The following is a 57,671-nucleotide window of genomic DNA, read 5'->3' as shown; positions in this document are numbered from 1 at the left end:
CCGCCGCCGTGCGCGCGCTCCGGTGCGAGCAGCACCGCCGTCACGCCCGCCCCCCGCCGGGCGAGCCGCGCCCCGGCGTACAGGGCGTCGCCGCCGTTGTCCCCGCTCCCGACCAGCAGCACCACCCGGCTGCCGTACACCCGGCCGGCCACCCGCCCGAGCACCTCCGCGCAGGCGACGGCGAGCCCGGCCGCGGCCCGCCGCATCAACGCCCCTTCCGGGAGCCGTGCCATCAGCTCCCGTTCGGCGTTCCTGACCATCTCCACGCTGTACGCAGTCCGCATGCCGTCGAGTCTTCCCCGTACGCCGTGAACGTCACGGACCCGCCCCCGAGCGGCGTGCGGGACAGTTGATCTCATGGCTCCCATGGGCGACGACGACGAGACGGCACAGGTGATGACCTCGCTGGGAGCACGCCTGCGCGCCATCCGACAGGCCCGCGGGCTCACCCTGGCCCAGCTCGGCTCCGCCACCGGCATCTCCGTGTCCACGCTGTCCCGGCTGGAGTCCGGCCTGCGCGAGCCGGGGCTGCGGCACCTGCTGCCGCTGGCCAGGGCGCACCGTCTGCCCCTGGACGAACTGGTCGGCTCCCGGACCGGCGACCCCCGCGTCCACCCGCGCCCCTTCACCCGGCACGGCCAGACCTGGATCCCCCTCACCCGCAACCCGAACGACGGGCTGCACGCCTACAAGCAGATCCTCCCCGCCCCGGCCCTCGCGCGGACCGAATGGACCCCGCGACCGGAACAGGGCTCCCACGAGGGCCACGAGTGGATCTACGTCCTCTCCGGCCGCCTGCTCCTCGCCCTGGGCGACCACGACCTGGTCCTCGCGGCCGGCGAGACGGCGGAGTTCGACACCCGCGTCCCGCACGGCGTCGCCAACGCGGGGGACCGGCCCGTCGAGTGGCTCGCCCTGTACGGGGCACAGGGCGAGCGTATGCACATCCGGGTTCAGCCGACGGGGTCCTGACCGCCTCCGCCGACGGAGCGGGCGACGCGGAACCCCACGTCGTCGACCCGGAACGTGGGGTGGCTGCGGCGCCGCACCGAGGCCCGGCAGCTCCAGTGCTCGTCGAACCAGCCGCCGCCGCGCAGCACCCGGTAGGCGCCGTACACCTCGGCGTCGTAGAGGTCCCAGCACCACTCCCAGACGTTGCCGAGCGTGTCGTACAGGCCCCACGCGTTCGGCAGCATGCCGCCCACCTCGTGGACGCGCTCCCGCGAGTTTCCCCGGTACCGGGCGATGTCGTCCAGGGGGCCGTAGCGCGGGCCGTCCGTCCCGGCGCGGCAGGCGTGTTCCCATTCGGCCTCGGTCGGCAGCCGGTACCCGTCGGCGGAGGTGTCCCAGGCGACGCCACCGTCGGCGTCGACACGGTAGGCCGGGTGCAGCCCTTCGTGCCGCGACAGCGCGTTGCAGAAACCGACCGCGTCCGTCCACGAGACCTCCGCGACGGGCAGCAGCCCCTCCCGCGCGGCCGGGGCCGGCTCACCGGTGACCCGGGCGTACTCGGCCCGCGTGACCGGGAACGCCGCCAGCCGACAGGACGCCACCTCCACCGGCCAGCTGCGCCGCGTCCGCCGGTCCGACAGGGTCACCCGTCCCGACGGCACGGAGACCATCCTGATCCCCGTCCCGGCCCCCGGCTCCGTCCCGGCCCCCGTCCCCATCCCGGCCCCCGTCCCCGTCCCGGCCCCCGGCTCCGCGCCCACGTCCTCGTCCTCGACACCCGCACCACTGACGTTCATGGGCGTCAGCCTTCCGCGATCACCACCGCCGACGCCACCCCCGCGTCATGGCTCAGCGACACGTGCCACGACGCCACCCCCAGCTCCGCCGCCCGCGCCGCCACTGTCCCCGTCACCCGCAGCCGCGGCCGTCCGCTGTCCTCGACGTACACCTCGGCGTCCGTCCAGTGCAGCCCCGCCGGTGCGCCGAGCGCCTTGGCCAGGGCCTCCTTCGCCGCGAAACGGGCGGCGAGCGAGGCGACGCCCCGGCGCTCCCCGCTGGGCAGCAGCAACTCGCTCTCCAGGAAAAGCCGCTGGGCCATGGCCGGCGTGCGCTCCAGTGACGCCCCGAACCGCTCGACCTCGGCCACGTCGATCCCGACCCCGATGATGCTCATGCCGGGCACCCTAGGGCCTGTCCGCGGGAAAGCGGGCCCCGGGCGCTCTGAGAGACTGGGGACACGATGAGTGAGACAGCTGCTCGGCGGGACGCGGTGCTGCGGGCCCGTGCCGAGATCGATCTGGCCGCCCTGCGGGCCAACGTCCGCGCACTGCGCGAACGGGCCCCCGGGGCGGCTCTCATGGCCGTCGTCAAGGCCGACGCCTACGGCCACGGCGCGATCCCGTGCGCCCGCGCGGCCGTCGCGGCGGGCGCGACCTGGCTGGGCACCGCCACGCCGCAGGAGGCCCTCGCGCTGCGCGCGGACGCGGGCCTGCCGGACGACGTGCGGATCATGTGCTGGCTGTGGACACCGGGCGGCCCCTGGCGGGAGGCCGTCGAAGCCGGTCTCGACGTGTCCGTCAGCGGGATGTGGGCCCTGGACGAGGTCACCGAGGCGGCACGGCGGGCGGGGCACCCCGCGCGCGTGCAGCTCAAGGCCGACACCGGGCTCGGCCGGAGCGGCTGCCAGCCCGGCGAGGACTGGGCGGAACTGGTCCGTCAGGCCCTGCGTGCCGAGAGCGAGGGGCTGCTCCGCGTCACCGGACTCTGGTCGCACTTCGCCTGCGCCGACGAGCCCGGGCACCCGTCCATCGCCGCCCAGCTCACCGTCTTCCGTGAGATGACGGCCTACGCCGAGCGGCAGGGCGTACGCCCCGACGTGCGGCACATCGCCAACTCGCCGGCCACGCTCACCCTCCCCGAGAGCCACTTCGACCTCGTACGGCCGGGCATCGCGATGTACGGCGTCTCGCCCAGCCCCGAGATCGGCACCCCCGCCGACTTCGGACTGCGCCCCGCGATGACGCTGGCCGCCTCGCTGGCCCTGGTCAAGCAGGTCCCCGGCGGTCACGGCGTCAGCTACGGTCACCACTACACGACCCCCGGCGAGACCACCCTCGGCCTCGTCCCCCTCGGCTACGCGGACGGCGTCCCGCGCCACGCCTCCTCCACCGGCCCCGTCCTCGTCGACGGCAAGTGGCGCACGGTCGCGGGGCGGATCGCGATGGACCAGTTCGTCGTGGACCTGGGCGGGGACCGGCCGGAGCCCGGCACCGAGGCGGTGCTGTTCGGCCCCGGTGACCGCGGCGAGCCCACCGCCGAGGACTGGGCGCAGGCGGCGGGCACCATCGCGTACGAGATCGTCACCCGGATCGGAACCCGCGTCCCGCGCGTCTACGTCAACGAGTGACGCGTCCGTCCACGGAGTGACGCGTGGGACGTGTGTCCAGGTGAATCAGTAACCAGCGGGGAACCACCACGGCCCGGCGAAGAGGAGCGGTACGTGAGCGAGAGCAACACGGAGGCCGTCGCGGCGGCCGTCGCCTCCGCCACGGAGGCCGCCACCGAGGTCGCCGCCGGCGGCTGGCGCCGGGCGACCGGCATCGCCGGTGTCGCGATAGGGGTGGTCGCGGCGGGCGCCGCGGCCGGCGTGGCGATAGAACGGCTCACCGTCGGCCGCGGGATGCGCCAGAAGGCCCGGCTCGCCCTCGACTCGACGGGCCCGTACGGCGGACTGCGCGGCACTCCGGGCAGGGCGTACGCCGACGACGGCACCGAGCTGTACTACGAGGTCGACGACGTCGACCCGGAGACGGAGTCCGCGCTCACCCGGCGCCGCCGGCGGCTGTTCGGCCGTAAGGCACCCGCCCCCGTGACCGTCGTCTTCAGCCACGGCTACTGCCTGAACCAGGACTCCTGGCACTTCCAGCGGGCCGCCCTCAGGGGCGTCGTCCGCACCGTGCACTGGGACCAGCGCAGCCACGGCCGGTCCGGGCGGGGCGTGTCCCAGGTACGGGACGACCGGCCGATCAGCATCGAGGACCTGGGCCGGGACCTGAAGGCCGTCATCGACGCGGCCGTGCCCGAGGGACCGATCGTGCTGGTCGGACACTCCATGGGCGGCATGACCGTGATGGCCCTGGCCGACGCGTTCCCGGAACTGGTGGCCGACCGGGTCGTCGGTGTCGCCCTCGTCGGCACGTCCTCCGGGCGGCTCGGCGAGGTCAACTTCGGGTTGCCCGTGGCCGGCGTCAACGCGGTCCGGCGGGTGCTCCCGGGCGTCCTGAAGGCGCTGGGGCAGCGGGCCGAGCTCGTGGAGAAGGGGCGGCGGGCGACGGCGGACCTGTTCGCCGGGATCATCAAGCGGTACTCGTTCGCGTCGCGGGACGTCGACCCGGCCGTGGCCCGGTTCGCCGAGCGGATGATCGAGTCGACGCCGATCGACGTGGTCGCCGAGTACTATCCGGCCTTCAACGACCACGACAAGACCGAGGCCCTCGCCCACTTCGCCGACCTGCCGGTCCTCGTACTGGCCGGGGTGCGGGACCTGGTGACGCCGAGTGAGCACAGCGAGGCGATCGCCGACCTGCTGCCGGACGCGGAGCTGGTGCTCGTGCCCGACGCGGGGCACCTGGTGATGCTGGAGCATCCGGAGCTGGTCACCGACCGCCTGGCCGACCTGCTCGCCCGCGCGGGAGCTGTGCCCGCAGCGGCTACGGTTGATGGCTATGGAAGCACCAGCAGCACCGCGGGACCCGGCTGAGTCCTTCGAGTCCCCGAAGCCTTTCGAGTCCTCCGAGTCCTCCGACTTCTCCGACTTCTCCGGCTCGTCCGACTTCTCCGAGTCCTCGAGGTCCTTCGAGTCCGCCCCCGGCGTCGAGATCACCGTCACCTCCCCGGAGCAGATGCGCGAACTGGGCCGCAGGCTCGCCACGGTGCTGCGCGCCGGGGACCTGCTGATGCTCAGCGGGGAGCTGGGCGCGGGCAAGACGACGCTGACCCGGGGGCTCGGCGAGGGCATGGGCGTGCGCGGCGCCGTCACCTCCCCGACCTTCGTGATCGCCCGCGTGCACCCCTCCCTCGGCGACGGTCCGCCGCTCGTCCACGTCGACGCCTACCGGCTGTCCGGCGGTCTGGACGAGATGGAGGACCTCGACCTCGACGTCTCCCTGCCCGACTCGGTGATCGTCGTGGAGTGGGGCGAGGGCAAGGTCGAGGAGCTGACCGACGACCGGTTGCGGCTCCGGATCGACCGGGCCGTCGGCGACACCACGGACGAGGTGCGGCACGTGACGCTGACGGGCATCGGCGAGCGCTGGGCCGCCGCCGACCTGAGCGTGCTCGCGGTCTGAGCCGGCTTCTCTTCCGCAAGATGTTCCGACAAGGCGTCGGCAAAATATTGCCTTCGGGGTCTTGGGCGTGGTCACATGGTATCCAGCACGTAGTTAGGCATGCCTAACTACGCCCGCCCCCGACCTTCAGGAGGCGTCCATGTCAGAGCCCCAGTCGCAGCCGCCCGCGCCCGCCGGGGTGTCGATGCACGAACTGCTCGCGTCCTGCGCCGCCGCGAAGGCGATCTCGACGCCGCCGCGCGCGCCCGAGCCGGAGACGTGCCACCCCGTCCGGGAGCACCGCGAGGCCGCCTGAACCGTGCGGCGCGACGCGGCGCGTACGGGCCCGGTGCCTAGGGGACGACGACGACCCGCTGCCCGATCGTCGCGAACCGCCACATGGCGTCGCCGTCCGCGCGTGTCTCCCGGATGCCGCCGGTGCGCCGGTCCGGGTCGGGTTTCGCCGTGGAGCCGTTCACCGCCGCGCTGAACCCGATGGTCACGCCCCCGACACCGGCGAAGCGCACGACATGCTCGACCGGGACGCCGTCGGAGCCGGTGACCCGCTTCGAACGGGACGTGACCGAGTAGGTGCCGGGTGCCGGTTCGACCGTGCCGGGTGTCACCTCGAAGGTGCGCCGGACCTTGTTGCCCGGGTCGACCAGCCACACCCGGTCGTCGTCCACCGAGTACACCACCCGTTCACCCCTTCCGGACCCGGCGGGCAGGGCGTCCGGGTGCCGCCGGTCGCGCGGTGCCTTGGAGGCGCCGGGCGCGGGCGTGGCGCTCACCCGGGCCCGGCCCGGGTCGGTCTGGGCGGCGGTCGACGCCTGGTGGCCGAGGACGCCGATCGTCACGAGGGCCGCCGCGGTGAGGCCGGTGACGATACCGGCGCTGCTGCTTACCACTGGCGACCACCTCGTCGTCGTACTCGTGCGTGCGTTCCCCGGCGACGGTAGCAGTCGGTGAGCGCGCGATCACGGTGGGCGACACGGGTGCCGTGGGCCGGTGCCGTGGGCCGGTGGCGCGGGACGACGCGGGCCGGCCCACGACGACACCGGCCGGTGGCGCCGGGCCCGGCGACCGGGCGTCCGACACGGCCCGCGCGGCGCCGTAGGCTGTTTGCGTGCTCTTGCTCGCTCTGGATACCGCCACGCCCGCCGTGACCGTCGCGCTGCACGACGGTACGGACGTCATCGCCTCGTCGAGTCAGGTGGACGCACGCCGGCACGGTGAACTGCTGCTGCCCGCCGTCGACCGGGTGCTCGCCGAGGCCGGCCTGCGGCTCGACGCCGTCACCGGCATCGTCGCCGGGACCGGCCCCGGCCCGTACACGGGCCTGCGCGTCGGCCTGATGACCGCGGACACCTTCGGACTCGCGCTCGGCGTGCCCGTGCACGGCGTGTGCACGCTGGACGGCCTCGCCTACGCCGCCGACCTGGAGGACTCCTTCGTGGTGGCGACCGACGCCCGCCGCAAGGAGGTCTACTGGGCGCGGTACGCCGACTCCCGCACCCGCCTCACCGACCCGGCGGTGGACCGCCCCGCCGACATCGCCGAGCGGGTGGCCGGGCTCCCGGCCGTCGGCGCGGGCGCGCTGCTGTACCCGGACACCTTCCCGAAGGCGCACGAGCCCGAGCACGTGTCCGCCGCCGCCCTGGCGTGCCTGGCCGCCGAGAAGCTCGCGGCGGGCGAGGACCTGCCCGCGCCCCGGCCGCTGTACCTGCGCCGGCCCGACGCCCAGGTCCCCAAGAACTACAAGGTGGTCACCCCGAAGTGACCGGATCGACCGAACCCGTGACCTCGCCCGTGGACGCCGAACTGCGCGAGATGCGCTGGTGGGACATCGACCCCGTGCTCCGGATGGAACGGGAACTGTTCCCCGAGGACGCCTGGTCGCGGGGGATGTTCTGGTCCGAGCTGGCCCACGCGCGCGGCCCCGGGGCGAGCCGGCGGTACCTGGTCGCCGAGGTGGACGGCCGACTGGCCGGCTACGCGGGTCTGGTCTCCTCCGGGGAGCAGGCCGACGTGCAGACCATCGCGGTCGCCCGCGACCACTGGGGCACCGGCCTCGGTGCGCGGCTGCTGACCGAACTGCTGCGGGCGGCGACCGACTTCGAGTGCGCCGAGGTGCTGCTGGAGTGCCGGGTGGACAACACCCGCGCGCAGCGGCTGTACGAGCGCTTCGGCTTCGAGCCCATCGGTTTCCGGCGCGGCTACTACCAGCCGGGCAACGTGGACGCCCTGGTGATGCGCCTGACCGACCCTTCCACCCCCGTACCGGGAACCGAGCGAGGAACCGACAACCATGGCTGACTCACGCGACGAGCCTCTCGTGCTGGGGATCGAGACCTCCTGCGACGAGACCGGCGTCGGTGTCGTCCGCGGCACCACCCTGCTGGCCGACGCCGTCGCGTCCAGCGTCGACGAGCACGCCCGTTTCGGCGGCGTCGTGCCGGAGGTGGCGAGCCGCGCCCACCTGGAGGCGATGGTCCCCACGATCGACCGCGCCCTGAAGGAGGCGGGGGTGAGCGCGCGCGACCTCGACGGCATCGCCGTCACCGCGGGCCCCGGCCTCGCCGGCGCCCTGCTGGTCGGCGTCTCGGCGGCGAAGGCGTACGCGTACGCCCTCGGCAAGCCCCTGTACGGCGTCAACCACCTCGCCTCCCACATCTGCGTCGACCAGCTGGAGCACGGCCCGCTGCCCGAGCCGACGATGGCGCTGCTGGTCTCCGGCGGCCACTCGTCCCTCCTGCTCTCCTCGGACATCACCTCCGACGTCCGCCCGATGGGCGCCACCATCGACGACGCGGCCGGCGAGGCCTTCGACAAGATCGCCCGTGTGCTGAACCTGGGCTTCCCCGGCGGCCCCGTCATCGACCGGTACGCGCGCGAGGGCGACCCGAAGGCGATCGCGTTCCCGCGCGGGCTCACCGGCCCGCGCGACGCGGCGTACGACTTCTCCTTCTCCGGGCTGAAGACGGCCGTGGCCCGCTGGATCGAGGCGAAGCGGGCGGCGGGGGAGGAGGTGCCGGTGCGCGACGTGTCGGCCTCCTTCCAGGAGGCGGTCGTGGACGTACTGACCCGCAAGGCGGTGCGGGCCTGCAAGGACGAGGGCGTCGACCACCTCATGATCGGCGGCGGCGTGGCCGCCAACTCCCGGCTGCGGGTCCTCGCCCAGGAACGCTGCGAGGCGGCCGGCATCCGGTTGCGCGTACCGCGGCCGAAGCTGTGCACGGACAACGGGGCGATGGTGGCCGCGCTCGGCGCGGAGATGGTCGCCCGGGGCCGGGCCGCCTCCGACTGGGACCTCTCGGCGGACTCGTCGCTCCCGGTGACGGAACCCCATGTGCCGGGCCGCGACCACCCGCACGCGCCCTCTCACACCCATGCTCACGACCACGTCCACGAGGTCAGCAAGGAGAACCTGTACTCGTGACCGTCGCGCTGATGTGGGAGGCGCGGGCCGTGCCCGGCCGGGGCGAGGAACTGCTGGCCTGGGCGCGGGCGCAGCCGCTCGACGGCACCCCGCTGCGCCGGGAGACCCTCCGCGCCCCGCAGGACCGCGTCCTCGTCATCACCTGGTGGGACGCCCCCTACGACGCCGACCTGCCGGAGCTGCCCGAGCCGGACGGGGACCTGGTCACGCGGGCGGCACACCGGTGGCGGTTCGAGTCGGTGGACGGGACGCTCACAGACCCGGGCCCGCCGCCGGCGCCGTGACCAGCGCGCCGGCACCCGGCCGCAGGCTGCCGCGCCCTCACGGATCGCGGCGATCCCCGTCCGCCGTCCTCCGCCCTCCTCCTGTCGAATGATTCGACGACAATGGCGAATGTTCCGGAGGTCTGTGGCTCACTGAACTCTTCGTCGAGAGGGTCAGCGGGGATACCATCGCCGTCATGACATCCCCGCAGCCCGCTGAAACCCGGACGCAAAAGCGGTCCGCGCAGACCGCGACCCTCGCCGAGATCGCGCGTGAGGCCGGTGTGTCGGCGCCGACTGTTTCGAAGGTTCTCAATGGCCGCGCCGACGTCGCCCCCGCGACCCGGGCGCGCGTGGAGGAGCTGCTGCGCGACCACGGCTACCGGCGCCGGCGGGCCGAGGCGACCCGCTCGCCCCTGATCGACCTGGTCTTCCACGAGCTGGAGAGCGCCTGGGCGATGGAGGTCATCCGGGGCGTGGAGAACGTGGCACGGGACACCGGGCTCAGCGTCGTCCTCTCCGAGAGCGCGGGGCGCCTCACGCCCGGGCGGACCTGGGCCGACCAGGTCGCCGCCCGCCGCCCGCACGGCGTGATCCTCGTCCTGTCCGGCCTCGACGAGTCCCAGCGGGCACTGCTCACCAGCCGCTCCATCCCGTTCGTGGTGATGGACCCGGCCGGCGACCCGGGCGCCGACGTGCCGTCCATCGGCGCCACCAACTGGCAGGGCGGACTCGCCGCCACCCGGCACCTGGTCGACCTCGGGCACACTCGTATCGGCGCGATCAGCGGACCCACCCGGATGATGTGCAGCCGCGCCCGGATCGACGGCTACCGGGCCGCCCTGGAGACAGCGGGGCTGCCCGTCGACCCGGACCTGATCATGACCGGCGACTTCCACCACGAGGCCGGCTACCGGCAGGGTCTGGAACTGCTGCGCCGCCCCGACCGGCCGACCGCCGTCTTCGCCGGCAACGACCTCCAGGCGCTCGGACTGTACGAGGCGGCCCGCGAGCTGGGGCTTCGCATCCCGCAGGACCTGAGCGTGGTCGGGTTCGACGACCTGCCGGTGGCCCGTTGGGTGGGGCCGCCACTGACGACCGTACGGCAGCCGCTCATGGAGATGGCCGAGGCGGCGGCCCGGCTGGTCCTGGACCTCGGGCGCGACGACGGCTCCGCGACGGCGACCCGGGTGGAGCTGGCCACCAGCCTGGAAGCGCGGAGCAGCACGGGGGCGCCCGCGGCGGCCTGACCGACGTCGGTTGCCGCCCTCGCCGCACCCTCGGCCCCGGTCGCTCTCCCCCGAAGTCTGAGAATTTCCGCAGAATGACGACCCGGCTATGTCCGCTCCCAATAATTCGGACTTATGTTCCTCCTGATGGGGCATTCGGGTGGGGACGCGAACGGGACCGGCACGGGCGGGGGCGGGGGCGGACACATGGCTGCGCGGGATGCGCGGGGTGGGCCGAGCGGACGGGGTGAGCCGGGCGGATCGGGCGGACAGGGTGAGCCGGGCGGACCGGGTGAGCCGGGCGCATCGGGCGGCCCGGGTGGACTGGGCGGCCCGGGCGGCCCGGGTGGGCGCTCGAAAGGGCTGAAGGTGGCCGGCCTCGCCCTGGCCTGTGCCCTGCTGTTCGGAGCCGCCGCGGCGGGCTGGGCCTACTGGCACCTGAACGGCAACATCAAGAGCGTCGACATCAATGGCGCACTCGGCGACGACCGCCCCGCGCGGCCGGTCACCGTCCCCTCCGCCTCGCCCGACGCGGCCCCGGAGCCCACCGGCGCCCTGAACATCCTGGTCCTCGGCTCGGACTCGCGCGGCGGCGAGGAGAACCAGGAACTCGGCGGCGGCGACAGCGAGGGCGCCCGCTCGGACACGGCGATGGTCGTCCACCTCGACGCGGGCCGGACCGCGGCCACCGTGGTCAGCATCCCGCGCGACACGCTCGTCGCCCGGCCGTCCTGTCCGCTGCCGTCCGGCGGCGAGAGCCGGGAGGCGAGCGGCGCGATGTTCAACTCCGCCTACGCCCTGGGCGGGCCGGTCTGCGCCGTCAAGACCGTCGAGTCGGTCACCGGCGTCCGCATGGACCACTACATCGAGATCGACTTCTCCGGCTTCGCCAAGCTCGTCGACGCGCTCGGCGGCGTGACCGTCACCACGGACGTGGACATCGACGACGACAAGAGCCACCTGCACCTGGACGCCGGCACCAACCACCTCGACGGCACCGAGGCCCTCGGGCTGGCCCGCACCCGGTACGGGCTCGAGGGCGGCAGCGACCTCGCCCGCATAGAACTCCAGCACAAACTGGTCAAGGCGCTGCTGGAGCAGATCTCCGCCACCGACCTGCTCACCGACCCCCCGCGGCTGTACCAGGTCGCCGACGCGGTCACCGGCAGCCTCACCACCGACACCGGCCTCGACTCGCTGGGCGAGCTGATGAGCCTCGGCCGCAGCCTCGGGAGCCTGTCGGCGGACGACGTACGCACGGTGACGATGCCCGTCGTGCCGGCGCCCTGGGACGCCAACCGGGTGGTCGCCAAGGAGCCGGACGCCGGTGACCTGTGGGAATCGCTGCGCTGAGGAGCCTCGGGGAAATCGCCGGGGGAAAACCCCGGCCGCGTGTCGATCCAGGGCCCTCCCGTTCGACGCACGGGTGAGAGGCCGGGAAGGACCCCGACCCACCGACCCACCCCGAGGAGCCACCATGCCCCGCTACCTGTCCCTGATCCGCATCGACGAGAACGACGCCCCCTCCGGCGGCCCCAGCCCCGAGCTGGTGCGGCGCATGGAGAAGCTGATGGAGGAGATGACGAAGGCCGGCGTCCTGCTCGACACCGCCGGGCTGACCCCGACGGCCCAGGGCAGCCGAGTCCACTACGAGGGCGGGCGACTGTCCGTCACCGACGGCCCCTTCACCGAGACCAAGGAGGTCATCGGCGGCTACTCGCTCCTCCAGGCCAAGGACATGGCCGAGGCGGTCGAGTGGACCAAGCGCTTCCTCAAGGTGCACGAGGAGCACTGGACGGTGACCTGCGAGGTGCGGGAACTCATGGAGGGCTGACCGGAGTTTCATCCTGGGGGGGGCCAGGGTGTTGCATGGTGGGCCGTGGCAGAACCGCGGCCCACCGAGGCCCTCGAAACCGTCTTCCGACTGGAGTCGCCCCGCGTCATCGCCGGCGTCGCCCGTCTCGTCCGTGACGTCGGCCTCGCCGAGGAACTCGCGCAGGACGCGGTGGTCGCGGCCCTGGAGCAGTGGCCCCGGGACGGTGTGCCCGACAACCCGGGCGCCTGGCTCATGGCCACCGCGCGGCGTCGCGCCGTCGACCTGATCCGGCGCCGGGAGAACTACGCCCGCAAGCTGGCGGAGATCGGCCGCGACCTGCCCACCGCGACCGCACCGCCCGAGGAGCCCGCAGACCCGGACGACATCGACGACGACCTGCTGCGGCTGGTCTTCACCGCCTGCCACCCGGTGCTGTCCGCCGAGGCCCGCATCGCCCTCACCCTGCGGCTGCTCGGCGGTCTGACCACGCCGGAGATCGCCCGCGCCTTCCTGGTACCGGAACCGACGGTCGCGCAGCGCATCGTGCGCGCCAAACGCACCCTGGCCACGAGGAACGTCGCCTTCGAGGTGCCGTACGGCCCGGACCGCGCGGCCCGTCTCGGCTCGGTCCTGGAGGTCATCTACCTGATCTTCAACGAGGGCTACGCGGCCACCGTCGGCGACGACTGGCTCCGTCCGGCCCTGTGCGAGGACGCCCTGCGCCTGGCCCGCGTGCTCTGCGCCCTGATGCCGAAGGAACCCGAGGTCCACGGCCTGACGGCCCTGCTGGAGTTCCAGGCGTCCCGGACCGCCGCCCGCACCGGCCCCGACGGCGCGCCGGTCCTCCTCCAGGACCAGAACCGCCGCCGCTGGAACCGCATGCTCATCGCCCGCGGCATCGCCGCCCTGGACCACGCCCACGCACACGCTCAGTCCCCCGCCACCACCGGCTCCGGCGCCCCGGGTCCGTACGTCCTCCAGGCCGCGATCGCCGCCTGCCACGCGACGGCTCACAGCTACGAGGAGACCGACTGGCCGCGCATCGCCACGCTGTACGGCCTGCTCGCGGCCCGCGCCCCGTCCCCGGTCGTCGAACTCAACCGAGCGGTCGCCGTGTCGATGGCCGAGGGCCCGGCCCCCGCACTCCTCCTCGTCGACGCCCTCGCCGCCGAGCCTGCCCTGCGCGACTACCACCTGCTCCCCAGCGTCCGCGGCGACCTCCTGCGCCGCCTGGGGCGTACGGCGGAGGCACGGGCGGAGTTCGCGCGCGCCGCGTCACTGACCCGCAACGAACGCGAACGCGAGCTGCTGACCCGCCGGGCCGACGACTGCGGCTGAGCGGGCGGGTCAGCGGACCGGGTGTCCGATCAGCATCGTCGGCGCCCCGGCGACCCGGGTCATGAACACCGTCGCCGCGTTCGGCCCCTCGGGCTTGACCTTCCGCCGCAGCTCCTCCGGCTCGACGGCCGAGCCCCGCTTCTTCACGGTCAGGTTGCCGACCCGGCGCTCCCGCAGCAGCGCCTTCAGCTTCTTGACGTTGAAGGGCATCCGGTCGGTGATCTCGTACGCCGTGGCGTACGGCGTCGGCAGCAGTTCGTCCGCGGTGACGTACGCGATGGTCGCGTCGAGGAGCCCTCCGCCGACCTGTGCGGCGACCTCGGCGACGAGATGGGCGCGGATGACGGCGCCGTCCGGCTCGTACAGGTAGCGGCCGGGAGTGCGGACCTCCGGGTCGGGCAGGCCGGTGCCGAGCAGGGTGCGGGGCCCCGGCAACAGCGTGGCCCGCACCGCCCCCGGCGTCACCGCCTCCGGCGTCACCACCCCCGGCGTGCCGCCGAACCACAGCACCGCCTCCTTCACGTCCCCGCCGTCGGAGATCCACTCGGCCTCGGCGTCCGCCGGTACCGCCTCGTGCGGAATGCCGGGCGCGACCTTGAGCGCGGCGGCGCGGGGAGCCGTACGGGCCGCCTCGACGGCCCAGGACAGTGGCGGCGAGTACGCCTCCGGGTCGAAGATCCTCCCTCGCCCCCCGCGCCGCGCGGGGTCGACGAACACGGCGTCGTACCCAGTCGCCTCCACCTCCGTCACGTCCGCCTCGCGCACCTCGATCAGCTCACCCAGCCCCAGCGCCTCGGTGTTGGCACGGGCCGCGGCGGCCGTCGCCGGGTCCCGGTCCACGGCCAGCACCCGGATCCCGGCCCGGGCCAGCGCGATCGCGTCGCCGCCGATTCCGCAGCACAGGTCGGCGACGGAGGTCACGCCCAGGGCGGCCAGCCGCTCGGCCCGGTACGCGGCCACGCTCGCCCGCGTCGACTGCTCGACCCCGTTGGGCGTGAAGAACATCCGCCCGGCGTCCCGCTCACCGAACTTCGCCACCGCCCGCTGCCGCAGCCGGGCCTGCCCGAGCGCCGCCGACACCAGCTCGGCGGGATGCGTGCGCCGCAGCCGGGTCGCGACCGCGAGCTCCCGCGCCGGGTCGGTGTCGCGCACCTCGTCGAGGAGGGCGCGGCCTTCGGGGGTGAGCAGGGCGAGGAGGGCGTCGAGGTCGTTCACCGGGACATTGTGGGCCAGTCGGTGGATCGTGTGCCTCCCGCGCGGTGTCGGGCGCGGCCCGACGGCCGGGGACTGCGAGGATCCGGCACCATGCGAGCAGTCGTACAAAATGACAAGAGTCGGGCGTCCAGGGTGTTTCGGGCGTCTTCTCCAGGGCTCCGGACGCGCGGCGGTGTCGCCGTGCTCGCCGTCGCCGCCCTCGCCTCCGGCTGTGCGCAGGACGCCTCCGGAGAGCGGGGCGCCGCCGGCCCGCAGCCCCTCCAGGCACCCCCGGCCCGAGCGCTCGACGCCTACGCGTCCGAACTGCGCGCGGCCCACACCGCCCGGGTCGCCGCCGCCAAGCGCTGGAACCTGAAGAAGGTCCCGCTGGCGGCCCCGCCGCCCCCCGCGAAGAAGCCGGAGATCAAGGCGCGCGAGGGCTTCGAGGTGGACGGCCAGGAGAACCTCCCGCCGGTCTTCACCTCGGTCCCCACCAAGGAGAAGATCGTCTTCCTCACCATCGACGACGGCGCCGAGAAGGACCCGGCGTTCCTGCGGATGATGAGCGAGCTGAAGATCCCGTACACCGCCTTCCTCAGCGACTACCTGGTGAAGGAGGACTACGGCTACTTCAAGAAGATGCGGGACCGCGGCGTCACCCTCGCCAACCACACCCTGAACCACCCCTACCTGCCCGGCCTGTCCTACACCGAGCAGAAGCGCGAGATCTGCGGCATGCAGGACGTGATCGAGAAGCGCTACGGCGAGCGCCCGACCCTCTTCCGCCCGCCCTACGGCAACTACAACCGCGACACCCTGCGGGCGGCCAGGTCCTGCGGCATCGAGTACGCCCCGATCTGGAACGAGGAGGTCTTCGCCGACCACTGGGACTACCGCGAGTGGGACCGCGAGATCCACCCCGGCGACATCGTCCTCACCCACTTCCGGGGCGAGGACGACTGGGGCGGCACCATGCGCGACATGGTCCGCGAGTTCCTCGACAAGGTCACCGCGGAGGGGTACGCGGTGGCCCGGCTGGAGGACTACCTGTGAGGTGCGGGCGGTTCTGGCCGACCGGGGCCGCCCCGACGGCCACGTCCGCCGTGACCGCCCTGGCCGTCCTGACCGCCGTACTGCTCACCGGCTGCGCCCAGTCCGCCGGCCCCGCCGAACACCCGCCCGCGGCGCGACAGGCCCGGGCGGCCGGCCCGGGCAACGACGACACGGGCGGCAGTCAGGGCAACGGACGGGGGCAGGCCCTGCCGCCCGTCGTGGACCACGTCCGCACCGCCGACCCGGTCGTCTTCCTCACCTTCGACGACAGCGCCGAACGGGACCCGCGCTTCGCCGCACTGATCCGCGAACGGCGGCTCCCGGTCACCCTGTTCCTCACCGACACCGTCGCCGGACCGGCGTACGGCCACTTCGCCCGGCTGCGCTCGGTCGGCGCGAGCCTGCAGAACCACACCCTCGACCACCGCTCCCTGCGCGGCCTGCCCTACGCCGGCCAGCGCGCCGAGATCTGCGGCCAGCAGACCAAGCTCAGGTCCCGCTTCGGCGTCCGCCCCCACCTCTTCCGCCCGCCCTACGGCAGATACGACACCACGACCCTGCGCGCCGCCGCCGACTGCGGCATCACGGCGGTCGTCCTGTGGCGGGCGGCCCTGGACCCCGCCGGCGACCTCACCTACTCCCGCGGTGGCCATCACCTCCACGCCGGCGACATCGTGTCCGTGGCCCCGGACCACCCGACGGGCGTGGGCCTGAGCGCGCGTACCGAACGCCTGCTGGAGGAGATCGAGGAGCAGGGACTGAGGGTGGGACGCCTGGAGGACTACCTGTAGGGGTGCCCGAGGACGCGGCCGTCCAGGCCGATTTCCCCCCGACGCGCCGTCGGCATTGGCACTCCGCTTGACCGAGTGCTAATCGCGGTCATAGTCTCGGCTCTGGCACTCCCCACCGGAGAGTGCCAACTACGCGACGGGCAGGTCCGGCACCCGCGACGACGGATCCACCTGGTCGCCACCTCAGACAGTTAACCCCGTGAGATCTCCGAAGGGGGAGGTCGGATCGTGACGACCACCAGCTCCAAGGTTGCCATCAAGCCGCTCGAGGACCGCATTGTGGTCCAGCCGCTCGACGCCGAGCAGACCACGGCTTCGGGCCTGGTCATTCCGGACACGGCCAAGGAGAAGCCCCAGGAGGGCGTCGTCCTGGCCGTGGGCCCGGGCCGCTTCGAGGACGGCAACCGTCTTCCGCTCGACGTCACCGTTGGCGACGTCGTGCTCTACAGCAAGTACGGCGGCACCGAGGTGAAGTACAACGGCGAGGAGTACCTCGTCCTCTCGGCTCGCGACGTGCTCGCGATCGTCGAGAAGTAGTTCACCGAAGCACCTTTGCTTTTCCACTGCGCCCCTGGCCCCCCGCAACTGACAAGAAGCCGGGCGTCCGGGGCGCAGTGCCGTATAACCCCAAGATTTCCGAGAGGGCTCACGCTCCCATGGCGAAGATCCTGAAGTTCGACGAGGACGCCCGTCGCGCCCTCGAGCGCGGCGTCAACAAGCTCGCCGACACGGTGAAGGTGACGATCGGCCCCAAGGGCCGCAACGTCGTCATCGACAAGAAGTTCGGCGCCCCGACCATCACCAACGACGGTGTCACGATCGCCCGCGAGGTCGAGATCGAGGACCCGTACGAGAACCTCGGTGCCCAGCTGGTGAAGGAGGTGGCGACCAAGACCAACGACATCGCGGGTGACGGCACCACCACCGCCACCGTCCTGGCCCAGGCGCTGGTCCGCGAGGGTCTGCGCAACGTCGCCGCCGGTGCTTCCCCGGCGCTGCTGAAGAAGGGCATCGACGCGGCCGTCGCCGCCGTGTCCGAGGACCTCCTCGCCACCGCGCGTCCGATCGAGGAGAAGTCCGACATCGCCGCCGTGGCCGCGCTGTCCGCCCAGGACCAGCAGGTCGGCGAGCTCATCGCCGAGGCGATGGACAAGGTCGGCAAGGACGGTGTCATCACCGTCGAGGAGTCCAACACCTTCGGTCTGGAGCTGGACTTCACCGAGGGCATGGCCTTCGACAAGGGCTACCTGTCGCCGTACTTCGTGACGGACCAGGAGCGCATGGAAGCGGTCCTCGAGGACCCGTACATCCTCATCAACCAGGGCAAGATCTCCTCCATCGCGGACCTGCTGCCGCTGCTGGAGAAGGTCATCCAGGCCAACGCCTCGAAGCCGCTGCTGATCATCGCCGAGGACCTCGAGGGCGAGGCGCTCTCCACCCTCGTCGTGAACAAGATCCGCGGCACGTTCAACGCGGTGGCCGTCAAGGCCCCCGGCTTCGGCGACCGCCGCAAGGCGATGCTGCAGGACATGGCCGTCCTCACCGGCGCCACGGTCATCTCCGAGGAGGTCGGCCTCAAGCTCGACCAGGTCGGCCTGGAGGTGCTCGGCACCGCCCGTCGCATCACCGTCACCAAGGACGACACCACGATCGTCGACGGTGCCGGCAAGCGCGACGAGGTCGAGGGCCGCATCAACCAGATCAAGGCCGAGATCGACGCCACGGACTCCGACTGGGACCGCGAGAAGCTCCAGGAGCGCCTCGCGAAGCTGGCCGGCGGCGTGTGCGTGATCAAGGTCGGCGCCGCCACCGAGGTGGAGCTGAAGGAGCGCAAGCACCGTCTGGAGGACGCCATCTCCGCGACCCGCGCCGCGGTCGAGGAGGGCATCGTCTCCGGTGGTGGCTCCGCGCTGGTCCACGCCGTCAAGGTCCTCGAGGGCAACCTCGGCAAGACCGGCGACGAGGCCACGGGTGTCGCGGTCGTCCGCCGCGCCGCCGTCGAGCCGCTGCGCTGGATCGCCGAGAACGCCGGCCTGGAGGGTTACGTCATCACCTCCAAGGTCGCCGAGCTCGACAAGGGCCAGGGCTTCAACGCCGCCACCGGCGAGTACGGCGACCTGGTCAAGGCCGGCGTCATCGACCCGGTGAAGGTCACCCGCTCCGCCCTGGAGAACGCCGCCTCCATCGCCTCCCTTCTCCTGACGACCGAGACCCTGGTCGTCGAGAAGAAGGAAGAGGAAGAGCCGGCCGCCGCGGGCCACGGCCACGGCCACTCCCACTGAGCGCGGCGCTGAGCTGAGCTGAACGGTGCCCAGTACCCCTTCGGGGGTGCTGGGCACCGTGCGTTATGCACCGGGAAGGCCGCCGGGCGCATCGAGGAGTACGTCGTCACGCCACAGCTGCAGGAGCAGTTCGGCAAGGCGCTGAAGCTGGTGCGCGGTGCCGTGTTCGGAACTCAGGAGACGTGGTGGAGGGAGCCGTCCGTCACCACGGCCCACACGGTCTTGCCAGGCGCGCCCGACCGCTCGGCCACCCCCCCACTCCTCGGCCAGCGCGGCCACCAGGGTCAGCCCGCGCCCGTCTTCCGCGAGCCTTCGCCCGCCCGGCGCGAGCACCGGCACCCGCTCCCCGCGCACGTCGCTCACCTCCACCAGGACGCGCCCCGCGCCGTCGTGGGCCAGCCGTAGCTCGGCGTTTCGCCCCGGCACCCTCCCGTGGGTGACGGCGTTGGCCGCCAGTTCGCCCACGACCAGTTCCACGGAGTCGTGGACCGGTGTGCGGTACGGCCACCCCCAGCGGTCCAGCTGGTGCGAGGCCAGTCGCCGGGCGAGGCGGGCGCCGCGCGGGGTGGCGCTGAAACGGATGGTGAAGGAGGCGGTGACCGTGAAGGGGGTGACGCCGGTGGAAGCGGTGGTCATGCCCCGAAGATCCCGCTTCGCGGGCCTCTGTGACCAGGTGTTTCGGCCCTACGGCCGGCATCTGTAGAGGTCGGCCCGCAGCCTGTCGGGGTGGTCGGGCCGACCACCGTCGGCCGCCCCCGGCGACGCGGCGGTGGCACAGCGGCGGCACGTCACCGAGGAACCCGTCACCGAGGCGCCGTCACAGCAGGCCGCTCAACGGCAGTACCCGCTCGGCGAGCCGACCCCGCAGCCTCCCCTCGGCGGTGTCGGCCTCCTCCGTGAGCCAGCCGGCGGCGACCAGCAGTGCGGTGTGCTCGGCGACTTCCTCGGGCCGCACGGCGCAGAACGAGGCGACCACGTCCAGCGCGAGGCCGGCGTGCTCGCCGGTGCTTCCGAGACGCCCGTCGGGACGGCTGTGGGCGGCGGTGTACACGGCGAGAAGCCGTGTGGCGGCCCCCGCCTTCTTCTTCCGCAGCTTCCGGTCGCCCACCACCTTCTGCGCCCACCCCGAGAGCCGCGCACGGGTGACCTTGCCGAAGCGGAACAGGCGGGGCTCGACGGGCAACAGCGTGGGGACGGTGACCTGGGTGGGTTCCTCGGGCCGGGAAGTCAGCGCGTCGTCGGCGGACACGTCCTCCGGCAGCCGCAGCCAGCCGACGTCGACCAGCTGCTGGAGCACCCGCTCGGCATCGCCCTGCAGCCAGCCGAGGAGGTCCTGCCCGGTGACGTTCCCCGTGCCGGCGCGCGCGGCCCGCAGGGTGAGCATGAGCACCGCGAGCCGCGCCTCCGCGTCGGGGAGCGGGGCATGGACCCGGACGTGCTCGAGCACGGTACGGCCGTGGACGGCCTGGGCCCGGGTCAGCAACCGCTCGACGGCCGGCCCGTCTCCGTCCGCCGTGACGCCGAGGCGGTTGGCGTTCATCTCGCGTGTCGTCCGCGCCGCCGTCTCCGCCCGCTCCGCCTCCTCGCGCAGGGACGCGTCGTCGGTGACGGCGGCCCACGCTGTGAAGGCGCGGGCCTTGCGGTCGTGGAGTTCGGCGAGGACGGCGAGGTCGGGTTCGGGGCGCCGCTGGTAGGCGCGGAACGCGTCCCCGAGTTCGATCAGCTCCAGCCGCAGCACGTCGGGCTGGAGGTCGTCCGGCACGATCCGCTGCGCGATCTTTCCCCATCGCCCCGCACCCAGGTGCCCGGCAGGGACACCGCCGGGCCGGGGACGCGGCGCGGGCCGGGCACGCGGGACGGAGGCAGCCCCGGGACCGACGCCACCGGGACTGACGCCACCGGGACCGACGCCACGGGGACCGGCGGCACCGGTGCGGGCCGAGACCGGGGCTGCCGACGGCGACGCACAGCCACCGCCGGGAGCGTCGGAGAACATCACCGTCCCCCCGCCGGTCACTGCCCCTTGGCCTGTCTTTTCCCTGTCCGAACGCACCCTGTCGGTGCCGTCGACGAACAGTTCGCTTCGATCACCAGTGCCCGCGTTCACGCGATGCCGCCCTCTCACTCACCGAACCTGCGACCCTCCCGCCTGCTGCGGGCGCAGCCACCTGACGCTACGTCGCCCGGCCACGAGGCCGGCCACGGACTTGGGTGGATCACACGTTCGGGTGATGGTCTGCTCCCGCGTAAGTCGACCGTTCACGGAGAACACGGTGTCAGCTTGTGTGCAGGGCCAAATTGAGTACGACATAGCTGTGGTGCTCGCCTCCGTGCGGTGAGCGGACGGTTGACACGAGGACCTCGGCAGTGATCCGGCGGTTCGCGTAGGCACTCAGCAGGCTGGTGACCTCGTGATCCACGCGGGCAGTGATGACGCCCCGGTCGGCCGTCTCGATCTCCACCGTCCCCCGCAGCACGCTGCCGCCGACGAGCCTGCCCGCCAGCCGTTCCGAGTGCTCCTCGGGCTGCGCGGCGCGCAGCGCGTCCCGGCACCGCTGGGCGTTTCGTGAGCCGAGGCGGGAGGCACGCACACCGTTGTACGGCGAACTCCAGGTCAGGCTGACATCGGTCCCCGAGTCAGCGAGTACCTCTGTCAGGTCGGCAAGACGGTTGAAGACCCGCCCACCCAAGGGCAGCGCTGTTTCGATCACCGCGTCGATGGCTCCCGGGCCTGCCTCCGCCCGGTCAGTGATGTCGAGGACAGTCCCCATCGCACGGTCCAGCAACGACTCCGTCGAGGCCACCTCCGGTAGTGGTAGCTCGTCCTCGTCTGTCGGTGCTTCCTCCAGGACCATGCCGTACGACGAGGGAAAGGTCGCTGCGGCGTAGAGCCGTGTTGCCTTTCGGACGGCTTGCGGCAACGGTCCGTAGTCGTGTGTGGGGCGACTCTCATCGAGGGCGTGGGCGACGGTGGTGACTGCCTCCTGGAAGGAGGTCAGCCACTGTCCGAGCACGGACGACTCCATGCGATGTTCCCGGACGGGCGTCCCTTCGAGAGCCAACCGGAGTGATCGCCGAGCCGTATCGGCTTCGGTACTGCTGGTGGTGCATCCCACGGTCTTCAATAGCTTGCGCTGTTGTGCCGCAGCGAATTCGTCTGCTGACCGCACCGGATGACGACCGTCTGCTTTGACACGGTTGGCCTGCATCCAGGCCCTCAGGGCCTCCTTGTCCGAGGGGTCGGGCAGGTTCTGCGGACTGTTCACAGCAGCACCTCCACATATCCTCGCCGGGCCCCTTCGGGGATACCGTTCTGCCCGCTCCGGCAGCGCTGCCAGACCTCGTCATAGATTCCGAGGCGTTCGAAGACCTTGTGGTCGCCGGGCGCCATGGCCCCAGTCACCCCCAGGGGTAGAGCGTACGGAGAAGCATCAGGGTCGGGGTGAACCCGCTGCTCGTTGCGGCGAGCAGGCGCGAGGCCCGCCAAAGACGGCGGGCCTTTGCTCTTGTCCCGGCCCAGTTCAGATCCACCTCTGGGGCTGCGCACCTCGTTCACCTCACCCAGTGGCACAGGATCGGGTAACTGCGAGTCGCGTACGGCGCCCGCCCGGATCTGCTTCTTGAAGGACGGCTGGAGCTGCTTCAGTCGGCGGCTCGGCCGGTCGAACCAGAGATGACGGTCGGACGGCTTGCGCAGCGCGGGCAGTGGGTCTCGTCTCCTACGGGCCTGCACAGCAGCGGTTGCACGTGGTCGCCCGCGCACTCGCGGGTGCCTGCGAGGCGGGTGGACAGGCGGGGGCCTGGGGGTTGCTGCCGGGCGGGGTTCTCGTCCGCGTGCGGTGACGTGGTGGTGGCGGGCTGGGCGTGGGGCTGGGGCGGCGGCACGTCGCGGAGCAGGTGGCGCAGGAGGCCGCCGGGGCGGTGGACGGGGGTTTCGTCATCTGGCAGGCCGCGCAGGATGTGCGTACGTACGGCGGTGGGCGGGTGACCGGCGGCCAGCCAGCGGGCGGTGAGGCTCGTCGTCACTCGCTCTTCTTCCGCCCCCGCGTCTTCTTCTCGGGGCGCCAGTTGGTCAGGTCGGACTCGGACAGACCCCGCTCCATGCGGCCGTTGTCCAGGGCGGCCTGGAACTCCTCGGCGGGGTTGCCGTCCCACTCCTCGTCGTGGCCGCCGTACCACTGGTACACCCAGGGCATCACTTCCCGCAGCCCGGCGAGCAGTGGCACGAACCGCGGATCCTCCTTCTCCCAGCCGCCGCTCTCGACGCGGCCCCGGATGAGCCCGACGAGTGCGTCGGCCTGGTCGCGGTGGTTCCAGCCGGCCCATCCGAGGAGGAGAGAGGTGTCGGAGTCGGTGGAGGCGCCGGGGTAGGAGACGAACCGCTCCTTGGGTACGTCGAGCTTGCCGCGGTTCGACCAGTAGGAGTTCTTGAGGAAGTCCGCGCTGGTGTACTTCGGCGGCACCTTGTTATCGAGCCGCTGAGCCGAATGTTCTTGTTGGCCTTGATGAGATCAACCCGGGACTGGATGACCTTCCGGTAGTCCTCGTGCCAGTGGGTAGGGATCTCCGTGACTGGCGTTGAGCCGTGCCGCTTCCGGAGGGTCGCTGGTCGTTGCACGCGCGACCTCGTCCGGCGTCAGAAGCCCGTATGCCCCATAGACAGCCCAGTCCAGCTCTTCTTGCATTGCGATCATGCGGGCACGAACCTGCTCATGCGCTCCACGCGCCTTGTCGAGAGCCTTCCGCGTGGGTACGGCAGCGCGGGCGACAGCGGACGGTTCGTGCTTGGCCGACAGCTGGGCGAGGGTGTCAAGTTCCCGGCCGAGGGCGAGAGGGAGCTGCTTGGGGAGAGGGAACTCCTGGAGTTTGGTGCCCGTGAACTCGTAGTACTCCTCCCAAGCGCACCGTCCTGTTGAGCGCTCCCCGCCTCGATTTCCTTTTCCCTGGCACACTTGCTTAAGCCAGAAACCGGCGGCAGAGCTATTGAGTACCCCCAACAACTCCAGATGCCGCTCCTCGCCCGCCCCATCCGGCAATTTGATGACCGGTGCGGTGCGAATGAATTCTTTTCTGTCTCGCCGGAGGCTGAAGTGTGAGTGGGTAGCGACGAATGGGAAGGAAACCAGCATGTTGGACCAGTATCGGGCGGGGGAAAAGCTAGAGTACTCGAACCAGGTTAGTGGTGTCGGTCAGACGGCGCCGAGGTGAGGCGATCTCGGCGGAGAAGCCGTTGAGTGACCCGCCGGCCAGGCCGTACTCGAGCCAGGTGTAGTGGAAAGTCTCCGCGAGCTTCTTCAGCTGCTTCTGCGCCGCATCAGCGGCCTTCCCCTCATTGGCCGCGTGCATGGCGTTGGTGATCTGCTCAGCCCGAAGGCGTCGATGAGAGAGATTCACTGGACGACCAGAAGGTGTCTTCCACGTTGGGCCTCGGAATCGCCTCACCGTAGTAACTGCGGCCGTTCACTTTCGTCGCCGGCGGGGCTACGCTCGACTCCTTGACGCAGGAGGTTTGGATGTCAAGAAAGAACTGGCCCTCCCCGCCGACTACCAAGCTCATGCGGAGCAGTCCGTCACCGCTCTCAGCGTAAAGTTCTGGGAAATCGACATTCGGGCTGACGTCGGTAATCCTGTGCCCGTTCTTCTTCCAATGACGCTCGATGATGCCGAGCAGGGCACCCCTCCTCTCCTTCGAAACCTTCGTCATGACTACCGCACGGCGCGTGACGTCCCCCAGCCCGGTCGACTCTCCACCACAGCTGCCGTGATCCGACACGTCGTGAGTCCACTCGACGGGAGGCTTCACCGCTGAGAAGGTTTCGTCAACAAGCGCGTCGGCCTTGTCCGCTGCCTCCTGCATGTTCACATTCGGATCCTTCCGTGCGCCTTCCGAACCCCCATGGTCACCGCCGCAACCGGCGACGGCGAGGAGTGCCAGTGCGATTCCGATCACTCGGATGGGAAACCTTTTCATCGTGACTCTTCTGTCGTGACTAGATCTGCTCTTCCGGAGACAATTTTGGCGATATTGTTGGCAGCGGACGGGTTTCTCTCGGGATCGAAATATCCCGAGTGGGCCGGGGTCGGTCCCTCACCGGAGAGCCAAATAGGCAATGGGCCGTCGCCCGATTGTATGCGCGTGGCGCCAAAACTCTCGCTGACGGGGTCCCTGCCGAACCAGCGTTCGTCGTCCAGTGCGTTGATGATGGCAGGAGCGGGGCCGATAATGCTACTGGGGGCCGGGAGCCAGGAAACTGGATCATTCCCGGCTGATGCGGCGAATACGTGACCTTCCCCGACGTTGAGCTCGTCGGCGGTCTGCGCACCGGTGCCAGGGCTGCCCAGGAGTACGATGTCGTCGACTCCCGGTATACCGCCCTGTTCTCTCGCCGCCGTTCCCACCAAGAGTGAGCCATAGGAATGGCCAATGGCCGTGACATGAGGATCGACGTTCTCGTTGGTGGCCTGTATGCCTTCCATGAAGCTTCGGTATGCAGGAGCCCCCCTGTCGGCGAGAGTTGTGGACGTCACTTCGGTGAAACCGGGAGCGTCGTAACCCAACCAGACGATGGAAGCGGTGGAGTGATCGTACTTGTATGCTCCTTTTGCGGTCTGAAATGCTCGCCGGACCGTGTCGTCCGCGAAGTCGCCGTCAAGTGCTGTCCCTAGTCCCGGAGCGTAAGCGGATACGTTCTTTGAAGTGTCTGGGTTTCCGTAGCTTACGATTGCTCGACCATTTCCTTCATCCCCGATGCCGAGCAGCAACATGGGTGGTTGGCTGGGAACGGACAGTTTCTCCTGAATTCCTCGCATGCCTTCAAGTTGCGCCTTGGAAGTTTCGTCGTGGTGCCCTTCGAGTTTGGCGATGAGTACATGCAGATTCTCGCGGTTCACTTCATCGCGCACCGTGGCAGGAATTCCGTCCAGGCTTCCAATGGTCTCAGGGAACGCGATCTTGTATTCTTCGCGTTGTTCGTCGGTGAGGGCGTTCCACCACTCTTTTCGGTCGGCGGGGGACTTGTCGAAAGGGACGGTGTCCTGGAGGTATTCGCGCGCGGCCGAGCTGACAGCGTCCACGTCGGAGGCCACGTCCGCCCACGTCTTCGTGCTGACGCTCAGCCCTGGCGCCGCCTTGAGTTTGCCGAGTGCCTCGCTGTACCGCTCGTCGATCTCCGAGGCTTCGCGCAGGGCGTGGGCGATGCGGTCGGCGATGTCCTGAGCCCTGGCGTGGTGCGGGTTGCCGTGGTGGATGTCGATGCCGTCGGCTTCTGCGCCCGGTGAGTACAGGCCGTTGGGGCCAGGGCCGTACAGACCTCTGTTGCCGGGGCCCAGCATGCCGTTGTTGCCGACCGCCGTGCCGCCGGGGACCTCGCCTCCGGTCGCCTTGTTCTCGCCGCCTGCGGGAAAGGTGACGTCTCCTGCCGGGCTGACCGGGTATCCCAGAGCCGCCGCATCGTCCAACGCTTCGATCAGGCGGCGCCGAGGTGAGGCGATCTCGGCGGAGAAGCCGTTGAGTGACCCGCTGACCAGGCCGCACTCGAGCTGGGTGTAGTGGAAATTCTCTGCGAGCTTCTTCAGCTGCTTCTGCGCCGCATCAGCGGCCTTCCCCTCATTGGCCGCGTGCATGGCGTTGGTGATCTGTTTGCCGATGCGCTCCGCGGCTGCATCGGCCGCGTCGCTCACCGCACGGTATCCGTCTGCGGCCTCCGCGTACTCGGCCGGCTTGAGCGTCTTGAGCGCCTTCAGGTCCAAGCGGGATCACCTACCGCTGCCCTGAGCGGCAGTCGCCGCCTGGGAGCCGACACCCAGCGCAGCAATCTCCGCCTTGATCGCCTCGTCGGTCCTCAGCTGGTCGTTGCCCGTCTTCTCCAGCACACCGGCGAGCCCGTCACACCACTCGTCGATGTCCTTCACCCGACGCGTCCACGAGTCGAACACACCCTGCTGCGCCGCGGCGGTCAGAAACGCGGACCCCTTGTCGAGGCCGGTCTGGGCGTCCTCCAGCTTCGTCAACGCCTTGCCCATGTCGGTCCGCAGCTCGCCGAGCCCCTCCCCGGCTTTGGACCACGCAGCCTTGTCCGACCTCAACCTGCCCGACGGGGGCCCATACGCCGGACCCGGGCTCGTAGCACCCCGGTCGGCCGGCAACTGATTGAGTTGCATGTGCGCGGGCTGCCGTTCGGCCGCCGCAGCCTTGAGCTGCTCCCACTCTTCCCACGCCATGCGTGGCCCCTCCCAGACTTCCTGGACCCACCGTCGGCCGAACATGCCTGTTCACCAGCGGTGTTGTGTGGACGAAGTGAACGCTAACGCGCCGTCACCACCGGCCCCACCCGTATCGGACACCAAGAAGCCTGAGTAGCCGTACTCAGAGCGGAACAAGCCGCGAACTGGCCGGATCGGTGTTTTCCGCGCAGTCTCCTCGCGTATGCGTTGCCCGAGTCCGGGGAGGTCGGTGCACCGGCGGCCTGTTGCTCTCATGGCCGAGCGGGACGGAATGTGTACCAAGTCGCTTGCTGTGGCAGCGGTTGACTCCATAGCATCGCGTTCACTATTGCGAATCAATGGTGATCCTGGCGGGGGGGCCTGGTGTGACGTTGATGATGATGGTGGCAGCTGTCTGGGGTGTGTTACAGCTGTACGCCGTTTCGTGGCCGACACGATCGGTGCGTCTGTCGACCGTGCTGCTCGCCCTCGCGGCGGGTGTGTACGGGTGCGGAGTGACCACAGCACTGGTACAACTCGCCTACACCCGTCTCTACGCGGGCCAGTCGGGGAAGTCGCTGATCACGGTGGTGAACACCACTAGTTACACGGTGGCGCCATGGGTGGAGGAACTGATCAAGATCACCCCGCTGCTGCTGGCGGGGTGCAGCCTCCGGATTCGCCGTCAATGGGGACTGACCGACTTCACGGTCCTGGGTGGAGCGCTGGGGGCCGGATTCGGACTGCTGGAGGCGGTCCTCCGGTTCGGCCTGGACGCGGACCGGGCGATGGTCCGCGGCGAGGGCTGGATCATCCCCGACAGTCTGTCGCCACCCTACGTTCCGGGCCTGGGTCAGGTGCTCACCTCCTGGCTGCCCGCACCTTTCAGCCAACTGGCCACGACCGGTCCTCCGGCCACGGAGACCTTCCAGCACCTGGTGATGTCGACCCTGGCCGGGTTCGGGGTCGGCCTGCTGTGGCGTGCACGCGGGTGGGCCCGCCTGATGTCGGTGGTCCCCGTCGCGGTGGCCGCCTTCCACCACACGGTGAACAACTATGCGGCGCGGGAACCGGGCAGCCAGGCCAAACAGTGGCTCGACGACCTGGACGGAAGGGCATGGGCGACACCACTGGTGTGCCTGGCCATCGCCCTGGTCGTCGACCTGCGCCGACTCCACCGGGGTAAGAGAGCCGTGCCCGGCGTACTGCTCGCTTCCGAACGCGCCGATGGAGACAGCGTGGCGACCTTGCTGCGCTACACGTCCTGGCGTCTGCCATGGAGCCTGCTGATCGGGCTGCGTTACGTCAGGCTTCGGCGTTCCCTGCTGTACGCCGCCACGTCGGCACCGGCCGACGACACCGAAGACCTCCGCCGTGTGGTCGCCGGGATCACCGCCCGGATGGACGCATCCGACAACCAGCGAGCCTGGCGAGCGGTCAACCTACGAACGTGGCTGGAAGCAGCCCGGAGAACCCGCCGATCCCGGGACCGGTGGCTTCCGCTCATCCCGTGCGCACTCGTGGTGCCGTCACTGCTGTATCTGGGCGTCGGCACGTTCCCCGCCACGGCCGGCCTCCAGGAGTTCTTCACCACCGGCCCGGGGCCGGAGATCCTGATGGGCTTCGGCATCGCTGCCCTCGCCTGGATCGCCTACCAACTCACCATCCTGCTCCGCACCTGGCGGGCCGTGACGGCACAACCCGTGGCGGAGCTGCTGGCCGTACACCGCTTCCGCCTCGGGACCGCACTGGGGGCGGCCACTGTGGGAACGTTCCTGCTGTGGCACGGGCTCGGCGAGACGGGCCCCGACGGAAGGTCGATCCGGACGCTGCGTCTGCTCGACGCACTGGACACCTTCCTGGTCCATCTCGGCTTCGCTCTCCTCCTGCTCTCCTTGCTGGCACTGTTCCCTCCCGGCGGGCTTGCGCTCGCAGGAGGCGGTGTGGCCGGCGCCCTGACCACCGAGGCCGCCCTCACCGCCGGGGTCCTGGGCTCGTCCGGGCTCCTCCTCATGGGGTTGGGCGCCACGAACGGCTCCGGCGGTGACTACAACGCGTGGCCCCGGAGTAAGAGGAAGGGGCGCACGAAGCCCGAGCACCGTGCGGATGTCCCCGGTGACGAGGGCAAGAGCCTCGGCGGCAGGAGCAAAGCCCACACCATCGACAAGCACGTCGACAAGACCATCGCCGGTATGCGCAAGCGCCTGCGGGAAGACGCCGGCCTGACCGCTGACTCACGCTACGTCGACGTCAAAACGGCACAACGTTTCACCGACAAGACTCTCACCACGGCAGAAAATCAGCGGAAGATATCAGCCTGGCTGGCCAAGGGCGCCAAAGGGCCATTACGGCTGGAAGGAAAGTTCAACGAGAACACGGGGATCCATCTCACCCGCTACGACTTCACTCACGGGCAGCCCACGCAATGGGTGAAGGGAGTCCGGGTGATCCTGAAGGCCGACCCGTCGGCACCGTCCGGCTACCGCGTCCTCACCTCGTTCCCCCAGCCGTAACGCGCATCCTTGGAGCAGCTGATGAGCCAGGCACTTCCGCCAGGGCAACGATTCTACGAACTCAGCGACCTGCTGGCGGCCTACGCCCATGTGGATTTCACGTTCTCCGACACCGCAGAAGCTCCGGGACCCGCCCTGTCCGCCTACCTCAGGATGGCCGCACGTGACCCCGAGCGCGCCGCGACGGCGATTCGGCAGATCGACGACCTGCTCTCCGTCGGTCTGTTCTCCGAGGAGATCGCGGACGAGGTGGAACACCTCCCGCACATCCGTCCGCCGATGGGTACGAGCGTTGAGGACTGTCTTCGCGTGGTGAGGGACCACCTTCACCGCTTCCTGCGCGACCCCTCACGCACCCCGCAGGCGAACCCGCAGAGCTCCTGGGAATGGAACGAGCGCTTCCCGTCCTTGGGTCAGCTGCTCGGCGCCTACTTCCACCGGGACTTCTCCTACATCTACGCGTCCCGCGAAGAGGCCCTCGACGAGTACGTCGGCGAAGCCGAGCCGCAGGACCGCGTACAGGCGGCTCAGGAAATCGGTGAGCTTCTGGAAATGGTGTCGTCGGAACAGGAACTGCGGACTGCGACAACGGCGTTGGGGCTCGACCTCCTGCCGCCGCGAGGGATGTCCCTGCAAGGATGGCTCGAGTCGATTCGTCGCAGGATTGCCGCGGCACAGTGACTTGAGTCCTCGCCGCCTCCCTTCGCCCAGACCGCAGGGGTGCCGCTCTGGCCGTGCTCGCTCGAACGTCCCCCGGCCCGGCCAGGGCCCTGCCGGACGATCAGGTCCGCTGAGACCTTTCACGCCGCGTCGTCCACCGATTACGCTGGCCGGACGGTCACCTGGGGATCACTCGCTCCGGCGGTGTGGAGACCGTGCGGGGCTGGGGAGAACGAAGGGGCCAGGGAACCAACCGGACACCGGAAGGGAGCGCGGCGACGCGCGCCGGTGCGGTATGGGCCGCGGCTCCGGTGGGGGAGGACCATGAACCGGTGGGTCGGCATCGTGTCGCTGCGGGAGACCGCGGCCCCGACGCCCGTGCACAGGATCGCGCTCGCCATCGAGGCCGCACGGCAGCGAACGTCGTACAGCCTGGACGGTCGGCAAGTGCCGTACGAGAAGATGAGAGCCACCCTGCGCAGGATCGGGCAGAGGTACGCAGCCCGCTCGGAATGGGGGCGATGGTCCTACTGCGTCGACCTGGCCGGTGACTTTTTCGACGGCGGCGGCCCTCTTGGCCGGCTGTCCGGATGGCTCACCGCCGACCTTCGGGCCGAACTCGACGGGAAGCCGACCGTCTCCGTCGGCGACCGCGCTCGGCAGCGCAAGCGGGACGGTGTGCGGTCGCAGAGCCGTGGCGGAAGCACCTCCCGCCGGAAGAATCCTGTGGTTGCCGCACCGGTGAGGAAGGCGGCCCATCCGCCTCGGGCAACTCGCAGTACGGCGGCAGGCACCCCGCGGCCGTACGTGCGCGTCGAACGGCAACTCACCGTCCGTGACATTCCCCCACCGGCCCTCGTACAGCCCCCCGCCGCCCTGGTGGGTACGTTCGGGAAGACCGTCCAAGCCGCGATCCAGGACAGCGTGGGCGAGTGGGAGGCGGGAGAGCAGACCACTGCGTGGCTGGGGCTGGCAGCGACCCACCTCAGCCGCCTCTACGAGAGCGGCTTCTCCGAGACGGCGGTGACGCCCCACGTCCTGGTCATGCTCGACCAGCTGGGCCGCAGCACGATCGACGTCATCCTCCTCGACGCCTGGATCGCGCAGCGGCAGCCGGAAAAGGTCGGAACACAGTCGAGTGAACACAACCGACGCTCCATGGAAGCCCGACGCGTGCTGGGCCAGTGGGCGGCCGAACACGGCCTCGTCCGCATGGGCGCCGGTGAGGCACAGCGTCCCGCAGCCTCCGTCGCCGAGGGAGTCGCCCGGCAGATCCTGGGCGTCCTCAGTCTCACCGGGGCTCACGGGACCGCCGTTCGGCTGGTCCAGGCCGTATGCGCCGGCATCGACCACGACACCGACGAGATCGGCGGCGCCGATCCCCTTACCGAGGCACAGGAGATCTTCGCGAAGGAAGGGCTCTCCTACGAGTACGCCGAGGACGGGCCCGACCACGACAGGACCTACACGGCCGTCGCCCGTACCGGCGACGGCCGCAGCGCACGGGGGGAGGGCCGCAACAAGAAAGCTGCGCGGGCCGCTGCCGCACGAGCCCTGCTGCGCGGCCTTCCGCCGACCAGGCGAGCCGCAGCCCGCCCGGCCGAGACCGCCGGCATCACTGTCCCGCCGCAGCCGTACCGGAACGCCCCTCCCCGGGCGCACCGGGACGCTCTCGGCGACCTGACGGCGATGTTCGAACTCGACGACCGTCGAACCGCCGGAACCCTCACCCAGGCACTCACCCACTCGTCATACGTCCACGAGAACCGGGCCGAGGCCGCGGCGCACCACCAGCGCGACAACCAGCTGCTCGCCCACCACGGCTCCCTGATCATCAGCCATCTGGCCACACACGCGAGAGTCGGCCGCGTCCTCGCCCACGGGCTGGTCCCGGACGAGGACGAGGCCCGCGTGCACACGCCCGCCAACGAGGACGCCGCCCGGCTCGGCACCACCCTCGCCCTAGCCGACGGGGTACTGACCGGGCGCGGAGAGGACGGCCGACGGCCCAGGACAGTCGCCGACGCGGCGCAGTCGGTCGTCGCCGCCGCCTGGCGCCTGCACGGCACCCGACTGCTGCGGAGGCGTCCCGCAGTCCTCGACGACTGGCTGTCCGAACTCCAGCACCAGCACGATCCGGTGACCGTCATGAACTACCTGGCGGCCATGTTCGGGATGACCCACCACTACGAGTACGAGCGCACCGGCCTGGACCACCTGCAGACCTTCGCCGCCACGCTCGTCCTGTCCGACGCGCGTGGCCGCGTCCACCGATGGACCGTGCCGCCCGAGAGGCCGTCCTCCAAGAAGGACGCCGACAAGGCGACCGCTCAGGACGTGCTCGACATCCTCACCACCCCGGCCGACGACCTCGTGGACACGCTCACCACGGCCGAGCGCGACCTGCTGCGGTACCTGCTGCGCGCTCAACTCGACGGGCTGGGGACGACGACCCTGCGGCAGCGCAGCCGTATGGTCAGCGGCGGCCTGCTCGGCACGGACCTGCTGGTCACCGGGGACCTCGATGCCTTCCGTGCCTGGGCCCGCCGAGTACAGGACCTGCTCGGGTCCGAGGACACAGCCGTGCCGGAGGCATTGGGTGCGCTGTACCGGCAGATCCTTGCCGAGACCCGCTTCGGGCCACGCTCTCTCCTGCGGCGGATGGCAGCGGACCAGGGGAACGACACGGCAGGCACGGTCCGTCGACATGCGGCCGAGGCGGTCGGACGCGCCGCCGCAAGCGGTCCGTGGGGAGTCACAGTGCGCGAGGTGGTGCAGGACTGGTGGCGCGACCAGGCGTCGCGTACCGGTGTCACCGTGCGCGACGACATGCGGCAGGAGCCCTTCCTGCCGCTCCCGGCACAGCTCGCGGCCCTGGACGAGACCCTGACCTGGTGCGGAGAGGTGGCCGAGGCGACGGGCAGCCCGGTCGAGGTCGAACTGACCGTCCAGGACGGCACCCTGCACACCTGGATCGGACTGGACGGCCTGGACACCAGGGCGGCATGCGACGACTTCGCCCGGCTGCTGTCCCGCACCCTGCCTCGTACCGACTGCCTCGTCGACGACGACCACGTGATGCTGCGCCTCCACGGCCGACCCGACACGGAGTCACTGACACCGCTGGCGACGGCCGGAATAGACGCTTACCTGTCCGCCGCCGGTGCTCCGTCGTCCCCGGCGAACGTGCCTGAAGACGAACCGGCGGCCATACAGGAAGAAGCCCACTGACCTCTTCGGTTTCCCCGCCCGACCCCTTCACCACCAAGAGAAGCAGGAACCCCGTGGCCCGTCGCAGCACCCGCTCCACCTCCGACCACGGCGACTGGGCGGTCCCGTACCAGCCCGCCTACATAGCCGACCTCGACCCGCACACCGCGGATCAGCATGTCGCGATCCCCAGGCCGCCACTGGAAGCCGCCGTCCAGCGCATCGTCGAGACGGAAGGGCCCATCCACCGGCAGGTGTTCGAGCGACACCTGGACGAATTGCTGTACCGGTCGGGCAGGCGCACTCGGTGGGAGGAGGGCACGCTGGGACAACTTGTGGAGGAGGGACGACTCACCGACACGGACGGTTTCCTGGACATCCCCGGCCGGCCCTGTGCGTACGCGCGCCGACCACTGCCGGGCCTGACCAAGAGGCCGGTCGAACACGTCGCCCCGGCCGAGCGGCAACGCGCCCTGCTCGGCCTCATAGAAGACCAGCCGCGTCGCCTCAGTGCCGAGAAGGTCGTCACCGCTGCCGCCCGGTTCTTCGGCTGGTCGCCTACGGCAGGTCGCGCGTCGGCCCGCTTGATGGCCGACCTTTACCAGTTGCGCGACACCGGAGCCGTCACCGGCTGGCCGGACAAGCTGGAGCCGGGCGCCGGGAGGTGACCGCTGCCTGGATCCCCCGCTCGTGCTCACGCACGTAGGTGAAACCGCGAGGCAGCTCGTGAGAACCGGCCAGGCCGGCTCTCTTGTGGTCCTCGCGGTATGCGGCTTTCGCCTCCGCGCTCGCTCCCTTGCCCAGGTGGCCTATGCGCATCAGATGTCCGGCCACCCGGTGTGCGCCCGCGCTGTACACGGACTCCGGCTCCGCGTTCCGGAGCTCCTCGCGATCCGCCTCGCGAAGGACCGGGACGTAGCAGAGCAGCGCGACCAGCCAGGAGGACCTGGCGCCAGAAGCCTCACGGCAGGCGGCTCAGGACCGCTGATCCTCCGGCACGACCTCCTGGACCAGACGCCACATGCCGGTCGACGGGTTCATCTTGGCCTCCTCGCCCGGACGCGCCAGCTTGCGCGCTCGCTCGACGGCCGCCTGCCACCCGGCGCGGTAGCGCCCGAAGTCGAAGTCACGAGCCACTTTGCTGTAGTTCGGGTGATGCGAGGTGAGATGCTGCTTGGCCTGGCCGTATCCGGTGATGTTGGCCCGGTGGTCACGGAAGTGGAGGAGGAGCCACAGCTCGAAGCAGGGGTTGGAGAGGGCCACCTCCACGTCTTCGTCGGCAGCCAGTCGCAGGGCCTCGTCCAGGTGGTCGAAGTCGTCGACATCGAGGACGCACCATGCCTGCTGGTAGTGGCCGTCGGCCATGTCGCGTTTGGTGACGGCGTCCCGCACCACCGAGACGGGGTCCTGCGCGCAAATCTTGATCGTCACGGAGACGGCGCGGTTGTCCACGGACGCCAACAGGCCTTTCAAGTAGGCCGGCTCCGTGTTCTTCGCGCCGCAGACCACCAGGATCGGCACGCAGGGTTCGCGGTAGGCGGGCCTGCGGCGCAGCGTGGACTCACGCCTCGGTGTCCTCCGGCCGTCCGGCTTCGGCTGTCTCGCCACACGCTCCCCCTCGCCCGGCAATCGCCAGTGCGAAACTATCGTCGATCACCGGCACCGCGCCATAACTTCCGCTCAGATACCGCCGCTCACGGTTCTCCTCCGAGCGAGGCCGGAAGTCGGAGAGCGGATAGAGCGACGTCTCCCCGAACTCGTTCTTCGAGGCGAACCAGATTTGGTCCCGCCTGAGGATGTCCTCACCCGCCTTGCGGCCGAGCAGGCTCGCGTCATGGCTCGTGAAGAGGAGCTGAGCGCCGTGGGGGTTGCGCTTCGAGTCCTGGAAGAGGCCGACGAGGAAGGCGCTCAGCCGGGGGTGCAGGCTGCTGTCGAGCTCATCGACGACCAGAGTGCCGCCGGTGCTGGTCACTCGCTCCAGAACGAGGGCGTACTCCACGATCGCCCGGGTTCCGGAGGACTCGGCCGACAGAGGCAGCTCGAACGAGCTGTTTCTGCCCGTGTGGCGCAGCCAGAGTTCGTGGCGTACGCGACGGCGCCTCGGCATGTCGAACAGGGCGTCCTGTGCCTTCGTGTCCACCGGGGAGTGATCCTTGAGGCGGGCCCTTGGCCTACCGTCCTCGTACAGGTCCTCTTCGACGGACTCCACCCGGAACTCCTCGATACCGAGGTCCGCCGCTCGCAGGAGTTCCCGCAGATGTGTCGGCTCACCCACCCTCTCCAGACGCCAGGCCAGATCCCTGCTGATGAGCGAGGGGTATCTGAAGGAGCGACCAAGTACGGGCCCACCGAACACCAAGTCGCGACGAAACCAGTGGTACACCCGGTCGAGCGAGGTCACGGATGTCCTCGACCGGCCCGCCATGGACAGGAAGAGAGCGTTCGGCGCCGTCACCTCGGCCACCGTCTCCATGGCCTTGGAACCACGCTGGTAGGAGCTGCCTACGCGGAAGTCGTCGCCTTCCCGTTCGAACACCACCCGTTTGCGCCCCTCGGGGTACGCGTACAGCCATTCGCCGCGGACGCTCTCGTCGTCGACCTCGAAGCCGTAGGCAAAGCGCACACCGCGTACGAGGAGATCGACGACGTACCAGGAACACTCCGACGGCGCCACGGAGTCGAGCAGGAAGGGCTGCCTGCTCACGCCCTCGCCCTCCTCCGCCATGAGGGGCGAACGGTTGACCATCTCCGCCATGTACCGCAGCGCGCCCACGACATTCGACTTGCCGGCCGCGTTCGACCCGAAGATGCCGGCCACCGGAACGGCCTGCCAGGAAGTGCCGGACGGTCGATCACCGTCGTACACGGGATGGAGCTGCCATTCCAGCTCGTCCCTGATCGACCGGTGGTTGGCCACCCGAAAGTTCAGAAGCATGCGCACCCCCTTGCGAAATCCGGTCCTCAGGCTAGTCTCACCCGATTTCGTGCAAGTGAATCGTCGGTAACGATGCTTGGCAAGCCGAACAGGGTAATCAGGAGAGTGAATCAGCCGGTCCGCAGGCTCTTCACGAACAACCCGTCCAGCACCTCCCACTCCGTGACCCGGTCCACCACCTCCACGGTCCGCCCGTCCAGCGTCGGCGTGGCCCGCGGGTCCTCCGCCGGCACCAGCAGCCACAGCCCGTGCGGTGTGTCGGCGGGCCGCGGCGCGCCGACTGCTGCAGCGCCGCCATCAGCTCTCTGCCGCCCGCCTCCCAGTAACGGGCGACCGGCCCGGCGTCATGGGCCAGCAGGACCGTCCGCGGCCCGGAGCGCTCCGCCAGGTCGAGCAGCCGCCCGCGCAGGCGCTCTGAGGCCGTCCGGGTGTACGACGCGAGCGCCGCGCCCAGAGTGCCGGTGGCGGCGAACTTGGCGTCCGCCTTCAGCAGAGCCTGCCAGCGCACCGACTGTTCCTCGGCCAGCCCTTTGCCCGCCGCCCACCTCCTTGGTTGGGGAGCTGAAACCCTACTGCGGCCCGTACTTCCGCCCCGTCCGTGAGGTGATCCCGCCCAGCATCCCCCGTGGCACCAGCTTCGCCGCGCCCATCAGGGTCTTGTAGCGGGGGTCCGGGATGGACAGGGACTTGCCCCGGGCGAGGTCGGCGAGGGCCGCCGCGACGACCTTGTCCGCGTCCAGCCACATCCAGCCGGGGATGCTGTCCGTGCCCATGCCCGCCCGCTGGTGGAACTCGGTGCGCACGAAGCCGGGGCAGAGGGCCATCATGCGTACGCCGCTGCCGGCCAGGTCCTTCGCGACGCCCTGCGTGAACTGCACGACCCACGCCTTGGAGGCGCCGTAGGTGCCGCGCGGGACGAAGGCGGCGACCGAGGCCACGTTGACCACGCCGCCGCGTTTCCGCTCCCGCATCGTCTCCGCCGCCGCCGAGGTCAGCCGTAGCACCGCCTCGCAGTGCACCTTGAGCATGGTCAGCTCATCGGCCATGGAGACGTCGAGGAAGCGGCCCTTGTTGCCGAAGCCGGCGTTGTTGATCAGCAGGTCGACGGGGCTTCGGCGCTCGCCCAGCCGGGCGGCCACCGCCTCGATGCCGGCGTCCGTCGACAGGTCGGCCGTCAGCACCTTCGCCTCGATGCCGTGCCGGTCGTGCAGTTCGGTCGCCTGGTCGCGCAGCCGCTCGGTGTCACGGGCCACCAGCACCAGGTCATGTCCGTCGGCCGCCAGCCGTCGCGCGAACGCGGCGCCGATGCCCGCCGTCGATCCCGTAATCAATGCCGTTGTCATGGCGCAAGGTTATGGGTCCGGACCGGACACGTCCGTTTCGCTCAGGCGCCGTACGTCTCCACGTACTTCCGCGCCGCCGCCAGCGACTCCGGGTGGTTCGCCTGACCTGCGTCGAGCAGCCGGGGCAGCAGCTCCCGCTCGGTCGTCACCGCCCGGAACTGCAACGCGACCGTCACCTCGTGGCCGGGCCGGTGGACGATCTCGACGGGGTCGCCCGCCCGTATCGCGCCGGGCTCGATCACCCGCAGGTACGCGCCCGGCGCACCCTTCTCCGTGAACCGCCGCACCCACCGCTTCTCACCCAGGTGACCCTGGAAGGTGCGGCAGGGAATACGGCCGCAGCTGACCTCCAGCACCAGGTCGGGCCCGACCCGCCAGCGCTCGCCGATCAGGGCACCGGAGACGTCCAGGCCCGTCGTGGTGAGGTTCTCGCCGAAGGCGCCGTTCGGCAGCGGCCTGCCCAGCTCGCGCTCCCAGTCGTCCATGTCCTCGCGCGCCACCGCGTACACCGCCTGGTCGTCGCCGCCGTGATGGCGCGTGTCGCACACCGTGTCCCCGGCCAGCCCGCTCGCCCCGACCCCCTTCGGCCCGGGCGCCGTCACCCGAACGGCCCCGTCGGCCGGCCGCTTGTCGATGCCGGTGACGCCCTCGGGATGGTCCGTGTAGGGCACGGTCTTCGCACGGCCGACGTTGACAGACAGAAGCTCCATGGCGGCACGGTAGGACAACCCGCTTCAAAGCGTCGACGTGATATTCGGGGCTGGGTCAAAGCGTCGCTTATCCTTGAGGTGTGATCGAGGCTCGTCATCTCCGCGTGCTGCGCGCCGTGGCATCGACCGGTTCCTTCTCCGCCGCGGGGCGCGAGCTGGGCTGCACCCAGCCCGCCGTCAGCCAGCAGATGAAGGCCCTGGAGGCCTCCGTCGGCACCCCGCTGCTCGTGCGCACCGGACGCGAGATGCGGCTGACCCAGGCCGGTGAGTCGCTGGTCCGGCACGCCGCCGGAATCCTCGCCGGGCTGACCGCGGCCGAGGAGGAGGTCGCCGCCATCGCCGGGCTGCGCGCCGGGCGGGTGCGGCTGGTCTCCTTTCCCAGCGGCAGCTCCACCCTCGTACCGACCGCCCTGGCCGCGCTGCGTGCCGCGCACCCCGGCACCCGGGTCTTCCTGGAGGAGGCCGAGCCGCCGAACTCCGTCGAGCTGCTGCGCGAGGGCGACTGCGACGTGGCGCTCGCCTTCCGCTACGAGGGCGCGGCCGGCGCGGAGGAGTGGGACGACCTCGTCGTACGGCCGCTGCTGACCGACCGCCTCGTGGCGCTGGTGCCCGAGGGGCACCGGCTCGCGCGTACGGAGCCGGGCGGGTCGGTGGCCATCGGGGAACTGGCCCGGGACCCGTGGATCGCGGGCTGCCCGCGCTGTCGTGGTCAGCTGGTCGAGGTCTGCGAGGGGGCCGGCTTCACACCCCGCATCGACTTCGCGACCGACGACTACCCGGCGGTCGCCGGCCTGGTCGGGGCCGGTCTGGGCGTGGCCGTACTGCCCCAGCTCGCCGTCGAGTCCGTACGGCCCCGGGGTGTACGCACGGTGACGCTGGAGCCGGCGGTGCGGCGGGAGATCGTCGCGCTCACCCTGCCGGACCTGGCCCAGGTACCGGCGGTGGCGGCGACGCTGGACGAGCTCGCCCGGGCGGGGGCGCGCCAGTCGGCCGCGCGCTGAGCGGCGGCGGTCCGGGGCACCGCCCGCGTGCCCGTATCGGGGCCTCGTCGGTCCGTGGCGGAGCCTCGGAAGTCCGTAGCGGAGTCTCGTAACAGAGAAACGTTCCTTCAGTGATGTGCGGCCGTCTCCCCGCCGGCCGACGCCGTCGCTGCCACCAGGCGGTTGCGGGCCCGTCCCATGAGCTCCTCGCGCTCGTCCTCGGTCAGGCCGCCCCACACCCCGTACGGCTCACGCACCGCCAGCGCGTGCGCCGCGCACTCTGCGCGTACCGGACACCTCATGCAGACCTCCTTGGCCGAGTTCTCGCGAGCACTTCGCGCCGCACCGCGTTCGCCTTCCGGATGGAAGAAGAGCGAGCTGTCCACCCCGCGGCACGCGGCCAGGAGCTGCCAGTCCCACAGGTCCGCGTTCGGTCCGGGAAGGCGGGAGAAATCTGCCATTGCGTGACCCCTTGTAGCCGATATGGGTAGATGCGGGAACCCAGCGTCCACGACCGTACAACTACGATCTAAGGAGATGAAAATATGACTCATTGCGAATCTAGCCTCAGACACCAGCGAAGTGGAAGAAAAGCGGCTAAATGGGGCACTGGTTGTGATGAAACGGCGCGGGTCCCACGCGCATGTCTGCTGCGTGCCCGTCCCCTCACGTAGAGTGCCGAAGACGACACACAGCCCCGTAACTCTTTCGAGTGACCGTCGTTGAGAGTGCGGAGGCGGTTGAAGGAACAAGTGCTCGGGCGGGCGTCCGGGACGGTCGACCGCACAGGTGACGATTTCGTACCAGCCTGGAGGCTCAACGTGACGCGCATCAGCTGCGGAGGACGGCCATGACTTCCGTCCTCGTCTGCGACGACTCCCCGCTTGCCCGAGAGGCGCTTCGCCGGGCGGTCGCGACCGTGCCCGGCGTCGAGCGCGTGACGACGGCCGCCAACGGCGAGGAAGTCCTCCGCCGCTGGGGTGCCGACCGCTCGGATCTGATTCTGATGGACGTGCGCATGCCCGGCCTGGGCGGCGTCGAGACCGTCCGGCGGCTGCTGTCCGCCGACCCCGGCGCGCGCATCATCATGCTCACCGTCGCCGAGGACCTGGACGGCGTGGCCCTCGCGGTCGCCGCCGGTGCCCGCGGCTACCTGCACAAGGACGCCTCGCGCGCCGAGCTGCGCGCCACGGTCACACAGGCCCTCGCCGACCCGACCTGGCGGCTCGCCCCGCGCCGGCTGCGCTCGGCCGAGATGGGTGCCGCGCCCACCCTCACCGCGCGTGAGATCCAGGTCCTGGAGGGCATGAGCCACGGCCGCTCCAACGCGGAGATCGGCCGTGAGCTGTTCCTCTCCGAGGACACCGTCAAGACCCACGCGCGGCGGCTCTTCAAGAAGCTCGGTGCCTCGGACCGGGCGCACGCGGTCGCGCTCGGCTTCCGGTGGGGCCTGGTTCGCTAGGGCGCCCCGTGCGGTGGAGGCCGGAAGGGCCCGCCGGGGACGCCACGGGCCCCGCTTATCGCGAGGTGAGCGGGGGTGACAAGGCGACCCGCCGGGCGCCCGCTGCTCGTTTCGCCGCGGATGACGCATCCTTGAGGTGTGGAGTTCCTCGGGGACGAGTCGGTCGAGCGGAAGGGGAGGGCGCAGGGTATGAGTTCCGGCGCACCTGCTCATAACGCTTCGGTGCACAACAACGGGCACGGAGCCACGGATCGGACAGCCGCAAGGCACCATGGACCGATGCGTGACGACGAGGCGGCCCCTGATCAAGGGACGGTCGGTGGGCTCGTCCACCGCGCCGTCGACGGGGACGAGCAGGCCACGCACGACCTGCTCGCCCATGTCCACCCCCTGGCGCTGCGCTACTGCCGCACCCGGCTGTCCCGGCTGCCCGGCGACGCCCGGCACTTCGTCGAGGACCTCGCCCAGGAGGTCTGCGTCGCGGTGCTGCTCGCGCTGCCCCGCTACAAGGACACCGGCCGCCCGTTCGAGGCGTTCGTCTTCGCCATCGCCGCCCACAAGGTCGCCGACCTCCAGCGCGCGGCGATGCGCCACCCCGGCTCGACGGCCGTCCCGTCCGACGAGATGCCCGAGCGGCCGGACGACTCACTGGGCCCGGAGGAGCGCGCGCTGCTCAACAGCGACGCCGCCTGGGCCAAGAAACTCCTGGCCAACCTGCCGGAGAACCAGCGCGAGCTGCTCCTGCTGCGCATCGCGGTCGGGCTCACCGCCGAGGAGACCGGGCAGATGTTGGGAATGTCACCAGGTGCCGTGCGGGTCGCACAGCACCGGGCGCTGAGCCGGCTGCGGGCCCTGGCGGAGCAGTAGTCGGCGTCGTGCGACGGGCGGCGGCCACCGTCCGTACGAAGCTACGAAGAGCATGGGCTGCCTTGATCGTGGAATGAGCCACGCCCACTTCCCGTTAGCATGGACATCCGCACCGATCAAGGCCATTTGGGGAAGGTGTCATGACTGCAAACGTCGACGGAGTGCCCGAGAAATTCGCGACGCTCGGGCTGACCTACGACGACGTGCTGCTGCTGCCGGGCGCATCCGAGGTGCTCCCCAACGCGGTCGACACCTCGTCCCGCATCTCCCGCAACGTCCGGGTCAACATCCCGCTGCTCTCGGCGGCGATGGACAAGGTGACCGAGTCCCGCATGGCGATCGCCATGGCCCGTCAGGGCGGTGTCGGTGTGCTGCACCGCAACCTCTCCGTCGAGGACCAGGTCAACCAGGTCGACCTCGTCAAGCGGTCCGAGTCCGGCATGGTCACCGACCCGATCACGGTGCACCCGGAAGCCACGCTGACCGAGGCGGACGCCCTGTGCGCCAAGTTCCGCATCAGCGGCGTCCCGGTCACCGACCCGGCCGGCAAGCTGCTCGGCATCGTCACCAACCGGGACATGGCCTTCGAGTCCGACCGCACGCGCCAGGTGCGCGAGGTCATGACGCCGATGCCGCTGGTCACCGGCAAGGTCGGCATCTCCGGTGTGGACGCCATGGGGCTGCTGCGCCGCCACAAGATCGAGAAGCTTCCGCTGGTCGACGACGCGGGCGTCCTCAAGGGCCTCATCACGGTCAAGGACTTCGTCAAGGCCGAGCAGTACCCCCACGCCGCCAAGGACGCGGAGGGCCGCCTGCTGGTCGGCGCCGCCGTCGGCGCCAGCCCCGAGGCGCTGGAGCGCGCCCAGGCCCTGGCCGCCGCGGGCGTGGACTTCCTGGTCGTCGACACCTCGCACGGCCACAACAGCAACGCCCTGAGCTGGATGTCGAAGATCAAGTCCAGCGTCGGCGTGGACGTGATCGGCGGCAACGTCGCCACCCGTGACGGTGCCCAGGCCCTGATCGACGCGGGCGTCGACGGCATCAAGGTCGGCGTCGGCCCCGGCTCCATCTGCACGACCCGCGTCGTCGCCGGCATCGGCGTCCCGCAGGTCACCGCCATCTACGAGGCCTCCCTGGCGGCCCGCGCCGCGGGCGTCCCGCTGATCGGCGACGGCGGCCTGCAGTACTCGGGCGACATCGGCAAGGCCCTGGCCGCCGGCGCCGACACGGTGATGCTGGGCAGCCTGCTCGCGGGCTGCGAGGAGTCGCCGGGCGAGCTGCAGTTCATCAACGGCAAGCAGTTCAAGTCGTACCGCGGAATGGGCTCCCTGGGCGCCATGCAGTCCCGTGGCCAGGGCAGGTCCTTCTCCAAGGACCGCTACTTCCAGGCCGAGGTGGCGTCCGACGACAAGCTCGTGCCCGAGGGCATCGAGGGCCAGGTGCCCTACCGCGGCCCGCTGGCCAACGTGCTGCACCAGCTCGTCGGCGGACTGCGCCAGACCATGGGATACGTGGGGGCCGCCACCATCGAGGAGATGGAGTCGAAGGGCCGCTTCGTGCGGATCACCTCCGCCGGTCTCAAGGAGAGCCACCCGCACGACATCCAGATGACGGTCGAGGCACCGAACTACAGCCGCAGCAAGTAGGCAGAAGAAGTAGGCAGAACGCCTTCCAGGGCGGCCCCGGGAACATCCGGGGCCGCCCTCGGCGCGCCCGTCGGGGAGACCCGCCGCGCCCGTCGGGGATACTGGAAGGCGCTGCAACGCATCAGGGAAAGGCCACAGACGTGACTGAGATCGAGATCGGGCGCGGCAAGCGCGGCCGCCGGGCGTACGCCTTCGACGACATCGCCGTCGTCCCCAGCCGCCGTACGCGGGACCCGAAGGAGGTCTCGATCGCCTGGCAGATCGACGCCTACCGCTTCGAGCTGCCGTTCCTGGCCGCTCCCATGGACTCGGTCGTCTCCCCGGCCACCGCCATCCGCATCGGCGAGCTGGGCGGCCTCGGCGTACTGAACCTCGAAGGCCTGTGGACCCGGTACGAGGACCCGCAGCCGCTGCTCGACGAGATCGCGGAACTGGACACGGACAACGCGACCCGCCGCCTCCAGGAGATCTACGCGGCTCCCATCAAGGAGGAGCTGATCGGGCAGCGCATCAAGGAGGTGCGCGACTCGGGCGTGGTCACCGCCGCCGCGCTCTCCCCGCAGCGCACCGCCCAGTTCTCCAAGGCCGTCGTCGACGCGGGCGTGGACATCTTCGTCATCCGCGGCACCACCGTCTCCGCGGAGCACGTCTCCGGCTCGCACGAGCCGCTGAACCTGAAGCAGTTCATCTACGAGCTGGACGTCCCGGTGATCGTCGGCGGCTGTGCCACGTACACCGCCGCCCTGCACCTGATGCGCACCGGCGCGGCGGGCGTCCTCGTCGGCTTCGGCGGCGGCGCCGCCCACACCACGCGCAACGTGCTCGGCATCCAGGTGCCCATGGCCACGGCCGTGGCGGACGTGGCGGCGGCCCGCCGCGACTACATGGACGAGTCCGGCGGCCGGTACGTGCACGTCATCGCCGACGGCGGTGTCGGCTGGTCCGGCGACCTGCCCAAGGCCATCGCCTGCGGCGCCGACTCGGTGATGATGGGCTCCCCGCTGGCCCGCGCGACCGACGCGCCGGGCAGGGGCAACCACTGGGGCATGGAGGCCGTCAACGAGGAGCTGCCCCGCGGCAAGAAGGTCGACCTCGGCACGGTCGGCACCATCGAGGAGATCCTCACCGGCCCGTCCCGCAACCCCGACGGCTCGATGAACTTCTTCGGCGCGCTGCGCCGGGCGATGTCGACGACCGGGTACAGCGAGCTGAAGGAGTTCCAGCGCGTCGAGGTGACGGTGGGGGACTCGCAGCACCGGCGGTAGCGGTAGTCGTCTGACGGCTCTGACGGCTCTGACGGCTCTGACGGCTCAGACGGCTCTCTTACGGGTCCGACGGCTCTGGCGGCGCTCTGAGGAGGCCGGTGGCCCTTGAGGGGGCGACCGGCCTCTTTCGCATGCTGAGAGGCGTGCGCGGGAGCGCGTGGCACGGTCACCCCGCGCGCCCCCTCCTCACAACCGGTGCGCCGCCCCCGTGGGCGTCGCCCCCCGCGTGTCCAGCAGCAGCTGGGCCTTCACCGACAGGCCCTGGAGGTCGTACGTGCGGTGCTGCTGGAGGAGGATCGTCAGGTCGGCGTCGGCGGCGGTCTCGTAGAGGGAGTCGGCGCGGGGGACGGGGCGGTCCAGGACCTTCCAGGACGGGATGTGCGGGTCGTGGTAGCTGACGGCGGCGCCCATCGACATCAGGCGGGTCGCGATCTCCTCGGCCGGGGAGGCCTGCCGGTCGGCGAGGTCGGCCTTGTAGGTGACGCCGAGGAGCAGGACGCGGGCGCCGCGCGCGGACTTGCCGTGCTCGTTGAGGAGGGCGGCGGCGCGCTGGACGACGTAGCGGGGCATCTGGGAGTTGACCTGCTGGGCCAGTTCCACCATGCGCAGGCTGTGGGGGGCCTGGCCGGTCAGGTCCTGCGGGACGGAGTGGCCGCCGACGCCGGGGCCGGGGCGGAAGGCCTGGAAGCCGAACGGCTTGGTCTCGGCGCAGCGCAGGACGTCCCACAGGTCGACGCCCAGGTCGTCGCAGAGGACGGCCATCTCGTTGACGAGGGCGATGTTGACGTGCCGGAAGTTGGTCTCCAGGAGCTGGACCGTCTCCGCCTCGCGGGGGCCACGCGCGCGTACGACCTTGTCGGTGAGGCGGCCGTAGAAGGTGGCGGCCGACTCGGTGCAGGCGGGGGTGAGGCCGCCGATGACCTTCGGGGTGTTGGCCGGGGTGAAGTCGCGGTTGCCGGGGTCGACGCGGCTGGGGGAGTAGGCGAGGTGGAAGTCGCGGCCGGCGCGCAGCCCGGAGCCCCGCTCCAGGAGGGGGCGCAGGAACTCCTCCGTCGTCCCCGGCCGCACGGGTGACTCCAGGATCACCGTGGTGTGCGGGCGCATGTGGGCGGCCAGGGTGCGGGCGGCCGCCTCCACCTGGGTCAGGTCCAGGCCGCCGTCCGCGCCCGGCGAGGTGGGGGCGCAGATGACGGCGGTGCGGACGCGGCCCAGCTCGTCCGGACCGGCGGGGGTGCGGAAGCCCGTCGCGAGCATCCGGCGCACCTCGGCGGGGGTGAGCGGGTCGGCCTCGGGGCCGGTGCGGTAGCCGAGGGTGGGGATGCCCGCGGCGACGGCGGCCTGGGCCAGGGGCAGGCCGTACGGGCCGAGTCCGATGACGGCGAGATCTGCGGGCATGGCGTGGGCCGTCCTTCCCAGTAACCGAAGCGGGACAGGTGCGCAAGCCCGGTGGACAGGATGGGCGAGCACAACGTCAGACTAGGAGTAAATATGACCGATTTGCGGGATTGATCGGCCGGGATTCGGCGAGTGTCGAGTGTTGTCGCCGAGCTGCGGGGAAGTTGTCCACAGGTCCGCGGGGGAGTTGTCCACAGGCTGAGGCTGTGCGGCGGCCGATGTCGGGCGGGTCGGTCAGAATCTGGGCATGGTGGGTACCAGGAACCGGGCTACGCCCCGACGGGTGCGGCCGACGCGACCGACAGCGGGAGGCAGCAGTGAGGACAGCGACCCTGGGGCCGGCGCAGCGCGCCGAGTCACTCGCGGCCATGGCCGAGCGCGAACTTGACGTACTGGTGGTGGGCGCGGGAGTGGTGGGCGCGGGCACCGCCCTCGACGCGGTGACGCGAGGACTGTCCACCGGCCTGGTCGAGGCACGGGACTGGGCGTCGGGCACCTCCAGCAGGTCCAGCAAGCTGATCCACGGCGGCCTGCGCTATCTGGAGATGCTCGACTTCGCGCTCGTACGGGAGGCGCTCAAGGAGCGCGGGCTGCTGCTGGAGCGGCTCGCGCCGCATCTGGTGAAGCCCGTGCCGTTCCTGTACCCCTTGCGGCACAAGGGGTGGGAGCGGCTGTACGCCGGGTCGGGCGTCGCGCTCTACGACGCCATGTCGATGGCCCGCGGACACGGCCGGGGCCTGCCGATGCACCGTCACCTGAGCCGCGGTCACGCCCTGCGCGTGGCGCCCGCCTTGAAGAAGGACGCGCTGGTCGGCGCGCTCCAGTACTACGACGCCCAGATGGACGACGCCCGCTTCGTGGCCACGCTGGTGCGCACCGCGGCGGCGTACGGCGCCCCGGTCGCCAACCGCGCGCGCGTGACCTCCTTCCTGCGCGAGGGCGAGCGCGTGGTCGGCGCGCGCGTCCAGGACGTCGAGGCGGGCGGCGAGTACGAGATCCACGCCAAGCAGATCGTGAACGCCACCGGGGTGTGGACCGACGACACCCAGTCGATGGTGGGCGAGCGCGGCCAGTTCCACGTCCGGGCCTCCAAGGGCATCCACCTGGTCGTGCCCAAGGACCGCATCCACTCCAGCACCGGCCTGATCCTGCGCACCGAGAAGTCCGTGCTCTTCGTCATCCCCTGGGGCCGGCACTGGATCATCGGCACCACGGACACCGGCTGGGACCTGGACAAGGCCCACCCGGCCGCCTCCAGCGCGGACATCGACTACCTGCTGGAACACGTCAACTCCGTGCTGTCCGTACCGCTCACCCGCGACGACGTCGAGGGTGTGTACGCCGGTCTGCGCCCGCTGCTGGCCGGCGAGTCGGACGCCACCAGCAAGCTGTCGCGCGAGCACACCGTCGCGCACCCGGTGCCCGGGCTCGTCGTCGTGGCGGGCGGCAAGTACACGACGTACCGGGTGATGGCCAAGGACGCCGTGGACGAGGCGGTGCACGGGCTCGACCTGCGGGTCGCGGACTGCGTCACCGAGGACACGCCGCTGCTCGGCGCCGAGGGCTACCGCGCGCTGTGGAACGCGCGGGCGCGGGTCGCCGCGCGCACCGGCCTGCACGTCGTCCGCGTGGAGCACCTGCTCAACCGGTACGGCGCCATGGCGGAGGAGGTGCTGGAGCTCATCGCCGAGGACCCCTCCCTCGGCGAGCCGCTGCACGCCGCCGACGACTACCTGCGCGCCGAGGTCGTCTACGCCGCCTCCCACGAGGGCGCGCGACACCTGGACGACGTACTGACCCGGCGCACCCGCATCTCCATCGAGACCTTCGACCGGGGCACGCGCAGCGCCCGGGAGGTCGCCGAACTGATGGCACCGGTGCTGGGCTGGGGCAAGGACCAGGTCGAACGGGAGGTCCAGCACTACGAGAAGCGGGTGGAGGCCGAGCGCGAGTCGCAGCGTCAGCCGGACGACCTCACGGCCGATGCGGCCCGCCTGGGAGCGCCGGACATCGTGCCGCGTTAGGGAGCGCGTCCGGGCGCACGTCAGGCGCATGTCAGGGCACGCGTCGGGGCGCCCGCCGGGGCACGCGGCAGGGGCCGTCGGGGCAGGTGTGACGCAGGGTCACCCTGCCGTGCCACTTGCCTCTCGCCCGCTCGGCGCCAGAGGCACCCTGGGCGTCGAGCACTTGTCGGGTGAGGGACAATGAAGGCTCTGTCAGGGCGGGTTGCATGAGGGGACGCATGTCGGAGGCGGAGCGGGCGGGGACATCCCGTACGGACAAGAGCGCACGTCTCCTCGCCGGGCGGTACCGGCTGGGAGACGTGCTCGGCCGCGGCGGCATGGGGACGGTGTGGCGGGCAGAGGACGAGACCCTGGGACGCACGGTCGCCGTCAAGGAGCTGCGGTTTCCGGGGAACATCGACGAGGAGGAGAAGCGGCGCCTGATCACGCGCACGCTGCGCGAGGCCAAGGCGATCGCGCGGATCCGCAACAACAGCGCCGTGACGGTCTTCGACGTGGTCGAGGAGGACGACCGGCCGTGGATCGTGATGGAACTCGTCGAGGGCAAGTCGCTCGCCGAGGCCATCCGTGAGGACGGTCTGCTGAAGCCGAAGCGCGCGGCGGAGGTCGGCCTCGCCGTCCTCGACGTCCTGCGTTCCGCGCACCGCGAGGGCATCCTGCACCGCGACGTGAAGCCGTCGAACGTACTGATCGCCGAGGACGGCCGGGTCGTCCTCACCGACTTCGGCATCGCCCAGGTGGAGGGCGACCCGTCCATCACCTCCACCGGCATGCTCGTCGGCGCCCCCTCCTACATCTCCCCGGAGCGGGCCCGCGGCCACAAGCCGGGACCGGCCGCCGACCTGTGGTCGCTCGGCGGACTGCTGTACGCGGCGGTGGAGGGCTCCCCGCCCTACGACAAGGGCTCCGCGATCGCGACGCTGACCGCGGTGATGACGGAGAACCTGGAGGAGCCGAAGAACGCCGGCCCGCTGCGGGACGTCATCTTCGGGCTGCTCAACAAGGACCCCGCCCAGCGGCTCGACGACGCGGGCGCCCGCGCGATGCTCAACAAGGTCATCCACGCCCCGGACAGTGCGGACGAGACCGAACCGGCCGACGCCACCAAGGTGGTGCCGCTGCCGGCACAGCCGGACGAGCGGACGCGCCGGGGCGGTTCGGCGGGTGCCGGGGGCAAGCGGGGCGAGGAGGCCGGGGAGCGGCTGCGCGGGGCGCTGCGTTCCGTGCGCAAGGCCGCGGTCGGGGCGGGCGCGGCCGGTGCCGCGGCTGCCTCCCGTACCAAGCCGGGCGGGGCCGACCGGGCCGTGCCGGGTGCCACCGGATCGGTCGGATCCGCCGGGTCCTCTGCCGCCCAGGGTCCCGCCGGGACGGGTTCCGCCGCCACCCCGCGTGGGGCCGGGGCCGCCGCACCGGTGACGGGCGCGGGTGCCGGTGCCGGAGCCGGTGTGGGATCGCAGCCCGGTGCGTCGAACGCGCCTTCGGGTGCCCGGAGTTCCGGCTGGCCCGTCGTACCGCCGCCGGACCTGCCGCCCCGGCCCGTGCGCCGGGCGCCGCTCACCGACGTGGTGCCGCGCCGGACGCTGGTGATCATCGCCGTCGTCGTGGCGCTCGCCGTCCTCGGCACCGTGCTGGCCCTCACGCTCGGCGGTGACGACGAGAACGGGGCCAAGGGCGGAAGCGGTGACAAGGCCGTCGCCTCCGCCACCGCGAGCGACGACACCAAGCAGGACGAGGAGAGCGGGACCGGTACCGACGGTTCCGCCTCGGATCCGGCGGTGGGCGGGGCCCCGGGCTCCGGAGCGAGCGCCTCCGGCGACGCCGGGGCCGGATCCGGTCCGGACGGTGACGACGACGCCGAGGAGTCCGGCGACGACGAGGGCGCGGCAGCCACCCACCAGGGCGAACAGGGGTACAGCATCGGACTGCCCGAGGGCTGGAAGTACCAGTCCACGGGCTCCGCGGGTGACCGGTTCACCGGTCCCCAGGGGCAGAAGCTGCTCGTCGCCTGGACGTCCACACCCAAGGGCGACCCGGTCGCGGACTGGAAGAGCCAGGAGCGGTACATGGTCCGCTCCCAGTACAAGAAGATCCGCATAGAGAAGGTCGGCTACCGCGGCTGGAACGCGGCCGACTGGGAGTTCACCTACACGGACGGCGGCACCAAGTACCGGACCGTGGACCGGGGGTTCGTCGTCAACGACCACCAGGGCTACGCGCTCATGTACACCGCGAAGGCCGCCGACTGGGACAGTGACCTGCGCCGGGACGCCTGGCGGACCCTGACGAAGACCTTCCAGTCCAAGTCCTGAACCCGCGGCCACCGGGTTTGAGCGGCCCGATATCTGGCATCCCCTCTTTGTGGGTTGCCTCCGGCACGTATCGTGAGTGCTCGCGGACCGTACGCAGCCGGAACGGCCCGCCGGACGAACGGAATTGACCGACGGGCTGCCGGGGGTGGCGACGTGGACGACTATGCGGGACGGGTACTCGTCGACCGCTACCGCCTGCCCCTGCCGCCGTCCGACGAGTACGAACTCACCGAGAGCCGGGCCTTCGACACCTACAGCGGGCAGGAAGTCCTGGTCCGCCAGGTGCCGCTGCCGGAGGTCGTCGAGGCCGAGGTGCTCGACGCGGACGGCCTGCCCGAGGGCTTCACGGCCCGGGACGGCGGCGCCCGGCACCCCGGGAGGCGGCCGGCGGACGCGCGCGGTGGCACCCGGCGGCCGGTCGACCCGGTGGTGCGTCGTGCCGTCGAGGCGGCACAGGCCGCGGCCGCGGTCCCCGACCATCCGCGTCTGGACCAGGTCTTCGACGTGTTCGCCGAGGGCGGTTCGCTGTGGATCGTCAGCGAACTGGTGGCCGCCAGGCCACTGGCCGCCCTGCTCGCCGAGCAGCCGCTGACGCCGTACCGGGCGGCCGAGGTGGCCTCCGACGTCCTCCTCGCGCTGCGGGTGCTGCACACGTACGGCTGGGTGCACCGCAACATCACCGCGCGCACGGTGCTCGTCTGCGACGACGGGCGTGTGGTGCTGACCGGCCTGGCGGTCGGTGCGGCGGAGGAGGCGCTGTGCGGCTACGACCCGGTCCCCGCCCCCGAGGGCGAGGAGGACCGAGGTGCCGCGGTCGCCCCTGACGGGACCTTCGGCCGGGGCGGTGGCGCGGAGAACGGGGTCCTTGGTCCTGGTGGCCCCGGCCCTGGGCCTGGTCCTGGTGCCGCTGGTGCGGATGTCCGGCTTTCCGGTCCGGGTGGTGCAGGTCCCGGTGTCACCGCTCCCGGGGGCGTGCGGACCGGTGTCCCGGGACCGGTCGGTGCCGATCCCGAGGCCGCCCGGCGGGCCGCCATAGAGGCGCGGACCGCGGGCGGGCTGCCGGTGACCGGTGCCCAGGGGCCGGGCGGCGCCGCCGGACTCGCCCCCGCGCCGGTCGACGCCGGTGGAGACGTCCGCGCCGCGCGCGCCGGGGCGATCGCCGCGTACCGCGCCGGTGCCAGGGCAGCCGCTCGCGTCCAGGAGGCGCAGAACGGCCGCGCGGCCCTGCCCGGCGCCCGCCCCGCCCCCGACAGCGACACCGCCCAGCGGTCCCGTATCCCCGGCACGTCCTCCTTCGGCGCGCAGCCCACCGAGGCGGCCGGTCACGGCGCCGCCCCGCCCGGGCAGATCGACGACCCCTACGGCGTACGTACGACCTCCTGGCACGGCGCCACACCCCGCCCCACCGGCGACCCGGCCCCCACCACTCCCATCACTCCCATCACCTCCACCGCCCCTTCCGCTCCGTCTGCTCCCTCCGCTCCGTCGGGCGGACGGGCCCTGCCCGCCAGTCCGCGACCGGAGCCCGGCCCCGCGACGACCGCCGAGGTTCCCGGGCCGACCGCCGGACACTGGGACGACCTGGTCACCCGCACCCCCGCGCCGCGCGGTCCGGCCACCGCACTCGTCGCCGAACGGGCACGCCAGACGCGGATGGCCGTGGTCGGGCCGGTGACCGAGCGCTGGGCGCCGGAACAGGCCGGGCCGGTGCACGAGAACTGGCAGCTCGCCGCCCCCATCGGACCCGCCACCGACCTGTGGGCGCTGGGCGCGCTGCTCTTCCGCGCCGTACAGGGGCACGCGCCCTACCCGGAGGAGTCGACCGCCGAGCTGGTGCAGATCGTGTGCGCGGAACCGCCGGCGTTCGCCGAGGAGTGCGGACCGCTGCGGCCGGTCGTGGAGTCGCTGCTGCGTCAGGACCCCACCGAACGCATCGACTTCGAGGAACTGAGCGGCTGGCTGCGCTCGCTGGTGCGGTCCGCGCCCGAACCGGAGGCCGGCCTGCACGTCATCTCGGCCCCGCCCGCCGAGACCGGCCGGCTGCCCATCGTGCGCCGGCGGGGCGAGCTGGTGCGCAGGCGGCGCGCCGGGCTGCCCGCGCACCACGGACGCCACAAGCGGGGCAGACAGGAGACGTCTCGTTCGCCGCGCAGCCTCGGCCGGACACTGCTCCTGCTGATACTGCTCGCCCTGGCCGGAGCCGTCGCCTACGCGATGTTCTTCATGCCGAAGGGCGACACAGGCGGCACCGGCGGCACCGACCGGACGGGCGCCGCGGGCGAGGCGAGCCCGGCGCCGCCCGAACGCTCCCCGGATGTCAGCAGCGAGCCCAGGCCGGAGCAGACGTCCCCGAAGTCCGACCCCAGTGCCTCGCAGACGGAGACCGGCTCCACCGAGACGCAGACCAACGACCCCGGCGTCGCCGACGGGTTCACGCTGCGCGAGGACGCCGAGGGCTTCCGCGTCGCCGTCGCCGAGGGCTGGGACCGCACGCCCCGCAACGGCAGCGGCCAGGTCGTCTACGCGAAGGGCGACTTCGAGCTCATCGTCGTACCGGGCCGGGACCGCGCGACCGAGTTCGGGGACGATCCGATGGTCTACCAGCGTGACAGCGAGCCCGAGTTGGAGTCGTACCGCGCCTCCAGCTGGGCCACCTCCAGCGGCCTGAAGACCATCGAGGTCGGCGGACGCACCATGGCGGAGGGGCAGTTCACCTGGAACGCGGCCGACGGCGGCGAGCTGTACGTGCGTAACGTCGCGACGCTGATCGACGGGCGCTACCACGTGGTGCAGGTGCGTGGCCCGGTGGCGGAGCGGGAAGAGGTGACCCGGCTGTTCGAACAGGCCTCGGCGACCTACCAGTACACGGGCTGAAGGCAGTTCGGCCCGATGGTTGCCTCCAGTCACGGAAAGCGACAACCGTCACAGAGCGGGTTACGGGGCACCCCACCCGTTCCCCGGGCGGCGCTCGGTCCCTAGTCTGGCCCTGACAAGAGCATTGCGGGGCAACGTGAATCAGATGCAGGGCCGGCTCGTCGCGGGCCGTTACCGGCTCGGCGAGACCATCGGCAGCGGCGGCATGGGCCGGGTGTGGCGCGCACACGACGAGGTGCTGCACCGGGCCGTCGCCATCAAGGAGTTGACCGCCGCGCTCTACGTCTCCGAGAGCGACCAGGCGATCCTGCTGACGCGCACCCGGAGCGAGGCGCGCGCGGCGGCGCGGATCAACCACTCGGCCGTCGTCACCGTGCACGACGTACTCGAACACGACGGCCGGCCCTGGATCGTGATGGAGCTGGTCGAGGGCCGCTCGCTGGCCGACGCGGTCAAGGAGGACGAGCGGGTCGAGCCGCGCGAGGCGGCCCGTGTCGGACTGTGGGTGCTGCGGGCCCTGCGCGCCGCGCACACCGCCGGCGTCCTGCACCGCGACGTCAAGCCCGGCAACGTACTGCTCGCCGACGACGGCCGGGTGCTGCTCACCGACTTCGGCATCGCGCAGATCGAAGGCGACTCCACCATCACCCGGACCGGAGAGGTCGTCGGCTCCGTCGACTACCTGGCGCCCGAACGGGTGCGCGGCCACGACCCCGGTCCCGCCTCCGACCTGTGGGCGCTCGGCGCGACGCTGTACACGGCGGTGGAGGGCAGGTCGCCGTTCCGCCGCACCTCACCGCTCACCACCATGCAGGCGGTCGTCGAGGAGGAGGCCACCGAACCCCGGTACGCCGGACCGCTCGGGCCCGTCATCAGCGCGCTGTTGCGCAAGGAGCCGGCCACGCGGCCCGACGTGACCGAGACCGAGCAGATGCTCGCGGAGGCGGCGGAGGGGCGGCGGCCGAACGCGGCCCAGGCGTACGTGCCGACGCGGTACTCGGGCTCACGGGGGCAGAACGACACACCCCACCCCGGGACACCGGGACCGGCGGGCGGGACCACCGCGACGCCGTACCAGCCGATGACCGGCCCCACGGTTGCCGGCCCCATGGCGGCCGGTCCGATGGCGGTCGATCCCACTGCGGCCGATCCCAGGGCGGGTGGCCCTATGGCGGGCGGCCCTACGGCGGGCGGCCCCACGGCCATGGGTCAGCCACCGACGGGTCAGCCACCGATGGGTCACCCGCAGATGGGCCACCCGCAGATGGGGCACGCGGCGGGCGGCACCGTGCCGATGGGCCAGGCACCGGCGGGCTACCCGCCGGCCGGCGGCCCCCCGCAACGCTCCCGGCGCCGCCGCCTGCGCACGCTCGCCCTGATCATCGCCGTCGCCGCCCTCATCGGCGCGGGCACCGCCGTGGTGCTGCAACAGCGGAACCAGGGCGGCACGGAGGCGAGTCCGGGCGCCTCCGACTCCACGTCCCCGTCCCCGTCTCCCTCCCCCTCCGCCACCTCCGGCAAGAACCCCGGCGGTTCCGTCCCGGCCGGCTGGGTCCGCCGGGACGACCCGGTGGGTTTCAGCCTCTACCTGCCCGAGGACTGGCAGCGGGTGCCGTTCGACGAGGAAGGCGAGCTCCAGCAGATCGACTACACCCCCGACAACGGCAACCACTTCGTCCGCATCGCCGTCGACACCGCTCCCGACTACAACGACCCGTACGCCCACCAGCTCGACCTCGATCTGCAGCTCCAGCAGCGCCTGGTCGACTACCGGCGCGTCGGCCTGGAACGGACCACCTACCGCGACCACGACAGCGCCCGCTGGGAGTACACCTGGACCGCGCTGCCGAAGGACACCGAGTTCCCCGGTCCGCGCCGCGCCGTCGAGGAGACGTACATGTCCCGGGACGGGGTCGAGTACGTCATCTTCATGGCGGGGCCCGTCGAGGACTGGGAGACCACGCGGCAGCAGTTCCGTACGGTGTTGCAGAGCTGGCAGGAGAAGACCGTCTGATCGTCCGGACCGCGCCGTGCGATGGCCAAAAGCCGTCGTAACCGCGTCCGAGCGCCCGTCGGTTGTCGGCCACCCGGGTCGCGGCGGCCCGGAGCCGGCCCGTCCGGTGGGGCATGATGGGACGCATGATGACCGAGGGGGCGGGCGGGCGTGTCATCGCGGGCCGTTACCAGCTCCATGAGCGGCTCGGCCGCGGCGGCATGGGCATCGTGTGGCGGGCGACCGACCAACTGCTCGCCCGCGAGGTGGCCGTGAAGGTACTCCCCCTCGACGAGACCCTCTCGGCGGCCGAGGCCCGGCGGCGCCGTGAGCGCACCCTGCGCGAGGCCCGCGCCGTGGCCCAGCTGAGGCACCCGCACGTCATCGTCGTGCACGACGTCGTCGAGGACGACGAACGCGCGTACATGGTCATGGAGCTGGTCGACGGCGGCTCGCTCGCCGACCGCGTCCTCGGACAGGGCCCGGTCGACGCCACGGAGGCGGCCCGGATCGGCATCGCCCTGCTGGACGCCCTGGGCACCGCGCACGCGGCCGGCATCCTGCACCGGGACGTGAAGCCGTCGAACGTGCTGGTGGCCGAGGACGGCCGGATCGTCCTCACCGACTTCGGCGTGGCCCAGGTGGCGGGCGCCACCACCCTCACCGAGACCGGCTCTTTCGTCGGCTCCCCCGAGTACACCGCCCCCGAACGGATGTCCGGCGCCGGGACCGGGCCGGAGTCCGACCTGTGGTCGCTGGGCGTGCTGCTGTGCGCGGTACTCAGCGGCGCATCACCCTTCCACCGGGACTCGCTGGGCGGTGTCCTGCACGCCGTGGTCACCGAGGAGATCCACCCGCCCGCACAGGCCGGGCCCATCCTCCCGGTCGTACGGGGCCTGCTGGAACGCGACCCGCAACGGCGGCTGGACGCGGCGGAGGCGGAACGGATGCTGCGCGCCTTCCTGTCCACGGGCCGTACGCCCGCGCCGCCCGGCAGCGCTGAACCCCGGCGCGTGACGCGGGGCGTGCTCATGGCGGTTCTGCTGGTCGTCGCGGCGGCGGGCGCGGGTGTCACGGCGGCGGCACTGCTCGCGGACGGTGACGGGGGCGGGGGCGGTACGCCGACGAGTTCGGCACCCGTGACGCCGACGACGGAGCCGACGGCCCGGCCGACGACGGAGCCGACGACCCGGCCGACGACCCAGCCGACATCCCGGCCGACGACGGAGCCGATATCACCGTCCTCGCCCCCCTCGGAGCCCCCCGCAACGCACCTAAACGGGAGATAAGCGGCAGTGCGCGTCACGGGTCTGTGACCGCGCGCCACCGGTGGTGGATACGGGCCGCGCGGCGCGATATGGATGGACCCATGAGCAGCAACGGGGGACCCCGCAACGGGTCGGACGAGCCGACGAGTTTTGGCCTGCAACCACCGAATCCGCCGGTCGCCGTGCCGCATCCCGGCAACCCGTACGCGGCACCCACCCAGGTCGTGCCGCCCCAGTCGTCACCGTCACCGCAGTCGGCGTTCCCGACCCCGTCCCCGTCCCCGTCGGCGCCGCCTCCCGGGTCCGAGGAGTCGCCCACGCGGGAACCGGGCGCCGGGCGGCTCATCGCCGGCCGCTACCGGCTGATCGCCAAGCTCGGGCACGGCGGCATGGGCACGGTGTGGCGGGCCAAGGACGAGACCGTGGACCGCGAGGTCGCCGTCAAGGAGCCCCGCGTACCCGACCACCTCCCCGGACGTGAACGGGACAACGCCTTCGAACGGATGCGCCGCGAGGCGCGCGCCGCGGCCCGGCTCGACCACCCCGCCGTGGTCAACGTGCACGACGTGGCCGTGGTGGACGACCAGCCGTGGATCGTGATGGAGCTGGTGCGGGGCCGCACGCTCGGCGACGCGTTGCAGGAGGGCACGCTGGACGCGCGCGAAGCGGCCAGGGTCGGCCTGGAGGTGCTCGGCGCACTGGACGCCGCGCACGCGGCCGGCATCCTGCACCGGGACGTGAAACCGGACAACGTACTGCTGGGCCGGCACGACCGGGTCGTCCTCACCGACTTCGGCATCGCCCAGATCGAGGGCGAGACCAACCTGACCGACACCGGCGGCTTCGTCGGCTCGCCCGAGTACATCGCGCCGGAACGGGTGCTGGGCCAGCGCCCCGGCCCGGCGAGCGACCTGTGGTCGCTGGGCGTGGTGCTGTACGCGGCGACGGAGGGCGTCTCGCCGTTCCGCCGCAGCAACACCCCCGCCACGCTCCAGTCCGTGCTCAACGCCGCGCCCGCGCCGCCCGCCTCGGCGCGGGGGCCGCTGGCCGAGGTCATCACGGGTCTGCTGGACAAGGACCCGGCGCGACGCCCGGACGCCGCCCGGGTCCGGGCCCTGCTGGACGCCGCCGCGAACCCGCCGGCGCCGGCACCCACCCAGGTCGTACGGGTCGCCGAGGGGCACGGACCGGCCGGGCCGGGGTCCAGGTGGAGCGTCCGGCTGGGCCGCAACGCGTGGATCACCCTCGGCGCGCTGGTCGTCGCGGCGGCGGTGGCGTCGTACCTGGTGGTCGCGGCCCCCTTCGCGGGGCCCTTGCCGGAAGGCTGGAAG

The 57,671-nt window shown here is 71.4% G+C and carries 54 protein-coding genes (2 of these 54 running past the window's edge); 32 read left to right on the top strand and 22 right to left on the bottom strand.

Translation table 11 applies throughout. From position 1 onward, the window contains the following. Positions 1-284 carry the beginning of an NAD(P)H-hydrate dehydratase gene (locus tag QC283_RS06305; RefSeq protein WP_279560345.1) on the bottom strand. It extends 1,192 nt beyond the left edge of the window, so the window shows 284 of its 1,476 coding nt (coding positions 1-284); the start codon lies at positions 282-284; the stop codon falls past the left edge of the window. 82 nt (positions 285-366) lie between these two features. Between QC283_RS06305 and QC283_RS06300 the strand changes: the two genes are divergently transcribed. Next, on the top strand, positions 367-972 hold the full coding sequence (locus tag QC283_RS06300) for a helix-turn-helix domain-containing protein (RefSeq protein WP_279560411.1): 606 nt from the start codon (positions 367-369) through the stop codon (positions 970-972). Here the strand turns inward: QC283_RS06300 and QC283_RS06295 are convergent. Then, entirely contained in the window at positions 954-1,622 is a 669-nt protein-coding gene (locus tag QC283_RS06295) for a formylglycine-generating enzyme family protein (RefSeq protein WP_279560410.1), read from the bottom strand. The genes QC283_RS06300 and QC283_RS06295 overlap by 19 nt on opposite strands. Before the next feature lie 131 nt (positions 1,623-1,753). After that, positions 1,754-2,125 carry a holo-ACP synthase gene (locus QC283_RS06290; RefSeq protein ID WP_279560344.1) on the bottom strand — a complete coding sequence of 124 codons (372 nt, stop codon included), beginning with the start codon at positions 2,123-2,125 and terminating at the stop codon, positions 1,754-1,756. Between the two features lie 66 nt (positions 2,126-2,191). Here QC283_RS06290 and alr point away from each other — a divergent pair, with 66 nt between their 5' ends. The 4 genes from alr (at position 2,192) to QC283_RS06270 (ending at position 5,595) form a co-directional block, all read left to right on the top strand. Further along, positions 2,192-3,358 (top strand): alanine racemase, encoded by a 1,167-nt coding sequence (gene alr / locus QC283_RS06285; protein ID WP_279560343.1) that lies wholly within the window; start codon positions 2,192-2,194, stop codon positions 3,356-3,358. A 93-nt stretch (positions 3,359-3,451) separates the two neighbouring features. Further along, on the top strand, positions 3,452-4,711 hold the full coding sequence (locus QC283_RS06280; protein WP_279560342.1) for an alpha/beta fold hydrolase: 1,260 nt from the start codon (positions 3,452-3,454) through the stop codon (positions 4,709-4,711). Further along, a complete protein-coding gene (gene tsaE / locus QC283_RS06275; protein WP_443032553.1) occupies positions 4,677-5,300 on the top strand; it encodes a tRNA (adenosine(37)-N6)-threonylcarbamoyltransferase complex ATPase subunit type 1 TsaE in 624 nt (207 codons plus the stop codon). Before QC283_RS06280 ends, tsaE begins: the two co-directional genes overlap by 35 nt. Positions 5,301-5,439: 139 nt before the next feature. Continuing rightward, on the top strand, positions 5,440-5,595 hold the full coding sequence (locus QC283_RS06270; protein ID WP_279560341.1) for a hypothetical protein: 156 nt from the start codon (positions 5,440-5,442) through the stop codon (positions 5,593-5,595). Between the two features lie 37 nt (positions 5,596-5,632). Here the strand turns inward: QC283_RS06270 and QC283_RS06265 are convergent, their stop codons facing one another. Beyond that, positions 5,633-6,187: a hypothetical protein gene (locus QC283_RS06265; protein WP_279560340.1), complete on the bottom strand. Its 555-nt coding sequence runs from the start codon at positions 6,185-6,187 to the stop codon at positions 5,633-5,635. A 218-nt stretch (positions 6,188-6,405) separates the two neighbouring features. Here QC283_RS06265 and tsaB point away from each other — a divergent pair, with 218 nt between their 5' ends. The 8 genes from tsaB to QC283_RS06225 all read left to right on the top strand — a co-directional run bounded on the left by tsaB (position 6,406) and on the right by QC283_RS06225 (position 13,364). Then, positions 6,406-7,059, top strand: a complete 654-nt coding sequence (gene tsaB, locus QC283_RS06260; RefSeq protein ID WP_279560339.1) for a tRNA (adenosine(37)-N6)-threonylcarbamoyltransferase complex dimerization subunit type 1 TsaB — start codon at positions 6,406-6,408, stop codon at positions 7,057-7,059. A gap of 50 nt (positions 7,060-7,109) precedes the next feature. After that, positions 7,110-7,595: a ribosomal protein S18-alanine N-acetyltransferase gene (gene rimI / locus QC283_RS06255; RefSeq protein ID WP_279560408.1), complete on the top strand. Its 486-nt coding sequence runs from the start codon at positions 7,110-7,112 to the stop codon at positions 7,593-7,595. Then, positions 7,588-8,718, top strand: coding sequence for a tRNA (adenosine(37)-N6)-threonylcarbamoyltransferase complex transferase subunit TsaD (gene tsaD / locus QC283_RS06250; RefSeq protein WP_279560338.1), 1,131 nt, complete (start codon positions 7,588-7,590; stop codon positions 8,716-8,718). The genes rimI and tsaD overlap by 8 nt, the downstream gene beginning before the upstream one ends. After that, positions 8,715-9,002: a hypothetical protein gene (locus QC283_RS06245; protein WP_279560337.1), complete on the top strand. Its 288-nt coding sequence runs from the start codon at positions 8,715-8,717 to the stop codon at positions 9,000-9,002. Before tsaD ends, QC283_RS06245 begins: the two co-directional genes overlap by 4 nt. A gap of 176 nt (positions 9,003-9,178) precedes the next feature. Then, a complete protein-coding gene (locus QC283_RS06240) occupies positions 9,179-10,231 on the top strand; it encodes a LacI family DNA-binding transcriptional regulator (RefSeq protein WP_279560336.1) in 1,053 nt (350 codons plus the stop codon). Between the two features lie 186 nt (positions 10,232-10,417). Beyond that, complete coding sequence (locus tag QC283_RS06235) at positions 10,418-11,563, top strand: LCP family protein (protein WP_443032550.1); 1,146 nt, start codon at positions 10,418-10,420, stop codon at positions 11,561-11,563. A 124-nt stretch (positions 11,564-11,687) separates the two neighbouring features. Beyond that, a complete protein-coding gene (locus QC283_RS06230; protein WP_279560334.1) occupies positions 11,688-12,044 on the top strand; it encodes a YciI family protein in 357 nt (118 codons plus the stop codon). Positions 12,045-12,089: 45 nt separating this feature from the next. Then, entirely contained in the window at positions 12,090-13,364 is a 1,275-nt protein-coding gene (locus QC283_RS06225) for an RNA polymerase sigma factor (protein WP_279560333.1), read from the top strand. 9 nt (positions 13,365-13,373) lie between these two features. On the opposite strand, the gene QC283_RS06220 is transcribed toward QC283_RS06225, so the two are convergent. Further along, the gene (locus QC283_RS06220; RefSeq protein ID WP_443032548.1) at positions 13,374-14,579 is read right to left on the bottom strand and encodes a class I SAM-dependent methyltransferase; all 1,206 of its coding nucleotides are present in this window, start codon (positions 14,577-14,579) and stop codon (positions 13,374-13,376) included. Between the two features lie 90 nt (positions 14,580-14,669). On the opposite strand from QC283_RS06220, the gene QC283_RS06215 reads away from it, so the two are divergent. The 4 genes from QC283_RS06215 to groL all read left to right on the top strand — a co-directional run bounded on the left by QC283_RS06215 (position 14,670) and on the right by groL (position 18,684). Further along, positions 14,670-15,611, top strand: a complete 942-nt coding sequence (locus QC283_RS06215; RefSeq protein WP_279560331.1) for a polysaccharide deacetylase family protein — start codon at positions 14,670-14,672, stop codon at positions 15,609-15,611. After that, positions 15,608-16,402 (top strand): polysaccharide deacetylase family protein, encoded by a 795-nt coding sequence (locus QC283_RS06210; protein ID WP_443032547.1) that lies wholly within the window; start codon positions 15,608-15,610, stop codon positions 16,400-16,402. Before QC283_RS06215 ends, QC283_RS06210 begins: the two co-directional genes overlap by 4 nt. 228 nt (positions 16,403-16,630) lie before the next feature. Then, a complete protein-coding gene (groES, locus tag QC283_RS06205; protein ID WP_055418319.1) occupies positions 16,631-16,939 on the top strand; it encodes a co-chaperone GroES in 309 nt (102 codons plus the stop codon). A gap of 119 nt (positions 16,940-17,058) precedes the next feature. Beyond that, positions 17,059-18,684 carry a chaperonin GroEL gene (groL, locus tag QC283_RS06200; protein WP_279560329.1) on the top strand — a complete coding sequence of 542 codons (1,626 nt, stop codon included), beginning with the start codon at positions 17,059-17,061 and terminating at the stop codon, positions 18,682-18,684. A 63-nt stretch (positions 18,685-18,747) separates the two neighbouring features. Here groL and QC283_RS06195 read toward each other — a convergent pair whose 3' ends face one another. The 10 genes from QC283_RS06195 to QC283_RS06150 form a co-directional block, all read right to left on the bottom strand. After that, positions 18,748-19,320 carry an ATP-binding protein gene (locus tag QC283_RS06195; RefSeq protein ID WP_279560328.1) on the bottom strand — a complete coding sequence of 191 codons (573 nt, stop codon included), beginning with the start codon at positions 19,318-19,320 and terminating at the stop codon, positions 18,748-18,750. 181 nt (positions 19,321-19,501) lie between these two features. Further along, the gene (locus QC283_RS06190; RefSeq protein WP_279560327.1) at positions 19,502-20,446 is read right to left on the bottom strand and encodes a hypothetical protein; all 945 of its coding nucleotides are present in this window, start codon (positions 20,444-20,446) and stop codon (positions 19,502-19,504) included. Between the two features lie 514 nt (positions 20,447-20,960). Then, positions 20,961-21,950, bottom strand: coding sequence for a hypothetical protein (locus tag QC283_RS06185; protein WP_279560326.1), 990 nt, complete (start codon positions 21,948-21,950; stop codon positions 20,961-20,963). A gap of 376 nt (positions 21,951-22,326) precedes the next feature. Beyond that, on the bottom strand, positions 22,327-22,710 hold the full coding sequence (locus tag QC283_RS06180) for a hypothetical protein (protein WP_279560325.1): 384 nt from the start codon (positions 22,708-22,710) through the stop codon (positions 22,327-22,329). Further along, positions 22,707-23,147, bottom strand: a complete 441-nt coding sequence (locus QC283_RS06175; RefSeq protein ID WP_279560324.1) for a DUF7008 domain-containing protein — start codon at positions 23,145-23,147, stop codon at positions 22,707-22,709. The genes QC283_RS06180 and QC283_RS06175 overlap by 4 nt, the downstream gene beginning before the upstream one ends. Before the next feature lie 48 nt (positions 23,148-23,195). Beyond that, the gene (locus tag QC283_RS06170; protein WP_279560323.1) at positions 23,196-23,813 is read right to left on the bottom strand and encodes a hypothetical protein; all 618 of its coding nucleotides are present in this window, start codon (positions 23,811-23,813) and stop codon (positions 23,196-23,198) included. Positions 23,814-23,841: 28 nt separating this feature from the next. Then, a complete protein-coding gene (locus tag QC283_RS06165; RefSeq protein ID WP_279560322.1) occupies positions 23,842-24,030 on the bottom strand; it encodes a hypothetical protein in 189 nt (62 codons plus the stop codon). 16 nt (positions 24,031-24,046) lie between these two features. After that, positions 24,047-24,541 (bottom strand): hypothetical protein, encoded by a 495-nt coding sequence (locus QC283_RS06160; RefSeq protein WP_279560407.1) that lies wholly within the window; start codon positions 24,539-24,541, stop codon positions 24,047-24,049. A 110-nt stretch (positions 24,542-24,651) separates the two neighbouring features. Beyond that, positions 24,652-26,433, bottom strand: a complete 1,782-nt coding sequence (locus QC283_RS06155; protein WP_279560321.1) for an alpha/beta hydrolase — start codon at positions 26,431-26,433, stop codon at positions 24,652-24,654. A gap of 6 nt (positions 26,434-26,439) precedes the next feature. Further along, on the bottom strand, positions 26,440-26,904 hold the full coding sequence (locus tag QC283_RS06150; RefSeq protein WP_279560320.1) for a hypothetical protein: 465 nt from the start codon (positions 26,902-26,904) through the stop codon (positions 26,440-26,442). 497 nt (positions 26,905-27,401) lie between these two features. On the opposite strand from QC283_RS06150, the gene QC283_RS06145 reads away from it, so the two are divergent. The 4 genes from QC283_RS06145 to QC283_RS06130 all read left to right on the top strand — a co-directional run bounded on the left by QC283_RS06145 (position 27,402) and on the right by QC283_RS06130 (position 33,937). After that, positions 27,402-29,399, top strand: coding sequence for an RNase A-like domain-containing protein (locus tag QC283_RS06145; protein ID WP_336620624.1), 1,998 nt, complete (start codon positions 27,402-27,404; stop codon positions 29,397-29,399). A gap of 9 nt (positions 29,400-29,408) precedes the next feature. Further along, positions 29,409-30,080: a contact-dependent growth inhibition system immunity protein gene (locus tag QC283_RS06140; RefSeq protein WP_279560318.1), complete on the top strand. Its 672-nt coding sequence runs from the start codon at positions 29,409-29,411 to the stop codon at positions 30,078-30,080. Between the two features lie 303 nt (positions 30,081-30,383). Further along, positions 30,384-33,290, top strand: a complete 2,907-nt coding sequence (locus QC283_RS06135) for a putative dsRNA-binding protein (protein WP_279560317.1) — start codon at positions 30,384-30,386, stop codon at positions 33,288-33,290. Positions 33,291-33,343: 53 nt separating this feature from the next. Next, positions 33,344-33,937 (top strand): hypothetical protein, encoded by a 594-nt coding sequence (locus QC283_RS06130; RefSeq protein ID WP_279560316.1) that lies wholly within the window; start codon positions 33,344-33,346, stop codon positions 33,935-33,937. A gap of 307 nt (positions 33,938-34,244) precedes the next feature. On the opposite strand, the gene QC283_RS06125 is transcribed toward QC283_RS06130, so the two are convergent. The 5 genes from QC283_RS06125 to QC283_RS06105 all read right to left on the bottom strand — a co-directional run bounded on the left by QC283_RS06125 (position 34,245) and on the right by QC283_RS06105 (position 38,257). Further along, positions 34,245-34,877, bottom strand: a complete 633-nt coding sequence (locus tag QC283_RS06125; protein WP_279560315.1) for an RloB family protein — start codon at positions 34,875-34,877, stop codon at positions 34,245-34,247. Beyond that, positions 34,831-36,204: an AAA family ATPase gene (locus tag QC283_RS06120; protein WP_279560314.1), complete on the bottom strand. Its 1,374-nt coding sequence runs from the start codon at positions 36,202-36,204 to the stop codon at positions 34,831-34,833. The genes QC283_RS06125 and QC283_RS06120 overlap by 47 nt, the downstream gene beginning before the upstream one ends. Before the next feature lie 110 nt (positions 36,205-36,314). Then, on the bottom strand, positions 36,315-36,437 hold the full coding sequence (locus tag QC283_RS06115) for a hypothetical protein (protein ID WP_279560313.1): 123 nt from the start codon (positions 36,435-36,437) through the stop codon (positions 36,315-36,317). A 336-nt stretch (positions 36,438-36,773) separates the two neighbouring features. Then, positions 36,774-37,547: an SDR family NAD(P)-dependent oxidoreductase gene (locus tag QC283_RS06110; RefSeq protein WP_279560312.1), complete on the bottom strand. Its 774-nt coding sequence runs from the start codon at positions 37,545-37,547 to the stop codon at positions 36,774-36,776. Between the two features lie 41 nt (positions 37,548-37,588). After that, the gene (locus QC283_RS06105) at positions 37,589-38,257 is read right to left on the bottom strand and encodes an MOSC domain-containing protein (RefSeq protein ID WP_279560311.1); all 669 of its coding nucleotides are present in this window, start codon (positions 38,255-38,257) and stop codon (positions 37,589-37,591) included. An 80-nt stretch (positions 38,258-38,337) separates the two neighbouring features. Here QC283_RS06105 and QC283_RS06100 point away from each other — a divergent pair, with 80 nt between their 5' ends. Then, complete coding sequence (locus QC283_RS06100; protein ID WP_279560310.1) at positions 38,338-39,258, top strand: LysR family transcriptional regulator; 921 nt, start codon at positions 38,338-38,340, stop codon at positions 39,256-39,258. A 107-nt stretch (positions 39,259-39,365) separates the two neighbouring features. Here the strand turns inward: QC283_RS06100 and QC283_RS06095 are convergent, their stop codons facing one another. After that, the gene (locus QC283_RS06095) at positions 39,366-39,698 is read right to left on the bottom strand and encodes a WhiB family transcriptional regulator (RefSeq protein ID WP_279560309.1); all 333 of its coding nucleotides are present in this window, start codon (positions 39,696-39,698) and stop codon (positions 39,366-39,368) included. 389 nt (positions 39,699-40,087) lie between these two features. Between QC283_RS06095 and QC283_RS06090 the strand changes: the two genes are divergently transcribed. From QC283_RS06090 to QC283_RS06075, 4 genes are all read left to right on the top strand, one after another. Continuing rightward, positions 40,088-40,699, top strand: a complete 612-nt coding sequence (locus tag QC283_RS06090) for a response regulator transcription factor (protein WP_003948568.1) — start codon at positions 40,088-40,090, stop codon at positions 40,697-40,699. 279 nt (positions 40,700-40,978) lie between these two features. Continuing rightward, entirely contained in the window at positions 40,979-41,566 is a 588-nt protein-coding gene (locus tag QC283_RS06085; protein WP_019329587.1) for a sigma-70 family RNA polymerase sigma factor, read from the top strand. Positions 41,567-41,706: 140 nt separating this feature from the next. Further along, the gene (gene guaB, locus QC283_RS06080) at positions 41,707-43,212 is read left to right on the top strand and encodes an IMP dehydrogenase (protein ID WP_279560308.1); all 1,506 of its coding nucleotides are present in this window, start codon (positions 41,707-41,709) and stop codon (positions 43,210-43,212) included. A 140-nt stretch (positions 43,213-43,352) separates the two neighbouring features. Continuing rightward, a complete protein-coding gene (locus QC283_RS06075) occupies positions 43,353-44,477 on the top strand; it encodes a GuaB3 family IMP dehydrogenase-related protein (RefSeq protein ID WP_279560307.1) in 1,125 nt (374 codons plus the stop codon). A 186-nt stretch (positions 44,478-44,663) separates the two neighbouring features. On the opposite strand, the gene QC283_RS06070 is transcribed toward QC283_RS06075, so the two are convergent. Further along, positions 44,664-45,872: a nucleotide sugar dehydrogenase gene (locus QC283_RS06070; RefSeq protein WP_279560306.1), complete on the bottom strand. Its 1,209-nt coding sequence runs from the start codon at positions 45,870-45,872 to the stop codon at positions 44,664-44,666. A 317-nt stretch (positions 45,873-46,189) separates the two neighbouring features. On the opposite strand from QC283_RS06070, the gene QC283_RS06065 reads away from it, so the two are divergent. The 6 genes from QC283_RS06065 to QC283_RS06040 form a co-directional block, all read left to right on the top strand. Continuing rightward, complete coding sequence (locus tag QC283_RS06065) at positions 46,190-47,896, top strand: glycerol-3-phosphate dehydrogenase/oxidase (protein ID WP_279560305.1); 1,707 nt, start codon at positions 46,190-46,192, stop codon at positions 47,894-47,896. Positions 47,897-48,114: 218 nt separating this feature from the next. After that, on the top strand, positions 48,115-50,205 hold the full coding sequence (locus QC283_RS06060) for a serine/threonine-protein kinase (RefSeq protein ID WP_279560406.1): 2,091 nt from the start codon (positions 48,115-48,117) through the stop codon (positions 50,203-50,205). A 153-nt stretch (positions 50,206-50,358) separates the two neighbouring features. Further along, entirely contained in the window at positions 50,359-53,079 is a 2,721-nt protein-coding gene (locus tag QC283_RS06055) for a protein kinase (RefSeq protein WP_279560304.1), read from the top strand. Positions 53,080-53,224: 145 nt separating this feature from the next. Then, positions 53,225-55,093 (top strand): serine/threonine-protein kinase, encoded by a 1,869-nt coding sequence (locus QC283_RS06050; RefSeq protein WP_279560303.1) that lies wholly within the window; start codon positions 53,225-53,227, stop codon positions 55,091-55,093. A gap of 116 nt (positions 55,094-55,209) precedes the next feature. After that, positions 55,210-56,361, top strand: coding sequence for a serine/threonine-protein kinase (locus QC283_RS06045; protein WP_279560405.1), 1,152 nt, complete (start codon positions 55,210-55,212; stop codon positions 56,359-56,361). An 80-nt stretch (positions 56,362-56,441) separates the two neighbouring features. Then, positions 56,442-57,671: the 5' portion of a serine/threonine-protein kinase gene (locus tag QC283_RS06040; protein WP_279560302.1), read on the top strand. It continues 507 nt past the right edge of the window; only the first 1,230 of its 1,737 coding nucleotides appear in the window; the start codon lies at positions 56,442-56,444; its stop codon lies beyond the right edge, outside the window.

The organism is Streptomyces sp. DH41 (assembly GCF_029813785.1).
Taxonomy (GTDB): domain Bacteria; phylum Actinomycetota; class Actinomycetes; order Streptomycetales; family Streptomycetaceae; genus Streptomyces.
This window is presented reverse-complemented; position numbering and strand designations above follow the sequence as displayed.

Coding starts and splice junctions, on each gene's coding strand:
- QC283_RS06060 (WP_279560406.1), top strand. CDS start 48,115: ATGTCGGAGGCGGAGCGGGCGGGGACATCCCGTACGGACAAGAGCGCA.
- QC283_RS06290 (WP_279560344.1), bottom strand. CDS start 2,125: ATGAGCATCATCGGGGTCGGGATCGACGTGGCCGAGGTCGAGCGGTTC.
- QC283_RS06135 (WP_279560317.1), top strand. CDS start 30,384: ATGAACCGGTGGGTCGGCATCGTGTCGCTGCGGGAGACCGCGGCCCCG.
- QC283_RS06085 (WP_019329587.1), top strand. CDS start 40,979: ATGCGTGACGACGAGGCGGCCCCTGATCAAGGGACGGTCGGTGGGCTC.
- QC283_RS06215 (WP_279560331.1), top strand. CDS start 14,670: ATGCGAGCAGTCGTACAAAATGACAAGAGTCGGGCGTCCAGGGTGTTT.
- QC283_RS06120 (WP_279560314.1), bottom strand. CDS start 36,204: ATGCTTCTGAACTTTCGGGTGGCCAACCACCGGTCGATCAGGGACGAG.
- QC283_RS06195 (WP_279560328.1), bottom strand. CDS start 19,320: ATGACCACCGCTTCCACCGGCGTCACCCCCTTCACGGTCACCGCCTCC.
- QC283_RS06045 (WP_279560405.1), top strand. CDS start 55,210: ATGGGACGCATGATGACCGAGGGGGCGGGCGGGCGTGTCATCGCGGGC.
- alr (WP_279560343.1), top strand. CDS start 2,192: ATGAGTGAGACAGCTGCTCGGCGGGACGCGGTGCTGCGGGCCCGTGCC.
- QC283_RS06160 (WP_279560407.1), bottom strand. CDS start 24,541: ATGCAGGAGGCAGCGGACAAGGCCGACGCGCTTGTTGACGAAACCTTC.
- rimI (WP_279560408.1), top strand. CDS start 7,110: ATGCGCTGGTGGGACATCGACCCCGTGCTCCGGATGGAACGGGAACTG.
- QC283_RS06295 (WP_279560410.1), bottom strand. CDS start 1,622: ATGGTCTCCGTGCCGTCGGGACGGGTGACCCTGTCGGACCGGCGGACG.
- QC283_RS06230 (WP_279560334.1), top strand. CDS start 11,688: ATGCCCCGCTACCTGTCCCTGATCCGCATCGACGAGAACGACGCCCCC.
- QC283_RS06070 (WP_279560306.1), bottom strand. CDS start 45,872: ATGCCCGCAGATCTCGCCGTCATCGGACTCGGCCCGTACGGCCTGCCC.
- QC283_RS06235 (WP_443032550.1), top strand. CDS start 10,418: ATGGCTGCGCGGGATGCGCGGGGTGGGCCGAGCGGACGGGGTGAGCCG.
- QC283_RS06050 (WP_279560303.1), top strand. CDS start 53,225: ATGCAGGGCCGGCTCGTCGCGGGCCGTTACCGGCTCGGCGAGACCATC.
- QC283_RS06150 (WP_279560320.1), bottom strand. CDS start 26,904: ATGGCGTGGGAAGAGTGGGAGCAGCTCAAGGCTGCGGCGGCCGAACGG.
- QC283_RS06105 (WP_279560311.1), bottom strand. CDS start 38,257: ATGGAGCTTCTGTCTGTCAACGTCGGCCGTGCGAAGACCGTGCCCTAC.
- QC283_RS06170 (WP_279560323.1), bottom strand. CDS start 23,813: ATGCTGGTTTCCTTCCCATTCGTCGCTACCCACTCACACTTCAGCCTC.
- QC283_RS06300 (WP_279560411.1), top strand. CDS start 367: ATGGGCGACGACGACGAGACGGCACAGGTGATGACCTCGCTGGGAGCA.
- groL (WP_279560329.1), top strand. CDS start 17,059: ATGGCGAAGATCCTGAAGTTCGACGAGGACGCCCGTCGCGCCCTCGAG.
- tsaD (WP_279560338.1), top strand. CDS start 7,588: ATGGCTGACTCACGCGACGAGCCTCTCGTGCTGGGGATCGAGACCTCC.
- QC283_RS06095 (WP_279560309.1), bottom strand. CDS start 39,698: ATGGCAGATTTCTCCCGCCTTCCCGGACCGAACGCGGACCTGTGGGAC.
- QC283_RS06270 (WP_279560341.1), top strand. CDS start 5,440: ATGTCAGAGCCCCAGTCGCAGCCGCCCGCGCCCGCCGGGGTGTCGATG.
- QC283_RS06165 (WP_279560322.1), bottom strand. CDS start 24,030: ATGCACGCGGCCAATGAGGGGAAGGCCGCTGATGCGGCGCAGAAGCAG.
- QC283_RS06110 (WP_279560312.1), bottom strand. CDS start 37,547: ATGACAACGGCATTGATTACGGGATCGACGGCGGGCATCGGCGCCGCG.
- tsaE (WP_443032553.1), top strand. CDS start 4,677: ATGGAAGCACCAGCAGCACCGCGGGACCCGGCTGAGTCCTTCGAGTCC.
- QC283_RS06240 (WP_279560336.1), top strand. CDS start 9,179: ATGACATCCCCGCAGCCCGCTGAAACCCGGACGCAAAAGCGGTCCGCG.
- guaB (WP_279560308.1), top strand. CDS start 41,707: ATGACTGCAAACGTCGACGGAGTGCCCGAGAAATTCGCGACGCTCGGG.
- QC283_RS06090 (WP_003948568.1), top strand. CDS start 40,088: ATGACTTCCGTCCTCGTCTGCGACGACTCCCCGCTTGCCCGAGAGGCG.